50 protein-coding genes and 2 tRNA genes (1 of these 52 running past the window's edge) are annotated in these 57,671 nt (G+C 47.1%); 31 read left to right on the top strand and 21 right to left on the bottom strand.

Features of this window, described 5'->3' with window-relative positions; all coding sequences use genetic code 11:
- The 10 genes from hpt to GPL15_RS25870 form a co-directional block, all read left to right on the top strand.
- Nucleotides 1–106, top strand: the end of a protein-coding gene (gene hpt / locus GPL15_RS25915; protein WP_215701570.1) for a hypoxanthine phosphoribosyltransferase. It extends 419 nt beyond the left edge of the window; the window shows 106 of its 525 coding nt (coding positions 420–525); its start codon lies beyond the left edge, outside the window; the stop codon is at nucleotides 104–106.
- A gap of 47 nt (nucleotides 107–153) precedes the next feature.
- Entirely contained in the window at nucleotides 154–1,920 is a 1,767-nt protein-coding gene (gene ftsH / locus GPL15_RS25910) for an ATP-dependent zinc metalloprotease FtsH (protein ID WP_215701584.1), read from the top strand.
- A gap of 464 nt (nucleotides 1,921–2,384) precedes the next feature.
- The gene (locus GPL15_RS25905; protein WP_215701569.1) at nucleotides 2,385–4,454 is read left to right on the top strand and encodes a glycoside hydrolase family 13 protein; all 2,070 of its coding nucleotides are present in this window, start codon (nucleotides 2,385–2,387) and stop codon (nucleotides 4,452–4,454) included.
- A 94-nt stretch (nucleotides 4,455–4,548) separates the two neighbouring features.
- Nucleotides 4,549–5,208 (top strand): GntR family transcriptional regulator, encoded by a 660-nt coding sequence (locus GPL15_RS25900; protein WP_215701568.1) that lies wholly within the window; start codon nucleotides 4,549–4,551, stop codon nucleotides 5,206–5,208.
- Nucleotides 5,209–5,369: 161 nt separating this feature from the next.
- Nucleotides 5,370–6,260, top strand: coding sequence for an alpha/beta hydrolase (locus GPL15_RS25895; protein ID WP_215701567.1), 891 nt, complete (start codon nucleotides 5,370–5,372; stop codon nucleotides 6,258–6,260).
- A gap of 4 nt (nucleotides 6,261–6,264) precedes the next feature.
- Complete coding sequence (locus tag GPL15_RS25890; protein WP_215701566.1) at nucleotides 6,265–7,383, top strand: C4-dicarboxylate TRAP transporter substrate-binding protein; 1,119 nt, start codon at nucleotides 6,265–6,267, stop codon at nucleotides 7,381–7,383.
- Between the two features lie 40 nt (nucleotides 7,384–7,423).
- Complete coding sequence (locus tag GPL15_RS25885; protein WP_215701565.1) at nucleotides 7,424–7,918, top strand: TRAP transporter small permease; 495 nt, start codon at nucleotides 7,424–7,426, stop codon at nucleotides 7,916–7,918.
- Nucleotides 7,915–9,201: a TRAP transporter large permease gene (locus GPL15_RS25880; protein ID WP_215701564.1), complete on the top strand. Its 1,287-nt coding sequence runs from the start codon at nucleotides 7,915–7,917 to the stop codon at nucleotides 9,199–9,201. The genes GPL15_RS25885 and GPL15_RS25880 overlap by 4 nt, the downstream gene beginning before the upstream one ends.
- A 214-nt stretch (nucleotides 9,202–9,415) precedes the next feature.
- A tRNA-Tyr gene (locus GPL15_RS25875) sits at nucleotides 9,416–9,497 on the top strand.
- A 25-nt stretch (nucleotides 9,498–9,522) separates the two neighbouring features.
- A tRNA-Leu gene (locus GPL15_RS25870) sits at nucleotides 9,523–9,608 on the top strand.
- Nucleotides 9,609–9,705: 97 nt separating this feature from the next.
- Here GPL15_RS25870 and asrC read toward each other — a convergent pair.
- The 4 genes from asrC to GPL15_RS25850 form a co-directional block, all read right to left on the bottom strand.
- Complete coding sequence (gene asrC, locus GPL15_RS25865; protein ID WP_215701563.1) at nucleotides 9,706–10,743, bottom strand: sulfite reductase subunit C; 1,038 nt, start codon at nucleotides 10,741–10,743, stop codon at nucleotides 9,706–9,708.
- An 18-nt stretch (nucleotides 10,744–10,761) separates the two neighbouring features.
- On the bottom strand, nucleotides 10,762–11,553 hold the full coding sequence (asrB, locus tag GPL15_RS25860; RefSeq protein WP_215701562.1) for an anaerobic sulfite reductase subunit AsrB: 792 nt from the start codon (nucleotides 11,551–11,553) through the stop codon (nucleotides 10,762–10,764).
- 133 nt (nucleotides 11,554–11,686) lie between these two features.
- Entirely contained in the window at nucleotides 11,687–12,712 is a 1,026-nt protein-coding gene (gene asrA, locus GPL15_RS25855) for an anaerobic sulfite reductase subunit AsrA (RefSeq protein ID WP_215701561.1), read from the bottom strand.
- Nucleotides 12,713–12,966: 254 nt separating this feature from the next.
- Nucleotides 12,967–13,104, bottom strand: coding sequence for a hypothetical protein (locus tag GPL15_RS25850; RefSeq protein WP_215701560.1), 138 nt, complete (start codon nucleotides 13,102–13,104; stop codon nucleotides 12,967–12,969).
- Nucleotides 13,105–13,312: 208 nt separating this feature from the next.
- On the opposite strand from GPL15_RS25850, the gene GPL15_RS25845 reads away from it, so the two are divergent.
- Complete coding sequence (locus GPL15_RS25845) at nucleotides 13,313–14,878, top strand: diguanylate cyclase (protein ID WP_215701559.1); 1,566 nt, start codon at nucleotides 13,313–13,315, stop codon at nucleotides 14,876–14,878.
- Nucleotides 14,879–14,902: 24 nt separating this feature from the next.
- Here GPL15_RS25845 and GPL15_RS25840 read toward each other — a convergent pair whose 3' ends face one another.
- Complete coding sequence (locus tag GPL15_RS25840; RefSeq protein WP_215701558.1) at nucleotides 14,903–16,234, bottom strand: MATE family efflux transporter; 1,332 nt, start codon at nucleotides 16,232–16,234, stop codon at nucleotides 14,903–14,905.
- Nucleotides 16,235–16,497: 263 nt separating this feature from the next.
- Here GPL15_RS25840 and GPL15_RS25835 point away from each other — a divergent pair, with 263 nt between their 5' ends.
- On the top strand, nucleotides 16,498–17,394 hold the full coding sequence (locus GPL15_RS25835; RefSeq protein WP_215701557.1) for a LysR family transcriptional regulator: 897 nt from the start codon (nucleotides 16,498–16,500) through the stop codon (nucleotides 17,392–17,394).
- 82 nt (nucleotides 17,395–17,476) lie between these two features.
- Here the strand turns inward: GPL15_RS25835 and GPL15_RS25830 are convergent, their stop codons facing one another.
- From GPL15_RS25830 to GPL15_RS25800, 7 genes are all read right to left on the bottom strand, one after another.
- Nucleotides 17,477–18,091 (bottom strand): YesL family protein, encoded by a 615-nt coding sequence (locus GPL15_RS25830; RefSeq protein WP_215701556.1) that lies wholly within the window; start codon nucleotides 18,089–18,091, stop codon nucleotides 17,477–17,479.
- A 212-nt stretch (nucleotides 18,092–18,303) separates the two neighbouring features.
- Nucleotides 18,304–19,716, bottom strand: coding sequence for a sulfatase-like hydrolase/transferase (locus GPL15_RS25825; protein ID WP_215701555.1), 1,413 nt, complete (start codon nucleotides 19,714–19,716; stop codon nucleotides 18,304–18,306).
- 36 nt (nucleotides 19,717–19,752) lie between these two features.
- Nucleotides 19,753–20,925 carry a glycoside hydrolase family 88 protein gene (locus GPL15_RS25820; protein WP_215701554.1) on the bottom strand — a complete coding sequence of 391 codons (1,173 nt, stop codon included), beginning with the start codon at nucleotides 20,923–20,925 and terminating at the stop codon, nucleotides 19,753–19,755.
- Nucleotides 20,926–20,965: 40 nt separating this feature from the next.
- Nucleotides 20,966–23,227: a heparinase II/III family protein gene (locus tag GPL15_RS25815; RefSeq protein ID WP_215701553.1), complete on the bottom strand. Its 2,262-nt coding sequence runs from the start codon at nucleotides 23,225–23,227 to the stop codon at nucleotides 20,966–20,968.
- Nucleotides 23,224–25,257: a heparinase II/III family protein gene (locus GPL15_RS25810; RefSeq protein WP_215701552.1), complete on the bottom strand. Its 2,034-nt coding sequence runs from the start codon at nucleotides 25,255–25,257 to the stop codon at nucleotides 23,224–23,226. The genes GPL15_RS25815 and GPL15_RS25810 overlap by 4 nt, the downstream gene beginning before the upstream one ends.
- Before the next feature lie 8 nt (nucleotides 25,258–25,265).
- Nucleotides 25,266–26,663, bottom strand: a complete 1,398-nt coding sequence (locus GPL15_RS25805) for a sulfatase-like hydrolase/transferase (protein WP_215701551.1) — start codon at nucleotides 26,661–26,663, stop codon at nucleotides 25,266–25,268.
- Nucleotides 26,664–26,677: 14 nt separating this feature from the next.
- Nucleotides 26,678–28,663 carry a heparinase II/III family protein gene (locus GPL15_RS25800; protein ID WP_215701550.1) on the bottom strand — a complete coding sequence of 662 codons (1,986 nt, stop codon included), beginning with the start codon at nucleotides 28,661–28,663 and terminating at the stop codon, nucleotides 26,678–26,680.
- 513 nt (nucleotides 28,664–29,176) lie between these two features.
- Between GPL15_RS25800 and GPL15_RS25795 the strand changes: the two genes are divergently transcribed.
- The 4 genes from GPL15_RS25795 to GPL15_RS25780 are packed head-to-tail and all read left to right on the top strand — an operon-like array spanning nucleotide 29,177 to nucleotide 34,973.
- A complete protein-coding gene (locus GPL15_RS25795) occupies nucleotides 29,177–30,835 on the top strand; it encodes an extracellular solute-binding protein (RefSeq protein WP_215701549.1) in 1,659 nt (552 codons plus the stop codon).
- Nucleotides 30,836–30,869: 34 nt separating this feature from the next.
- Entirely contained in the window at nucleotides 30,870–31,823 is a 954-nt protein-coding gene (locus GPL15_RS25790; protein WP_215701548.1) for an ABC transporter permease subunit, read from the top strand.
- An 18-nt stretch (nucleotides 31,824–31,841) separates the two neighbouring features.
- Entirely contained in the window at nucleotides 31,842–32,747 is a 906-nt protein-coding gene (locus GPL15_RS25785; RefSeq protein ID WP_215701547.1) for a carbohydrate ABC transporter permease, read from the top strand.
- Nucleotides 32,748–32,753: 6 nt separating this feature from the next.
- On the top strand, nucleotides 32,754–34,973 hold the full coding sequence (locus GPL15_RS25780; RefSeq protein ID WP_215701546.1) for a helix-turn-helix domain-containing protein: 2,220 nt from the start codon (nucleotides 32,754–32,756) through the stop codon (nucleotides 34,971–34,973).
- On the opposite strand, the gene GPL15_RS25775 is transcribed toward GPL15_RS25780, so the two are convergent.
- The 4 genes from GPL15_RS25775 to GPL15_RS25760 form a co-directional block, all read right to left on the bottom strand.
- On the bottom strand, nucleotides 34,894–35,808 hold the full coding sequence (locus GPL15_RS25775) for an MBL fold metallo-hydrolase (RefSeq protein WP_215701545.1): 915 nt from the start codon (nucleotides 35,806–35,808) through the stop codon (nucleotides 34,894–34,896). The two genes, GPL15_RS25780 and GPL15_RS25775, sit on opposite strands and share 80 nt — an antisense overlap.
- A 55-nt stretch (nucleotides 35,809–35,863) precedes the next feature.
- On the bottom strand, nucleotides 35,864–36,163 hold the full coding sequence (locus GPL15_RS25770; RefSeq protein WP_215701544.1) for a DUF1330 domain-containing protein: 300 nt from the start codon (nucleotides 36,161–36,163) through the stop codon (nucleotides 35,864–35,866).
- A 126-nt stretch (nucleotides 36,164–36,289) separates the two neighbouring features.
- Entirely contained in the window at nucleotides 36,290–36,868 is a 579-nt protein-coding gene (locus GPL15_RS25765; RefSeq protein ID WP_215701543.1) for a TetR/AcrR family transcriptional regulator, read from the bottom strand.
- A gap of 246 nt (nucleotides 36,869–37,114) precedes the next feature.
- The gene (locus tag GPL15_RS25760; RefSeq protein ID WP_215701542.1) at nucleotides 37,115–37,348 is read right to left on the bottom strand and encodes a superoxide dismutase family protein; all 234 of its coding nucleotides are present in this window, start codon (nucleotides 37,346–37,348) and stop codon (nucleotides 37,115–37,117) included.
- 284 nt (nucleotides 37,349–37,632) lie between these two features.
- Here GPL15_RS25760 and GPL15_RS25755 point away from each other — a divergent pair, with 284 nt between their 5' ends.
- The 3 genes from GPL15_RS25755 to def all read left to right on the top strand — a co-directional run bounded on the left by GPL15_RS25755 (nucleotide 37,633) and on the right by def (nucleotide 39,701).
- The gene (locus GPL15_RS25755) at nucleotides 37,633–38,004 is read left to right on the top strand and encodes an ABC transporter permease (RefSeq protein WP_215701541.1); all 372 of its coding nucleotides are present in this window, start codon (nucleotides 37,633–37,635) and stop codon (nucleotides 38,002–38,004) included.
- Between the two features lie 994 nt (nucleotides 38,005–38,998).
- The gene (locus GPL15_RS25750; protein WP_215701540.1) at nucleotides 38,999–39,268 is read left to right on the top strand and encodes a helix-turn-helix transcriptional regulator; all 270 of its coding nucleotides are present in this window, start codon (nucleotides 38,999–39,001) and stop codon (nucleotides 39,266–39,268) included.
- The gene (gene def, locus GPL15_RS25745) at nucleotides 39,243–39,701 is read left to right on the top strand and encodes a peptide deformylase (protein WP_215701539.1); all 459 of its coding nucleotides are present in this window, start codon (nucleotides 39,243–39,245) and stop codon (nucleotides 39,699–39,701) included. Before GPL15_RS25750 ends, def begins: the two co-directional genes overlap by 26 nt.
- 203 nt (nucleotides 39,702–39,904) lie before the next feature.
- Here the strand turns inward: def and GPL15_RS25740 are convergent, their stop codons facing one another.
- From GPL15_RS25740 to GPL15_RS25730, 3 genes are all read right to left on the bottom strand, one after another.
- Nucleotides 39,905–40,354, bottom strand: a complete 450-nt coding sequence (locus GPL15_RS25740; RefSeq protein WP_215701538.1) for a superoxide dismutase family protein — start codon at nucleotides 40,352–40,354, stop codon at nucleotides 39,905–39,907.
- 87 nt (nucleotides 40,355–40,441) lie between these two features.
- On the bottom strand, nucleotides 40,442–41,104 hold the full coding sequence (locus tag GPL15_RS25735) for a cyclase family protein (protein WP_215701537.1): 663 nt from the start codon (nucleotides 41,102–41,104) through the stop codon (nucleotides 40,442–40,444).
- A gap of 528 nt (nucleotides 41,105–41,632) precedes the next feature.
- Nucleotides 41,633–43,411, bottom strand: coding sequence for a sigma-54-dependent transcriptional regulator (locus GPL15_RS25730; protein ID WP_215701536.1), 1,779 nt, complete (start codon nucleotides 43,409–43,411; stop codon nucleotides 41,633–41,635).
- Between the two features lie 199 nt (nucleotides 43,412–43,610).
- Between GPL15_RS25730 and GPL15_RS25725 the strand changes: the two genes are divergently transcribed.
- The 9 genes from GPL15_RS25725 to GPL15_RS25685 all read left to right on the top strand — a co-directional run bounded on the left by GPL15_RS25725 (nucleotide 43,611) and on the right by GPL15_RS25685 (nucleotide 53,128).
- Nucleotides 43,611–44,513: a sugar ABC transporter permease gene (locus GPL15_RS25725; RefSeq protein ID WP_215701535.1), complete on the top strand. Its 903-nt coding sequence runs from the start codon at nucleotides 43,611–43,613 to the stop codon at nucleotides 44,511–44,513.
- Between the two features lie 2 nt (nucleotides 44,514–44,515).
- Entirely contained in the window at nucleotides 44,516–45,358 is an 843-nt protein-coding gene (locus tag GPL15_RS25720; protein WP_215701534.1) for a carbohydrate ABC transporter permease, read from the top strand.
- A 49-nt stretch (nucleotides 45,359–45,407) separates the two neighbouring features.
- On the top strand, nucleotides 45,408–46,790 hold the full coding sequence (locus GPL15_RS25715; RefSeq protein WP_215701533.1) for a sugar ABC transporter substrate-binding protein: 1,383 nt from the start codon (nucleotides 45,408–45,410) through the stop codon (nucleotides 46,788–46,790).
- Between the two features lie 30 nt (nucleotides 46,791–46,820).
- The gene (locus tag GPL15_RS25710; protein WP_215701532.1) at nucleotides 46,821–47,867 is read left to right on the top strand and encodes an Ldh family oxidoreductase; all 1,047 of its coding nucleotides are present in this window, start codon (nucleotides 46,821–46,823) and stop codon (nucleotides 47,865–47,867) included.
- Between the two features lie 21 nt (nucleotides 47,868–47,888).
- Nucleotides 47,889–48,773, top strand: coding sequence for an NAD(P)-dependent oxidoreductase (locus GPL15_RS25705; protein WP_215701531.1), 885 nt, complete (start codon nucleotides 47,889–47,891; stop codon nucleotides 48,771–48,773).
- A 21-nt stretch (nucleotides 48,774–48,794) separates the two neighbouring features.
- Complete coding sequence (locus GPL15_RS25700; protein ID WP_215701530.1) at nucleotides 48,795–49,790, top strand: 4-hydroxy-2-oxovalerate aldolase; 996 nt, start codon at nucleotides 48,795–48,797, stop codon at nucleotides 49,788–49,790.
- A 15-nt stretch (nucleotides 49,791–49,805) separates the two neighbouring features.
- Nucleotides 49,806–50,771 (top strand): D-2-hydroxyacid dehydrogenase, encoded by a 966-nt coding sequence (locus GPL15_RS25695; RefSeq protein ID WP_215701529.1) that lies wholly within the window; start codon nucleotides 49,806–49,808, stop codon nucleotides 50,769–50,771.
- A 435-nt stretch (nucleotides 50,772–51,206) separates the two neighbouring features.
- Nucleotides 51,207–52,442: an oligogalacturonate lyase family protein gene (locus GPL15_RS25690; RefSeq protein WP_215701528.1), complete on the top strand. Its 1,236-nt coding sequence runs from the start codon at nucleotides 51,207–51,209 to the stop codon at nucleotides 52,440–52,442.
- A gap of 140 nt (nucleotides 52,443–52,582) precedes the next feature.
- Nucleotides 52,583–53,128, top strand: coding sequence for a Uma2 family endonuclease (locus GPL15_RS25685; protein WP_215701527.1), 546 nt, complete (start codon nucleotides 52,583–52,585; stop codon nucleotides 53,126–53,128).
- A gap of 128 nt (nucleotides 53,129–53,256) precedes the next feature.
- Here GPL15_RS25685 and GPL15_RS25680 read toward each other — a convergent pair whose 3' ends face one another.
- Together GPL15_RS25680 and GPL15_RS25675 are read right to left on the bottom strand one after the other, a co-directional pair.
- The gene (locus GPL15_RS25680; protein WP_215701526.1) at nucleotides 53,257–55,371 is read right to left on the bottom strand and encodes an NAD(P)/FAD-dependent oxidoreductase; all 2,115 of its coding nucleotides are present in this window, start codon (nucleotides 55,369–55,371) and stop codon (nucleotides 53,257–53,259) included.
- A gap of 107 nt (nucleotides 55,372–55,478) precedes the next feature.
- Nucleotides 55,479–56,006, bottom strand: coding sequence for a TetR/AcrR family transcriptional regulator (locus GPL15_RS25675; protein ID WP_215701525.1), 528 nt, complete (start codon nucleotides 56,004–56,006; stop codon nucleotides 55,479–55,481).
- A 112-nt stretch (nucleotides 56,007–56,118) separates the two neighbouring features.
- On the opposite strand from GPL15_RS25675, the gene GPL15_RS25670 reads away from it, so the two are divergent.
- From GPL15_RS25670 to GPL15_RS25660, 3 genes are all read left to right on the top strand, one after another.
- Nucleotides 56,119–56,739 carry a DUF2271 domain-containing protein gene (locus GPL15_RS25670; RefSeq protein ID WP_215701524.1) on the top strand — a complete coding sequence of 207 codons (621 nt, stop codon included), beginning with the start codon at nucleotides 56,119–56,121 and terminating at the stop codon, nucleotides 56,737–56,739.
- 13 nt (nucleotides 56,740–56,752) lie between these two features.
- Nucleotides 56,753–57,172, top strand: a complete 420-nt coding sequence (locus GPL15_RS25665; RefSeq protein WP_215701523.1) for a DUF4405 domain-containing protein — start codon at nucleotides 56,753–56,755, stop codon at nucleotides 57,170–57,172.
- A 125-nt stretch (nucleotides 57,173–57,297) separates the two neighbouring features.
- Entirely contained in the window at nucleotides 57,298–57,543 is a 246-nt protein-coding gene (locus GPL15_RS25660; RefSeq protein WP_215701522.1) for a DUF6718 family protein, read from the top strand.
- The last annotated feature ends 128 nt before the right edge of the window (nucleotides 57,544–57,671 follow it).

Below are 57,671 nucleotides of genomic sequence, written 5' to 3'. Positions count from 1 at the left end.
AGATTATACCTGCTTTACAATCCCGGATGAATTTGTGGTCGGATATGGGCTTGATTTTGATCAAAAATATAGGAACTTACCTTATATCGGGGTAGTGGAGCAGTAAGGAGGCAGGAGTTGAAACAACAACAACCTTTTAGAGGATTAGGATTTATGGCTCTGATGATTATGCTGGTCGTGCTGGCGACCACATTTCCAAGGCAGGGAGCGTCAGAGAGGATCACCTACCAGCAGTTTTTAGAGGCCGTGGATGCAGACCGCATCGATTCGGCGCTGATTAAACAGAATAAAGAGACGCCTACCGGCGAGGTGGAGCTGTATTTTAAAGACGGCACGGTGAGCAAGATTTATGTGCCGGATGTTAATGAAGTGAAGACGCTTATGATGGATAATGACGTGGTATTTTCTTTTGATAATGTTCCGCAGGAGAATTATCTGCTCAGCGTCGTGGTTCCAATTGTGATTTCTGCGGTTGTGCTGGTTGTGATCATCATGATGATGAATGCCAGGGCAGCAGGCGGCGGCACCAATGCCAAGATGATGAATTTTGGCAAAAGCCGGGCGAGAATGAGCAGGGACAGCAAAATAAACTTCCAGAAGGTGGCCGGACTGAAGGAAGAAAAAGAAGATTTGGAAGAATTGGTGGATTTCCTTAAAAATCCGCAGAAATATACCCAGTTGGGCGCCCGTATTCCTAAGGGAATGCTGCTGGTGGGCCCTCCTGGAACCGGTAAGACATTGCTTGCAAAGGCCGTGGCAGGCGAGGCGGGAGTGCCGTTTTTCAGCATTTCCGGCTCTGATTTTGTGGAGATGTTCGTGGGCGTGGGCGCATCCCGTGTCCGTGATCTGTTTGAGGAAGCGAAAAAGAACGCGCCTTGTATTGTATTTATCGATGAGATCGATGCGGTTGCACGGCGGAGAGGCACCGGCATGGGCGGCGGCCATGATGAAAGAGAGCAGACCTTAAACCAGCTCCTCGTGGAGATGGACGGTTTTGGCGTAAATGAAGGAATCATCGTGATGGCGGCGACCAACCGTGTGGATATACTGGATCCCGCTATTTTAAGGCCGGGCCGTTTCGACCGGAAAGTTATGGTCGGCAGGCCGGATGTGAGGGGCCGGGAAGAGATTTTAGGCGTCCATTCCAGGGAAAAACCGCTGGGAGAGGATGTGGATCTGGGCCGGGTAGCGCGTACTACCGCCGGATTTACAGGCGCGGATTTGGAAAACCTGATGAATGAGGCTGCGATCCTGGCGGCCAAAGAAGACCATAAATTTATCCGCCAGGCGGATATTGACCGCGCATTTATAAAAGTTGGAATCGGTGCGGAAAAGAAGAGCAAGGTGATCTCCGAGAAAGAAAAACGGATTACCGCTTATCACGAAGCGGGCCATGCGATTTTATTCCACCTTCTCCCGGATGTGGGCCCGGTTCATACGGTTTCCATCATACCAACCGGTATGGGGGCGGCAGGCTACACCATGCCTCTTCCGGAAAAAGATGAGCTGTTCAACACCAAAGGAAAGATGCTTCAGAACATCATGGTGTCCCTGGGCGGGCGCATAGCGGAAGAGATCATTTTTAAGGATGTGACCACCGGCGCGTCACAGGATATCAAGCAGGCAACGGCTATCGCCAGAGCCATGGTCACCAAATACGGCATGTCCGATAAGATCGGCATGGTGGATTATGGCGGGGACGAAGACGAGGTGTTTATCGGCCGGGATCTGGCCCATACCAGAAGCTATGGCGAAGGGGTGGCTACAGCCATTGACGCTGAAGTGAAGCACATCATAGATGATTGTTATGAGAAAGCCAAAAAGATGATTTTGGAACATGAGAATGTATTGCACGCCTGCTGTCAGCTGTTAATTGAAAAGGAAAAAATCGGGCAGGAAGAGTTTGAAGCCTTATTTTAAGCTGGTTTTTGGTGAAAAATCTTATGAAATATAATTTCATGAAAAAATGCTCTGTGAAAATGCATAAAAAAACTTATGTAATTTCTTCATGTTTGTGCACACTTATTCCGGCGCATATGCTATTATAATTAACGTAACCCCCCCAATACATTATATAGTTTTTGCTACACCCCATAAGAAACGAAATACCTTCTCCTAGAAGAGCCAGCTACCCCGCTGGCTCTTTTACTTATCCGAATGAATGTCCTTCTCAAAGAAATAAAAAGGACTTCCGGGGTATTTTATATAACAGGAATACATTTTTCACAGCCTGTGCCCGCAGACAGTCAGGGCAATACAGAAGAATTTGGACAATATAATGGAAACCGGTATCTGAAAACTGGTGGATATTTCTGTTGTATATTCTAATTCAATCATTTAAAATGAAGGGGAGGGGAAATAGATAACGAAGAAGGGCTTTAGTTATGGATAATCATAAGAATGCTATAAATAGAAGAGCGTTATTTTGCGATGAAACAGAGGATTACCGAATGCCGCCTGAGCCCGATGAGGGGCAGTTAGTCCGGCTGCGTTTCCGTACTGCCAGGAATGACGCGGACCGCGTCTGCTATATAGAACCGGATAATTACATTGAAACAGAGATGATAAAATACGATGCGGACCAGTTGTTTGATTATTACCAGACCTGGATTGACGCTGGGAGCGTGCCGAAAAACTATTTCTTTCAGGTGATGAAAGGGATGGAGGTCTGCTATTATAACCGGCTGGGAGCTACGGCGGATATTCAAAGCTGTTTCAGTTTCAGGATCACTCCGGGGTTTCATACACCCGAGTGGGCAAAAGGGGCTGTGATGTATCAGATATTCGTGGACCGGTTTAACCGGGGCGACATTTCCAATGATGTGGAGAGCTGCGAATATATCTACATTGGGCGGCCTGTTTCCCGGGTGGAAGACTGGAAGAAGAATCCGTCCTCCATGGATGTGGGCTGTTTTTACGGCGGTGATCTGCAGGGAGTTTGGGATAAACTGGACTATCTGCAGTATCTTGGGGTGGAAGTGATTTATTTCAATCCTATTTTCGTATCGCCGTCCAACCATAAGTATGACTGCCAGGATTATGACTATATTGATCCGCATTACGGTGTGATTGTGAAAGACGGCGGGGAGCTGGTGGAAGAGAATTCGCCAAACAATGATAAGGCCACTAAATACATGATCCGTTCGGCGGACAAAGAGAACTTAGAGGCCAGCAATGAATTTTTTGCCCGCTTTGTGGAGGAAGTTCATAAAAGGGGCATGAAAGTGATCATTGACGGGGTGTTCAATCACTGCGGATCATTTAACAAATGGCTTGACCGGGAGAGGATTTATGAGCGCCAGGGCAGTTATGAGCCGGGGGCCTATATCTCCAAAGACAGCCCGTACCGTACCTTTTTTAAGTTTTATAATGATGAGGCATGGCCTTATAACGGGAATTATGACGGCTGGTGGGGGCACAGCACCCTTCCTAAGCTGAACTATGAAGAATCGCCGAAACTTTACGAATATATCATGAAGATCGCGAGAAAATGGGTGTCGCCGCCCTACAGTGTGGATGGATGGCGTCTGGATGTGGCGGCCGATTTGGGCCATACCAGCGAAACCAACCACCAGTTTTGGCGGGATTTCAGAAATACGGTAAAAGAGGCCAATCCCAACGCCATTATTCTGGCGGAACATTATGGAGATCCCAGCAGCTGGCTCCAGGGGGACCAGTGGGATACGGTGATGAATTACGATGCGTTTATGGAGCCGGTGACCTGGTTTTTGACGGGCATGGAAAAGCACAGCGACGAATATAACGGCAGTTTATTTGGAGACGGACAGAGCTTTTTCCGTTCCATGAATTACCATATGAGCCGGATGCAGACCCCGTCTCTCCAGGTGGCCATGAACGAACTGTCCAACCATGACCATTCCAGATTCCTGACCCGGACCAACCGGACGGTGGGGCGGATCGGCACGGCTGGGCCGGATGCGGCGTCTGTGGGCATTAACTACGGCGTGTTCCGGGAAGCGGTGATGATTCAGATGACATGGCCGGGAGCGCCAACCCTTTATTACGGGGACGAAGCGGGCGTGTGCGGCTGGACGGACCCGGATAACCGCAGGACTTTTCCATGGGGGGAAGAGAATTTTGAACTGATCGAATACCACCGCTATATGATCGCCATCCACAAACGCAGTATGGCGCTCAAAAAGGGCTCTGTAAAGGAATTGGCGGCCGACAGGCAGTTAATTGCATATGGAAGGTCTTATAAGCGGGAGAAATGCGTGGTAGTGATTAATAACAGCGCGTCGGAACGCCATGTGGAGATTCCGGTATGGGAAATTGGCGTTACGGATGAGATGAGCATGATGCGGGTTGTGCTCACAACAGAAAAAGGATATAATGTAGGACAATTGGCGGTTGAAGTTAAAGACGGAGTGATTGGGCTTGAGATGCCTGGAAACTCCGGTATACTCCTGATGTCTGAAAATGACAGAGGATAAAGCCATACAGCATGGGTGGAATCTACAGTTATAAAAGTGAAAATTATAACTGTAGATTTTATATAGATACAAAAGATGTAAAAGGAGTGGTAGAATGGAGCATGGGACTTTAAAAGAAAAGGCATACACGACGATAAGAAAAAAAATCATCGAATGTGAATATATGCCGGGGGCTGTTTTGTCAGAAAATGAGCTGATGAATGAGATAGGAAGCAGCCGGACACCGATCAGGGAAGCTTTAAACCGTCTGGAGCAAGAAGAACTGGTAAAAATTGTACCCAAAAGAGGGATATGGGTCAGCGAGCTGACCACAGGGATGATTTACAATATCTATGAGGTCCGCATTCTTTTGGAACCATATGTGATCAGAGAATATGGAAGTGAGATGTCTGCCGGATCGCTGGAGGACATTAAAAGGCTGTGTATGGACCTGCTTAATAATAAACAGGAGAATGTGCTGCAGTACGACATGGACACGTCGGAAAAGCTGCATTTGTATCTTCTTGGAGTATGCAAGAACACGTTTATTACGAACCTTGTGAAGAATGTGTATGATCAGAATTACCGGATGGGAACATTGGTTGCTGGAAACCGTGAAGAGCGTTTTTTTGAATCCCAGAAAGAACATATCAATATTATTAATTATATTTTGGAAAAGAACTATGATACAGCAGCCGGCTTATTGTCAGAACACCTTGTAAAATCCAGAAATGAAGGAATTGAACTCATGATGAAAAACCTGCAATGGAAGTGATACCGTTAAAGTGCACAAAACAAATGTTGACATGTCAATAAAATTGTGCTATTTTAGTAACAAGTAGGTTGATAAAACCCTATTTTTTATAAAATAACTTGCATACAAGTTGTGCACAACATAAATGCAAATAAACGTTACAGGATGAAGAGGAGGGTGTAATGGAACAAAGTATAATTATTTATCAGGATCCGGATTTTCAGGATCCTGAGGTTGCAGTGGCAAAAGAGCGTCCGGAATTGAAAAATAAAATTCTCAATATTCCATATGCAGAAAAGACGGAGTATGAATTAATGGATCTTTATTTTCCAGATACGGGACAAGGGCCATTTCCGGTAATTGTGGATGTTCATGGAGGCGGCTGGTTTTATGGAAGCCGCAGTTCTGAACGGATGGAGCCTGTACTGGACGGTTTAAAGAGGGGATATGCCGTAGCCTCTGTAGATTACACATTATCTTCTTATGGTCAGTTCCCGCTTCAGATATATGAATTAAAGGCCGCAATCCGTTTTCTAAGAGCAAATGCTGAAAAATATAATCTGGATGCAGATAATATTGTGTTATGGGGGCTGTCTGCCGGTGCACACCTGTCAATGATTACTTCCCAGTCAGGAGACGAGGATCTGTTGGATTTAAGTATGGGAAATGCCGGGGTTTCTTCTAAAGCAGCAGCGGCGGTTACGCTATATGGCCCGGTTGATTTGACGTCAGGAGATATTTCATCCTGTGACTCGGCGGAGGCAAAACTGCTTGGCGGCGCCGTTCACAATAAGATGGATATGGCAAAAAAAGCAGATCCACGCAGCTATATAAAACAAAGTGGACCGCCATTATTTTTACAATATGGAAATGCTGATGGGATTGTGCCTATAGCACATGCTTATGCGATTCAGAAGTCATTGCTTGATGCAGGACGGAAACAGGATTATTTTGAAATTATAGATGGGGCAAAGCATGCGGATTCTAAATTCAGGACAAGGGAGAATACGGATAAAATATTTGAATTTATACAAGCCCAGCTAAAGAAAAAAAATGAAAGAGAAGGGGAATAAACGTATGAAAAAAAGATTGGTATTTTTAACAGCAGCGGTGTTAACAGCAGTAAGTCTTATGGGGTGCCAGGGCACCGCTAAGGAAGCCGGGAAACAGGAAAACGTAAAACAGGAAACAGCAAAGGAAACAGCAGCCGGCAAGTCAGAGCAAAAGGACGGGGAATCCACAGCAGAGGGGACAAACGGTTCGAAGGACGCTGTTGTAATCAGTGTTGGGTTTGAAAACAGCATGAATGACCCGATGGCCCAGGCCGTAGAAAAATGGAAGGAATTAGTGGAAGAAAAAAGTGGAGGCACAATCGTCTTAGAGTTATATCCGGACAGCCAGCTGGGGAATAAAAATGACTTAATCGATTCGATGCAGTTAGGAGAGCAGGTAATAACCATAGCGGATGGAGCATTTTTATCCGAATATGGAGCTTCTGATTTAGGAATCGTATTTGGGCCTTATATATTTAACAGTTGGGACGAATGCTGGAAACTGCAGGAAAGTGACTGGTATAAAGGGCAGGACGAATTACTGCAGGAAAACGGCTTGAAGATAGTTGCGTCGAACTGGAAACTGGGAGAACGCCATCTGCTTACGGTATCACCTGTTGAACACCCGGAAGACTTAAAGGGAATGAAGATAAGGGTGCCTAATAATCAGGTCCAGATTGAGTCAATTAACGCCATTCAAGCGACAGCGACCCCAATGGCTGCAAGTGAGGTATATCAGGCACTGCAGACGAAGACCATAGATGGTTTGGAAAATGTCACGTCTGCTTTTTATTCCATGCAGTGGGCAGAACCGGCAAAATATGTATATAAAGACGCTCATATTTACAACTTTGCGATCTGGGTTTGCGGCAGCAGCTTTTTTGACGGACTTTCAGGTGAACAGCAGGAATGGCTGATATCTGCAGCAGAAGAAGCGGGAATTTATAATAATGACCAGCAGGAGACAGCGGAACAGGAGTATGTTGATAAGCTGGTAAATGAAATGGGGGTAACCTTTACAGAAGTATCGTCTGAAGACAGGCAGAAACTTATAGAAATGTCTCAGAGTTTTTACGATAAAGCAGCGAGTTATGGATGGTCGGATGGTCTATATGATACAGTCATGAAAGCGATGGGAAAATAAAGAAATCCTGGCAGTTGAAACGGATAAAACAGGAGGCTATATGAAAGGAAAAATATATTGGAAAGACATTTTCCTGAATCTTGATGTGTATGTATCATCTGTAATTATGCTTATTTTAATTGTGATTACATTTTTAGGAGTGATATTTCGTTATATTGTAGGAAACCCATTTACCTGGCTGGAAGAAGTTCAGCTCATGTGCATGGTGTGGATTGGATTTTTATCGGCCGGCGCAGCGTTCCGCACAGGATCCCATATCGCTATAGAGATGGTAGTAGATGCACTTCCGCAAACAGCACAAAGGGTGATTAACTGGCTGATTCGAATCATTGTTTTATTGGTTTTATCTTATCTTTTTAAACAATGCATAGGGTATTTCCTGCTTTTTGTTAAGAATGGACGTTTAACTCCTGTGCTCCGGATTCCATATTCAGCCGTCTATTTTGTGGCGCCTCTTTCCTGCGCGCTGATGATTTTAAGCTACCTAAGCTATGAAATTAAAGGGCTTATGGGAAGAAAGGGGGGAGATAATTGAACCAGATTATTATAATTTCCGCGGTTGTGATGTTAGTTCTGCTATTTTTAAAAGTTCCTGTGTTCATTTCTATATTAGGTGGTGCGGCCGTTTATTTTGTCGCAAATCCCAATGTAAATGATATTATTTTTGCTCAAAGAATGATTTCTTCAGGTGAAAGCACCACATTTCTGGCAGTACCGTTTTTTGCAGCGGCAGGAGCTTTGATGAACTGTACTGGTGTAACCCGGCGTATTATGGATTTCTGCGAAATCGTTACCGGAAAGATGAACGGCGGGCTGGCTCAGGTAAATGTCCTTCTCTCAACTCTGATGGGCGGTTTGTCCGGTTCTAATATTGCGGATGCTGCTATGGAGGCCAAGCTGCTTGTTCCGGAGATGGAGAAAAAGGGGTATTCAAAAGAGTTTTCCAGTGTTTTGACAGCATCCTCAGCAATTATTACCCCTTTAATTCCACCTGGAATTGCCATGATCCTGTACGGCTGTATTGCACAGGTTTCTATAGGAAAATTGTTTGTGGCAGGTATCGGTGTGGGAATCTTACTCTGTATTGCTCTTATGGTGCTTGTATCGGCAATGTCTAAGAAACGGGGCTATAAGCCGATTCGGACACACAGACTGAGTAAAAGAGAAATATGGGTATCCACGAAGCCGGCTGTTTTACCCCTTATGCTCCCGATTGTAATTATAGGCGGCATTAGGATTGGTGCATTCACTGCTTCTGAAGCGGGAGCAGTCGCTCTTATCTATGCATTGATTTTAGGTTTGGTTTACCGTGAAATGACAATGGATGATTTTATTGGGAGTATAAAAGAAACCTGTATTACCACCTGTACTATTATGTTGATTGTGGGTGCGGCGTCTGTGTATTCATGGATTTTAACAAAAGAAAAAATCCCTCAGGCGCTGACTCAATGGATGGTGGCAACAATTAATAATAAGATCGTTTTTTTACTGTTTGTAAATGTTTTTCTGCTCGTTATAGGGATGTTTATAGAAGGTACGGCTTCAATGATCGTTTTGGTGCCATTGCTGGCTCCCGTTGCGGCGGCATATGGGGTGAACGAAATACAGTTTGCCATGATTTATATTTTTAACAGCGCCATTGGCGCGTTATCACCGCCCATGGGAACATTGATGTTTGTTACCTGCGGCATTACAAAATGCAAGACTAAGGACTTTATCAGGGAGGCAGTGCCGTTTTATGCGCTTTTAGTTATCTGCCTTCTGATTATTACCTTTATTCCGGTTGTTTCTACCGGGTTGGTGGGACTTTTGTACTGAATTTTCTTTAAAAGCAGAGGGTGTAAAGTAGAGGGGGTAAAGTAGAGGGTGAAGGCATTTTTGAAAATGCCTTCACCCTCTACTTTACCCCCTCTACTTTACACCCTCTACTTTTAAAAAATGCAGTGCGGTTCTATGGCGAGGTTCTGTGATAAAAAATGCTTGATTTTTTAATATTGCTGTGATAAGATAATTCTTGCTTATCAGAGTATATGGGTGGATTCCCGAGTGGCCAAAGGGGACAGACTGTAAATCTGCTGCGATTCGCTTCGGTGGTTCGAATCCACCTCCGCCCATTTGAAAATTACATATTGATATTTTGCCGGCGTGGCGGAACTGGCAGACGCACAGGACTTAAAATCCTGCGGGCCTAATCGCCCGTACCGGTTCGATTCCGGTCGCCGGCATAAAAAAATCCCTTGTATTTACAAGGGATTTTTTATTGCATGCTGCACGCCGTGTTGCATTTCCTGTTGCCGGAAACTGCCTGTTGTCTTGTGTCTGTTAATCCTGAGGCCCGGCTGTCTTATGCTGGGAAACCGGCATCACGTGCATATTTCCGCGCTGCTCATTTTCAGCCCAGAAGATATCGTCAGCCACTTTCGCTTCGGGATTCAGCACGACGCCCTCTAAAATCCGTTTCTTGAATTCTTTATAACCGGCCCGGTCGATTAGATGGCCGCCGTGAAGGTATTCCGGTTTGTAATCCAGAACCCAGGCGGAGAACTTCTGCCAGTTGCCGAACATGGCCAGGATTACGTCTTCTGTTACCCAGTTCATGAACAGTTTTCCGGCTCTTGGATTCTGCTTTCCGGTACGTCCGCCTAAGGTCACGCGGTACAACTGCTTGGTGTTTCTGGTCCAGGCTCCGGTTGGACAGATCAGGGAACATTCGCCACAGCCTACGCAGCAGCAGGCGTCTTTGTCGATCTTGCCGTTTTTGTTCAGGCTCAGTACGCCGGTGGCGTGGTGCTGGCAGGCGTCTACGCAGGAGCCGCAGCCGATGCAGCGGTCGATATCATAGTCCTGCTTATTGATTCCCATGATGCCAAAATCGTTAAAGTTGGCTTTCACGCAGTCGTTGGGACAACCGGCAACCGCGATTTTGATGTGGTAATGGGAAGGGAAAATTATTTTTTCAATTTTGCGCGCCAGCTCATAGGTGTTGGCATTGCCTTTGATGCAGTGCGCATTTCCGATACAGCTCATGATGTTGCGGGCGCCGATGGTGGGATAGCCGTAGTCGTCCGCCTCCATGTCCACGTTGCACATTTCCACATCCACTTCACGGATGTAGTTTTTGATGAACTTGTTGACTTCTTCAATATATGGGTATTTGATTCCCGGAATGTTGAGAGTCTGTCTTGTTCCGATATGGAATGTCCCGTTGCCCCAGCGCTCACAGATTTCCTGAACCATACTCAGGTGCTTTGCTTCGATCAAAGCGCCTGGCACACGCATCTGAAGCATGAATTCACCCTTGACTTTGGACTGCCTGAAACAGTTGATTCGTACCTTTTTAATATCAATATCGTAATTCATAACCGATCCGCCCCTTTCTTAATCCACCAGATATTTGGCCTGAGTATAGTTAAATACCGGTCCGTCGAGGCATACATATACCTCGTCGATACGGCAGTGTCCGCATTTGCCCACGGCGCAGGACATCTTCCGCTCAAAGGATACCCAGATTTTCTCTTCCGGCACACCGCATTCTACCGCTTTTCGTCCGGTGAATTTCATCATGGGCGGAGGCCCCACGATTACAACCGCATAATTGTCGTCAAAACTTTCAAAAGGAACCTGATTTACAAATTCTGTTACAAAGCCTGTGCTCCAGCCTTCTTTCCGGTCTTTGTCCAGAGCATAGATTGTGGTGAACTTTTCTTTCCAGCGCTCCAGATCATTTTTGAAAATGATGCCGTCTTCATTTTTGAAGCCGCAGATCAGGTGTACGCTCTTCACCAACTCAGGCTGGTCGAAGAACAGATTCAGCATACTTTTTACTGGCGCCAGTCCGGTCCCGCCGGTGATGAATACCACGTGTTTTCCTTTGAACTGGTCTACCGGCCAGCCCTTTCCGTAGGCGCCGCGCAGAAACAGGGTGTCTCCCGCAGTTTTTGAAAAAATTTCATCGGTCACTTTTCCCACAGAGCGGATGGTGAAGTCCATCCAGCCGTCGCCAAATGCGCTGACAGATATGGGGGCTTCTCCCACTTTGGGGATGGACAGCTGTAAAAACTGGCCGTGCTCTGGCTTAATGTCAGTTTCCACTTTAAATGTATATTCATGCAGGCTCTCGCGCTTTACATCCATAATCCTGCATGCAACCGGTTTTATGATATTATTCATTTTTTCCTCCATTTTTTCCATATTATTCGTAACAGTTCAGACATCCAATGTGAAAATTGATAAAGAAAGCTGCTTACAAGCGGGCTTGACGCCGCTTTCTTTATCAATTTTCCCGCCGTCTGAACTGTTACTATTATTCTGAAGTGATTTCGTCAATCGCTTTTGCCATCTTGTCTACTGTTGCCGCAATTGAGATGAACTCCGGACAGCGGTCTATACAGCGCCCGCAGCCGACACACATATGATAATCCTTAAAACGGGCTTTATAATCATGGAATTTATGAAGCACTTTGTAGCGCATCCGGTCGCCGGCGGTGGGGCGGAAGGACATGCCTCCGGCCATATCGGAGAACCCTTCTACCTGGCAGGATGCGGATGTGCGCTTGCGCTCGCCTACATTTGCATTTTCATTATAAATGATATCGGTGGTGGTAAAGCAGGTGCAGGTGCTGCAGGCCACAGTACAGGCTCCGCAGGAAACGCACCGTTTGTTGAATTCCTGCCACATGGGATGTTCTTTCAGTTTGGTGAGAACTTCTTTGTCAGGGATTTCAGGAATGGTTACGGTGAGTTCGTTCTTTTCTATGTAATCCGGCTTGAAATTGTTCTCTTCCATGCCGTCAAAATAGGGCGCCAGGTCATTGTCGGCTACATCGAACATCAGGTCATCGCCTTCAAAACGGACGGCAGCGGCATAATTTTCACTCCGGTTAGCGCCCATGCTGACGCAGAAACAGGTATCCCATCCCTCTGTGCATTCCATCATCACGATCTTAACCTTTTCGTTCATCCGTTTATAATACATATCCTCAAAACCGCCGTTGCCCAGATAAATCCGCTCCTGATGGTGCTGGGCGTGGATATCACATGGACGCATGAAAATCAGCAGCTTCTTATTAGAAGCTTTGCTCTCGATAAACTCGTCTTCCGTAAAATAAAACAGAGACTGTGTGATGGGACTGAGCACTTCTTTTGCCGGAAAATCCGACTTTTCTTTGTATTCAATCTCCTCTGCGCTTGTGATCTTCTCATAACGGATTAAATCGGTCTGGGAATATCTCCCCTTTCCCTTCAGCCGTTTGGGAGCCCAAATTTCATACGTTTCACTGAGGTCTTTGAAAATCTTATCCGCTTGCTCATAGCTTACTTTGTAACCCATTGACCCTTATCCTCCTTATAATGACATATATTTCCAGTATAGCAGAATGGGATAATAAAGTATAATAATAAGAAATGATTAGTCGATAAAAATAAATTATGGATGATTTTGAGGGGCAGATTTATATGGAGTGTGAAGTGAAGGGTGAAGGCATTTTTTGAAATGCCTTGAGGCTTTAAAGTAAAGGGTGAAGGCATTTTCGAAAATGCCTTCACCCTTTACTTCACACCCTTTACTTCAAATCCCCCCATACGCTAAAGCGTCGAAAGCAGCAAGAACAGTCCAGCCAATACCGCCCCCACAACCCCAAAGAACACCGCATCCGCTTTATTGCCGCTTTTGTAGGAAACATACACTTTTGCGCAGATTAAAAACAAAATTAACAGTACCATAAACCACCGTCACCACCTTCATTTTCTGGCTTAATTTTAGCATATTTTAAATGGAGGGACAACAAAACGGCGCACGGCCTTATAGATCTAAAATTTTTTAAGAATTTGCATTAAATAGGTAATTTAAAATATAGACGTTCCTTATTTCGTGTAGTATAGTTAGTAGTAAGTTAAGTGTTGGTTCGGGGTGCAGTACAGGAGGGGAAGTATGTATCGGTATTTGTTCAATATCGTAATTTTAAGTGAGACAAAGGTGTTGGGAGAACTTTTAAGCCAGGTTCCGCCGCCGGAAGGGGTTGACTGCGTTTTTTCAACAATTGGTTCAGCGGACCGGATTGAAACAGTGAAGGCGGATCTTATCATTTTGGACTCCCCCTTTTCTCAATATGAGTGTGACGGGAAGGTTATCATCTGTTTGGAAACGGAGGAAATGGAGAGCTTTGCAGCCAAAAGGTGGGAGAGCATTTTTGATATCTGGCTGAAACCTTTTAACGAAAAGCTGATAGCCTTACGCTTCAGACATATTTTAGAGCATTGGAAGCTGGAGAAGACCCATCGTTTTTCTGAACAGTGTATGGACACATTATTGGAGTGCATACCGGATATGGTGTGGTTTAAGGATTTGGAAGGCCTTCATGTGAAAGTCAATGATGCGTTCTGCAATATTGTCGGCAAGCCAAAGGGCGACGTTACGGGAAAGGATCATTGTTATATCTGGGATGTTTCCAGGGAGGAGTTTGAAAAGGGCCAGTTTGTCTGCAAAGAAACGGATGAATACGTGTTAACCCACCGGCAGAAATGCAAATCCACCGAAGCGGTTAAAAGCCAGCATGGAATGAGGCAGTTTAATACATATAAAGCGCCGTTGATCGACGAAGGCGGCAGGATTATGGGCAGCGTGGGCATCGGACACGACATAACGGATTTGGAGAATAAAGGGGCGGAGATGGAGATCATCCTGCGCAGCATGCCATTTGGAATCCTGGTCTGGAATGAAGAGGGCCGCGTGATCAATGCAAACAGCAAATTTGAAGAGTATTTTAATGTGTCGGGAAAGGATATCATCGGTAAAAGTTATGAAGCCTGGTCATATAAGACTTTGGGCGGGGAAACATTAGACAGGTGCGAGGGATATCGGGAAGTGAAGATCCAGTGTGATAAGGATGATATAGAACGGCTGTTGGAACTCCACGAAGAACCCATTTATGATGTGTTCCAAAATGAGATAGGAAGGATTTGTATTTACCGCGATATCACCATGGAGCGGGCTATGGAGCAGCAGATCCTGCGCAACTCCAATACGGACTTCCTCACAGGACTGAATAACAGGCGGAGCCTTTACCGATTTTTAGGCGAGAATAAGGAGGAGGCGACGTTTTCACTTTTATATCTGGACCTGGATCATTTTAAAGGTGTAAATGATAATTACGGACATCAGGCGGGGGATGAAGCCCTCATCATGACAGCCCGGCTGATGCAGGAGTGTTTCCCGGAAGAGTTCATTGCCCGGATCGGCGGCGATGAATTTTTGATCGCCATATTGGGGAAAAAGGATATCGGGGAGCTTACGGTCAAGTCCCAGAAGCTTTTAGGGCGGATGCGGGAAGAATTTACAAAATCTCCTTGCTGGAAGGAATTGTCGGCCAGCGTGGGAATCGCCCAGGCAGAAGGAAAAGATCTGGATATTGATGAACTGATCCGCCACAGTGATTCCGCATTGTACGCGGCCAAAGAAGCGGGGCGTGCAAGAGTGTGCGTCTACCAGGGAGAGTAGCGGTCAAAAGTGAGCGGGATCGTGTTATTTTTGCGTCGTATTTTTATGGCAGCGGGCCAGCAGGATGAAAAAGGTGACTACTGCCGCCCATCCGGCGCCGGTGGCCAGTGATATGGCGGGCAGCCCAAGGCTGGGAGCCAGAAGACAGGACAGCAGGACACGGATGGAGATATGCAGGGTGGTTCCGATTACCGGAATATTGACCCTGCCGGTTCCGCGGAAATAGCCGACGAATGCATTTCCAATGAAACACAGGGGATAGAAGACCGATATGACCCGCAGATAAGCAGTTCCGGACGTGAGCGGGGAGGGCTGGTTATTTCCAGTCAGGAGGGCTGTAAATGGCCTGGCCCCGGCGTACATGACCAGGCTCAAAAACAGGCCAAGGCAGGAAAGCAGGATAAAACCGTTTTTTAACCCGGCGCGGACCCGTTTCATTTTTCCGGCACCGGTGTTTTGGGCTGTAAAAACGGACAGCGCCTGGCTTCCGCTGTCGCCAAATGAGTTGGCAAAACCTTCGATTCTGGAGGCGGCGGTGTAGGCGCAGACGGCGTCGGCGCCCAGGGAATTGACGGATCCCTGCACCATCATTTTTCCGATATAAAGGCTTGACTGATGGAGGGCGGATGCAAAGCTGAAAGAAAGAGTGCGGCCGGCCATGGCCTTATCACAGTGCATGTCATTTTTGGTAAACAGGAGTTCAGGATAACATTTTTTTATGTAAATGACGCAGAGCAGAACGGAAATGAGCTGTGCCGCAACGGTGGCCAAAGCCGCGCCTTTAGTTCCCATGCCTGCGCCTGCTATAAAAATCAAATCAAATATTATGTTTGCGAAGACGGCTGCCGCCAAAAACAGGAGGGCAGCTTTTGTATTGCCTGCCGATCTCAAAATCGAGGAAAAGAGGTTGTACAGGTAGGTGACCGGCAGGCCGGCAAATATGATGCAGAGATAGTTTCCGGCATGGGGGAGCACAGCCGCAGGCGTATGAATGAGTTTGAGCAGAGGGACGGCAGAGAAAATGGCCGCCAGGCTGATTGCAAGGGTAAACATGCCGCCCCACACCAATGTGAGAAAGACTTCCCTCCGGAATTGGTCCATGGCCCTGCGGCCATAGAACTGGGCGAACAATATGGTCATTCCGCTGCAGGAACCGCTGAGTATGAAGATAAACAGGTTCATAACCGTACCTGCCACGCCTGCGGCTCCAAATGCGTCCATACCCGCATATCTGCCCAGAATAAGGGCATCAACCGTATTGTAAAACTGCTGAAGAATGCTGCCGGCCAAAAGGGGCAGGGTGAGGGCGGCCAGTTGTTTTCTAATATTTCCAGAAGTCAGATTTTTATTTTCCATGAATACTCTCCCTATGCATATTTCCGCATTCATACCCAGATGAATTCTTAAAGTTTTTCCAATAGGTATATGGCGTATAAGCTGCAGTTCAGATGGCGGGAAAATTGATTAAGAAGCCGCTTACAAGGGAGCTTGACGCCGCTTTTTAACCAAATTTTCTGTCGTCTGGGCTGTTACAAATATAGCATGAAAGAGTATTGTTGAATAATGCTTATTTTACCAATATAATATAACTAAATAGACATATTAAAAAGGAGAAAAACATGACATTAGCAGAGATTGGAGCATTTCTTGCCATTGTAAAATACGGGAGTATCAGCCAGGCGGCGGCGGAGCTGTATATTACCCAGCCGGCGTTGAGCCGCCATTTAAGCGCTCTGGAAAAGGAATTGGGGTATCGCCTGGTGATAAGGAGCAAAGGCGTCCGTTCCATCGAACTCACAGGGGAAGGGCGTGGATTTATCCCGGTGGCGGAACAGTTGAAGCGCCTTTGGAATGAGGCGAAAAACCTGCCGGACTTAAACCGGAACCATACGCTGAACCTGTCATCCGTAGGGAGCGTCAGCACCTATTTGCTGCCTGAGGTGTTCCGGAATTTTATGGACAGGAATCCGGAAATCAGCCTGCAGTTTCACAACTATCATTCGCTGGAAGCTTATGGGTATGCTGAAAAAGGAGAAGTGGATGTGGCCATCATTTCCGATGATATGTTTTCGAAACATGTGGAGACCATTCCGTTATTTCGGGAACCCATGGTCTGCCTGGGAAATGAACTGTTTTCCGGCAGGGACAGTGAAAAGCCCGTGTCGCCGGAGGAATTAAATCCGGATAAAGAGGTGCGGCTTCCCTGGAACCCGGAATATGATATCTGGCATGATTACTGGTTCGGCCCCGCATCACAGCCCAAGGTATTTTTGGATCAGATGTCTCTGCTGGAGGGCTTTTTGGAGAGGGAAGATGTTTGGGCGGTTATGCCGGCTTCGGCAGGAGCGGCTATAAGCAGTAAACTGGGGCTGAAAGTATGGGAATTAAAGGACGGACCTCCGCCAAGGATTATCTATTATCTTTTGGGGAAAGAGAAAAAGCCGGTGGTTACGGATTTGTTTCTGCGGTGCGTGAAAGAGGAACTGGGGAAGAGGGATTATATTCAGGTGATGTAGAGGGAAGATGTAAATGGTGTGGGGATTTACATTAAAGGGTGAAGGCATTTTCGAAAATGCCTTCACCCTTTATGTTAAATTCTCACTCCCTAACCTGATACCGGTCAAATATCTTCACCAGGAACCAGGAATTGATAAAGGCCATCAGCGGCAGCCCCAGCAAAAGGATTGGCGGAAATGCCAGAAACCCAATTGCTGTCAGGATTATATTGGATGCTATCATCGAGATGCTGGACGGCAGGTGGCGGATGGACATGAGGAAGGCGTTCTTCAGGGTTCCGCGGATGGTATTGTCAAACCGGGCCAGCAGGGCGAATACATAGATATTCATAAACAGGTAAATCACGGCCACTGCGAAGAATGCGGCCATGAGAACCATTCCAAAGACGCTGATAGATGAAGATCTCATGTATACGGCCAGATCGGCTCCGATCAATGCGCCGACGGCGGCCAGGATCAGCCATAACACGGTTGCCTGGCGGAAATTTGTTTTGAATGCGTCAAAAAAGCTCTTTGTAGTATAACCCTCTTCATCCCTCACCAGTTTTAAGGTTACATAATAGACTGCCGTGGTGGAAGCCCCTATGGTGAAAAGGGGGATGGAGCAGACGATCCATAGAACGTTCAGCAGCAGCACATGAAGCAGTTTATTTATAAAACGCCATACAGGGTTTTCGATTGAGAAAATACCGCCCATAAATTACCTCTCTTTCCGGCGCGGATATCATCCTGCGCAGGAGTTATGTAAAATGTATCTGTTCTTTGTGACAGACGGCTCATCTTCTTGAGTGAAAAGGCCGGTCAAGAAGCATCGGATGTCCATTCGATGTGAAAATTGATAAAGGAAGCAGGGGCAAGCCCGCTTGTAAGCTGCTTCCTTTATCAATTTTCCCGCCGTCTGAACGGCTGCTATATTACAGCTTCCGGATGGGGAACAGGGCAGGCGCCCATGTCCGTATCGTATTCCACGATGCCCAATTCCTTTTTCATTTTCTGCTGGAACTCTCTGGCACGTAAATCCACTTCATAGGGATTGCAGACGGAGAGTAGGCGCTTGTGGCATTCTTCCGCGGCAATTCTTACCTGCGGATCATTTGGACACTCTTCCAGCAGGGAATGATCTTCGGCCGGATCACTGCTCAGATCAAAGAGCTGTGGTTTTTCATAGCAGAAATATACGTACTTATACTGTTTCCAGCGGATCATGAACATGCCGTAGGGGATTCCGTGGGCATTGTATTCGCTGAAAGCAAAATCCTGATGGGCTTCATTGCTGCCCGTTTCAATATAGGGCTTCAGGCTCTGGCCATCCAATCCGTCGGGAATGGGCACGTCCATGTAGTCGCATACCGTTGGGAACCAGTCCACCAGATTTACCGGGGCGCTGATCCTTTTGGGCGTTTCACCGGGAACTCTAACGATCATTGGAACATGGGCCGACTGCTCAAACATACAGCATTTCCACCACATGCCGTGATAACCGGACTGTTCTCCATGGTCGCTGGTATAGCAGAAAATTGTGCGGTCCGAAAGTCCCAGTTCATCCATTTTATCCAGCAGGATTCCCAGCCGTTCGTCCAGTTCCGCGATGGCGCAGTGATATCCGATCAGAAGCTTCAGAACGGTTTCCTCCGGCACTTCTTCACATTTAAAGTAAGTCCTCAGCCAGCTCAGGGGTTCGTTCAGTGAGGTAAATGGAGGCTTTAACGCCTGTGGAACCTCAGTGATCAGCTTTGAAAAATGATTCCAGTTTTCCTCTTTCACATAGAACGGGAAATGGGGATCTAAAAAGCCGATATAGAGATTCCAGTTTTCCTCATTTCCATGTTCCTCCAGCCAGGAAAGGCTGGCGTTTAAAACCCGGTCGTCATAGCTTTCCTCGGTTTTGAGCCCGATTTTTTCAAATCTCTTTTCAGCCCCCACACGCCCGGTTTTGCGGTCGCGGAAGAAACAGCCGATATCCGGCCGGTGCATGTATCCGGCAAATTCTTCATGGGTGAATCCATAATCCCCTTCATGGTGGAAATGGGTTTTTCCGATGCAGATGTATTGTCTGCCATGTTCCGTCAAATGATGGGACAGCCCTTTCACCTTGCCGTCATAGGGAGTGGAATTATCCCAGGTGCCGATCCGGTTTACATAATGTCCGGAAATGAAACTGCCTCTGGCAGGAGCGCAGACAGGACAAGGGGTATAGCAGTTGTCGAAAACCGTGCTTTCCGCGGCAAGGCGGTCCAGGTTCGGTGTTTTCAGTATGGAATGATCGACGAACTGCATCATTTGATAGGAATGCTCGTCTGACATTACGGTGATGATATTCATGTTTTCCTCCATTCCGAAGCATTTTAATCTGTGTCTTTACCAATAAGGATTCCAGTCCTTGGAGAGACGGGTCAATGCTTCCATATAATAATAATCACCCCAAAGGTTGCATTCGTCAATACCATGATCGATACAATCGTTAAAAGGCGTCTTTTTTCCGTAGACTCCGTGAAGAAGAAGGCCGTTGGATTCTTCAGGAGATGTTACGGCGCACAGGTCTTTCAGCGCCTTCATAAGACGTTTGGCGGCGGAGGTGTAATAAGCGGCTTTATCTTCCGGAAGGTATTTTGCCATCTCCAGCATTCCGCAGGCAGCCACGGCTGAAGCGGAAGAATCCCAGGGCTCACTGCTTCCCTCTTCAAAGATGAAATCCCAGTAAGGAACCAGGTTGGAAGGAAGGTGTTCCAGAAAATATCCGGTTACCTGGTCAAAAAGTTCCAGATATTTTGGATTTTTTGTATACCGGTAGCTCAAAGCGATGCCGTACACGCCCCAGGACTGCCCTCTGGCCCATGCCGAATCCGCAGAATAGCCCTGGTGGGTAACGCCTTTTAAAGGCGCCCCTGTTTCGGGATCGAAATAATAGGTGTGATAGGTGGAATGATCCGGCCTGATAATGACTTTCAGCGCTGTTTCCAGATGGGCTTTGGCAATTTTTCCATAGCTCTCGTCCCCGGTCACCTCTGAAGCCCAGTATAACAGAGGAAGGTTCAGCAGGCAATCGATAATTAAACGGTAATTTTTTATATTGTCAAGGGCGCCCCAGGCCTGGATGAACTGTCCCTTTTCGTGAAAACGGGTTTTTAACTTATCTGCGGCCATGAGCGCCGCCTTTTTGGCAGTTTCGTCCCCGGTCAGTTTATATCCGGCCACGCAGGAAAGGGAGTAAAGGAACCCTAAATCGTGGGTATCCGTGTGGTTTCCCGTCTGTATCCTGTTTAAAAAGCTCTGCACCTGGGTGAGCGCGGCCTGGCAAAAGCTGTCTTTATGGGCCGCTTCATAGGACAGCCAAAGCTGCCCGGTCCAGAAGCCGTTGGTCCACTGTTCATTGGGCGCGGTTCCATAAAATCCGTTTTCTGAAAAAATATGTTTAAACTGTCCGGCAAATTCAGGAAGACAGCTTTCAGTCAGCATAACGCAGGTATCCAATGCCTGCTTTACTTCTTCGGCGGTGATTTCCGGTTTGGAATGAAATGTTTCGTTATTCATCGTCTTATATCCTCTCTTAATCTGTGTCTTTGTGCTGTAATCAGTATATTGGGAACTGTTCCAGAGTTTCCGGGCGGTTTAAACGTCCGGCAAGCTGTCTGGCCTCTTCTTTCAAACGGTTCAGCCTCTCCACGGAAATGCCGCCTTTCAGGCATTCCAGCCGCTCTTCGGAACTTCCGCCTTTCAGGCATTCCAGCCGCTCTTCGGAACTTCCGCCTTTCAGGCATTCCAGCCGCTCTTCGGAACTTCCGCCTTTCAGGCATTCCAGCCGCTCCTCCAAACTTCCGCTTTCCGCAGAGCATCCCCCAGTCAAATCTAAAATCATTAAATTTAAAGTTACGGTTACATTTTGGTTCTCCTGCTCCTCTGAAGCGTGGAAAGAGACGTCAATGATATCTGCCATATCCTCTTTGCCAGAAATCATTTCAGGACAAAGAATCTCCGGTTTGCAGAGGGTTATCCGGTGCTCTGCTCCAGTCCATATAAAAAGGAGTTTTACGCCGCGTTTTTCCACCAGGGCGGCGTCGTTATCCAGCAAAGTCACCTGCACGCCGGGCATCATGTTAAAGCGCTGGATGTGATCCCCTTCAATCCGGTTGCCTCTCAGGATGTGGTCGGAGATCATAACGCCCCGGCTCCGGTGGAACAGGACTTCCCTCTGGTGGCGGCAGAAGGTATAGCCGTCGTGATAAGCGTTGACATAAAAGCCGTCATTGGCGGAAAATGATTCTGTAACCGGCGACGGCGTGCGCAGGACGCCCCATTTATTGGCATACATCCGGTCCAGGAGAATAGGGGTTCCGTAGGCCAGCACCGTGTTGTGGGAGGCCATATTGTACATATAGCCGCGGATTTCCGAATTCATGCGGACCCGGTGGTACATCATGTTTACATAAGGTTCGCCGATGATCTCTTCCCCGTGGAATGTGAGGAATAGAGAGAGCATATCCATGTGGTTGTGCCCGCAGTATCCACAATTTACCTTTGCTGACATCAGCATATAGTTGGAATCAGGGGTGTAACCGCTTTTGGCACAGACAAATCCGGCCTGGTCATTGCAGTAGTCCAGAGGGGGCAAACCAATGGCGCCATCACCGTCAATATCCGCCCCACGGCGGCACTCCAGCACCTGCCTGCACTCCTCATGTTCCATCATCCGCACCCCAAGGTTTAATATCGGTTCTGCCATAGGCCCGCCGTTATCTCCCAGAGAGGGATACCGTTCCCCGGGCGGGCAGATGAGCGCCAGGACCCGGAATGTCTGTTCCATCCTGTCCCTCGTTTCTTCATCTAAGAGAGTTTCGTCATTTAAGCGGGCCAGATAGATGCCGCGGTAGAGCATTTCTCCCACAGCGGCGCCGGACCAGTAAGCGATGGAATGTTCGCTGTATCCGCCGGATGTGTTAAAGTCTTCTTTAATGTGGCGGCATACGGTTTCTGCTCCATGGGCTTTCATTGCGGTAAAATCCGGGATTTCGGGGTACATGGCGCCCAGAATGAATGGTACGAGGCCACGTTCCCACATGTGATGATTGTACGGCCGGTATCCGTCTTCGTCAAAACGGCGGAACTGGATGCCTAAAAACCAGATCCGTTTCAGAATTTCAAATGCCAGTTCCGTATGGATTTCATAGGGAACTCTTGTATAAAATAAGCCGGTGTAAACCACTGCCAGCCATCCGGCGCTCATTACGTCGCGGTCTTCCGTATATTGGAACCGGTTTGTGGAAGGCGAGCCGTCCACGATCTGCAGCGGATAGGTTTCCAGAAATACCTTCAATATCTCTTCAAAGGATTCCAGCACTTTGGCGTCCCCCGTCTCATGATAAAGAACGCTGAGATATTCGAAAAACTGTCCCCGGACGATCATATCCAGCGGGTTTCTGTGCTTTTTACCCTGATCTTCCAGGAAGTTAAAATGAATCATGTTTTCCCAGTTTTTCCCCAGATCAAATTCCCGCCCTTTTCCTCCGCCGGGCAGGACATAGACGTGATCCATCATTTTGCGCCCCGCGTAGAGACAGAATTCTTTTAAACTTCCGCTCAGGCCAAGAGAGGCCTGAAAAGAATAGGGGCAGCTGTCGGTATCGATAGGAGCAAGGGGCTTAGACCGGTAATCATAGAGAAAATGAGGCTGGCTGCGCACTTCCATATGCCGCACGAGCTGTTTTTTCGCTTCCTCCACATCGTTGGATTCGAGCGCCGCCCGAACCTTTTCCAGCCCGGGGTAATTGAGATCCAGCGCCTCAAATACCTGTTCATCGGTGATATAACGTTCGTCCGTTGGAATCGTAAGCATCATAAATTCTCCTTTACTCTGGCCAGTTTATTGTCTTTCCATACCAGGCGGTATTCACTGGAATCAATGCAGAAGGTTATATAAAATCCGTCCTGTTTCTGTTCCGTCTGGTAGAAAGAGCAGGAGGGGCCGGACTGTTCTGTGCTGTGAGGAATCAAAATGGCCGCATGACGGAAGGTTCCGTTCTCTTCCATCCGGTGATTCAGGTGTACGACCAGGGAATCATGCCACACGTCGTTGACCGTGGATATTTTTCCCGCCTCTGTCTGTGTTTCCATAAAACTTCCGTAAGCCAGTTCGATATTGGGCCGTCCGTCCAAAGCGCTGATCATCCCGAAGGGTGTTTCCTTAATAAAGGTTCTGTCCGGGTGAAAATGAATCTGGACAGAATCCCCCTTCTCCAAACCGGACACCTGGTCCACGACCACTAAAAACCGGTTATCGATCAAGGACAGGCATCTGACCGCCTCCGCCGGTTCATAATTGTGGTGGCAGGACAGAGCGCAGATGATTCCGTCTTCCTCCGTCACAGAGACAAGCCGTCCCTCTTTCTGAGGCCCATATGCCCAGGAAGCCTGATATTCCCACATGTTTTTCCAGTTTACAGTCAGACAGTTGTGCCAGAATGCGCTTTTAAAACGTTTCCGGTTCTCATCATTTTTATAGGTATAAATGCCGGGATCCGTCAAAAGCGGCTCTCCAAAGGCAGTGAGGTCAAATCCGCCCGCATCGATATGGGCGTGCAGATTCTGTACCGGCGTCCGGCAGGCAGTCATGAAGCTGATGGCATCCCGTTCCCATCCGGTTCTTATGTAAACCTGATTCAAATCCTTCTGCCATGCGATGAGCGGAAGGTCAGGCTTTTTGGGGGAAGAAACGGCTGTTTCCATCACTTCTTTGATCTGTCTGGTATCGGGAATCCTCCACAGATTATCCCGTACGTCTTCCAGCAAGGTGGAAGGGGGATAAAAATAGAGGGCTGTTTCCAGGTATTTTGGATCAGAATACGCCATATAGCAGGAGACAGCGGCCAAAGACATGGTTTCCTTGTCCGCGATGTGGCTGTCGCCCCATGGGAAATTGCCGCCGCAGGAGCGTGTGGCGTATACTGAGTGTTGAAACATCTTTTCCAGGCGTTCCAGATAAGCGTTTGGAACCTGGATATTAAATTTACGGGCAAATACCGCCCGCATGGCGAACCAGAACACGCACCCGTTGTGATAGGACGGACAGCCTTCGATCTGGCCGCCGCAGGGAGTGCACTGGGCTTCCATACAGCGGTCCAGCTCGTTCTGAGAATGGGCCAGATACACGCCGCTGTTTTTCATTTCCGGGAACAGGCAGCTAAAGGACATCAGTCCCAGATTTTCCATCAGGTAGTGGTTATGGTCGGCTTTCGGCCATAAAAGCGGAGAAATCTCATAGAGCACCCGGCAGTGCTCATAAATGCTGCAGACCAGCTTTTCCAGGAATTCCGGGGTGAAATAAGGTGTATCCGCCAATAGTTCTATGATGATCGGCCAGGTGCGGTAGCCGCGGATTCCCACTTCCAAAGCCCGCCAGGTGCTTAACCCGCTGTAACGGTCCAGGGCATAAGCGCCTGTTTCATCGGTCAGGCCGGGACACTTGTTGGTGTCGATCCAGTCGGACAGCTCATCAATGGCTTTTTTTGCGTATTCCAGGTTTCCGGTCAGGCTGTAGGCCTCTGCCATGGTTTTTAAATGGTGCATCCGGTTTAAGTGAAAGGTATATTCATTGTCATTAACCGGATTAAACTGCCATTTGGGAGGGTTTCCCACAAAATAAAGGTCCGGCCCGGTGCCAGGCAGTACGAGAAGCCCTTTCAGGGCCTGGTCCGCAAGCTCAATGGTATGGCTGGCAAGTTGTGGGAACTGTTCTTTGATTACCGCGCCCCGTTCCAGGGCAGTTTTCCCCTGATTGGCGGCCAGTATCCTGTCTTTCAAGCGTTTTAACAGTTCCGGGGAGGTCATTCCCTCCGGTAAAATGCCTTCGGCTGTAATTGTTTGGTTCATAACTGTCCTCATTTCTCCGGATGTGTGGAATATCCGGCATTCTTATAATTGGTATCTCCATCCGGCCCGAATCCTAACTGGGCGCGGCGGCTGCGCATCCGTTCCAGAACTGCTTTATAGTCAGGATCGGAAATCAGATTTGTGGTTTCTCCCGGGTCTTTTTCCAGATCCCATAAAACTTCCGGCATATCTTCGCCGTAATAGTGGTATTTGAGGTGATCCTGTTTGATCATCAGATACTGCCCCAAATACTGGCTGATGGATTCATTGTCCCAGCCTTCGCTGCGGCCCTCCATCAGACCGGCCAGGGAACGGCTGTCCAGGTTATCCGGCGTATCCAGATGACACAGGTCGCAGAGAGTTGCGTAGATATCGCACAGGTTCACATTTTCCGTCACCCGTCTTGGTTTAAAACGGGAGGGATAACGGATGAACAGGGGCACCCGGACGCTGGATTCATAAAATTTATGTTTGGCCCATATTCCGTGTTCTCCCAGCATCTCCCCGTGGTCGCTGGTGAAAATGATGATCCAGTCGTCCAGATCCTGCCCGGCTTCTCTTAGCTTATCCAGTATCTGGCCCATATAATGATCCGCTGTTTCGATCATGGCGTAATAAGCCGCGGTGGTGCGCTGGATGTCCCTCAGCTTCACATCGGTTCCGATTTCCAGGTGTTTGGTATCCAGATAAGGGTGCCCGCTGAGGGTCTGTTCTTCCCCGAATACCGGAACCCGGTTTAAGTAGTATTTAAACAGCTCTTCGTCGCAGAAATAGGGATAATGGGGCAGCACGAAGCTGGCTTTTAAAAGCAGGGGCTGTCCGGTCTGCTGTTTATCATAATAAGGGGATTCAAAGATATCTTCAATGATATTTAACGCCCCCTGCAGGGTATATTCGTCATTTGCCGTATTTCTGGCATGCCCCACACCGGCCCGCAGCACTTCTTTTGCGTTGGTCCAGCGGTGGTCGGCCTGGGACACCCTGAAACGGCTCAGTTTTTCTTTGTCCTGGTTTTCGATGAAACGCTCAGTCAGCCGGGTTTCATTGCCGATCCGGTGCTGCCAGCCCTGCATCTGATCCGGCCCGTTGTGGTGCAGTTTGCCGCAGCAGACGGTGTTGTACGCGTTTTCACTGAATGTCCTGGCAAATGTGCGGTAGAAGGGCGTCAGGTCGTCTCCGAACACCTCGCAGCCGCAGGTGCGGGGAAGCTGCCCGCTCATCAGGCACTGCCTGGCGGGAATGCAGACCGGCGAAGGGGTGTAGGCGTTTTCAAAGATCACGCTGTCCTTAGCCAGCCAGTCCAGATTCGGTGTGCGCACCACGGGATTCCCGGCGAAGCCGGCCAGGTCGGGGCGGTGTTCGTCGGTCATGAGAAACAGGATATTGGGATACATTTTATCAGACATAAATACCTCCGGTTTTATAGTTTTTTCAGTTCATGGGCCGTCAGTCCAAACGAGTACTGCACTCCTGAAAGCAGGAATGATACGGCTGCTTCCGGATGACGGGATACGGTTACATGTTGCGGCACCGACGCAGGCGTTCCTTTTGCGGGACAGAGGACGGACAGGAATACTTCCGTCTCTTCCGGCCGGGATTTTTGGTACTGAAGGATCGTGGAATCCCTGTATATATCATTCCGGTCAGATATTCTGGCGGGAATGAGGGCCGGGCTGCCGCCATTGCTGGTGACGGACAGGGAAATATCTCCGTCCCAATGTGCTGTGGCCGTTTGGCCCTTGAGGCACAGATGAGGACGGTCAATGTGAAACTGGATTTGAACCGTGTCTTCCGGCTTCAGATGTTCAACAACATCTATAACCATCAGAAAATCCCCGTGAACCAGGGCCAGGGCCCGGGTGTGGATTGCCGGTTCATAATTGGCATGGGAAGCAGCGGCCCAGAGAAGCCCGCCTTCGGTCCGGCAGCCGGTGATCCGCCCCTCTTTCTGCCTGCCGTATTTCCAGGAACTGATATATTCCCATGCGTCCTGGTGGTTTATGGTCAGGGTGTTATGCCATCCCATGCTCTTAAAGTTCTTTCGGTCCGGGCCGTCCTGATAGGTGTATTTGCCCGGGTCCACCGCCATGGGGATTCCAAAGGCTGTAAAATCAAAGCCGCAGGGATCGATGTGGGCGTGATTGTTCTGGATTGGGGACCGGCATGCGAACATGACGCTCAAATCGTCCCGTTTCCAGCCTGTACGGAAATAAACGTGTTTCAGGTTTTCATTATAATAGAGAAGGGGAAGGCCGGGAAGTTTTGGACGGCTTTCTTTTAGAGCGGTTATAAACCCGCCCACATCGTCCATCCGCCAAAGCTGTTCTTCCGCTTCTTTCAGCAGGTCTTCATAACGGTAATAATTCAGGCACAAGCTTAAAAATGAACGGTCGCCAGTTCCCAGATAGGAACAGACGGCGGCTTTGGGCAGGGTGCCTGTCAGGGTGCTGGTATCGCCCCAGGGGACATTGGTCCCATTTGGGCGGGTGGCGTAAATGGAGTGGACTGCCATGCGCTCAAAGCGTTCCCGGTAGCTCTCAGGCAGTTGGAAACCATATTTTCTGCTGTAGACCAGAACCATTGCGAACCAGAACAGACAGCCGTTATGATAGGAAGGGCAGCCTTCGATCTGGGCACCCTGGATATCCACCTGCTGTTCCATGCAGCGGCAGAGTTCCTTTATTGCATGATTTTTCCAGATTTCCGAATCTTTTAACTCGGGAAACATGCAGGATACGGCCAGCAGCCCCAGATTTTCCATCAGATAGTGGTTGTGATCCGCTTTCGGCCAGGCCAGAGGCGACAGGCGGTAAACGGTCTCACAGTGTTCATAAAGGCTGTAAAGAGCTGATTCGAATACCTCCGCTGTAAAATGCGGAGAATCACACAGGCCTTCCAGCACCGGACACCAGGTACGGTATGGGCGGATTCCGCATTCCAACAGGCGCCATTCTTTGGCGGCCGGAGAGTTTATGTAACCGGTTCTCGGGCTGCCGTCCTCATCAAAGATAGGCGGTCTGGGACAGTTGGAAATCCAGTCTGTCAGCTCATCTATAATTTTCTTTGAATAAATCTCATCCCCGGTAACCGAATAAGCATAGAGCATGGGCAGCCAGTGATTCATGCGGCTGATCTGAAATACGTATTCGTTGTTGTGATATGGGTTCTCGTGCCATCCCGGCGGATTGCCGATCTGGGATTTCTGTCCGTTTCCGGGAAGCAGCACGAGCCCATTCATGGCATCCCCGGCTTCTTTTAAAACGGAAGTTATGATTTCCGGCAGTTCCCGGCTGATGATTTCCGCTTTGTTTTTGAGGGAAGAATTGTTTTTCGTCCGCTCCCTGAACCGGTGAAACGTCTGCTCCATGGTTAGTGGTTCTTTCAGTATTTGGTTGTGACTCTGCATGTTTTTTTCCTTTCTGATCATTGCGTTATCTTCATTATAGAATCGGTAAATATTGGCATCAATGATGGTTTTTTGAAAAATACCACAATTTTGAAAATGGCCTGGAGTTTATTGCCAAAGCCCCTTCCCCGCCCCTTTAAAATGGGGAAAACCTGACTTGGAAATTATCAAAATACCATTTCTATGGAGCGGAAAATGTGATGCAAAAAAACATAAAAAGAACTGGAAAACCCCATAAAACCGATATTTTTTGGAATGCTCATAATGGCTTTCACATCTGAAAGAAAAGACTAAAAATACAGGTACAAAAAAGTGGTATTTTACAAAATGTTCATAATTGCCTATTGAAAATTCTTGTGATACCATTGGTGCAGAGTAATTGCCGGCGCGGTAAGACAGGGGAAGGCGCCAAAGGTCTTAAAGGCATGGCAGTTATTACATTATAAGAGTTTTAAAAGAGTTATAAGCTGCCGGATTAAATAAGTTAAGAGAGCAGCAGAAGGAGAAGAAAGTGTGAGAAAATCATTAAAGCGGATTATGGCTGGTATGATGGTATCTGCAATGGCAGTTACATCATTGGCAGGATGCGGATCTTCTAAAAAGGAAGAAGCACCTACAACAGCAAATCAGACAACAGCAGCGGCAGGTACGACTGCGGGAACTCAGGGAGCAGAAGAAACAACAGCCGCAGAAGTTAAGGAAGAACCGGTTCAGATGGAATGGCTGGTTGGTGAAACTTCAGCAGAAGTTGATGACGATGCAGAAGTTGTTAAAATGATAGAAGAGCGTTTTAACATTGATTTGAAAACATGGTATGTGGATGCCAACAAGTTCCGTGAGAATTTGAATGTTCGTTTTGCAGGCGGCGAAATGCCGGACGTGCTGGTAGTTAACGATTTATCCCTGCTTCCTACTTATGTAGAAGGCGGAATCCTCGGCGAACTTCCTATTGAATTAATCCGTGAGAAAGCGCCTCATTACGCGGCGGTAGCGGATCAGTACGATGACGGAACCTTATGGAGCACAATGATTTATAAAGGAAAGAACTACGGCGTTACCAATCCTATGGATGCGGTTCCAATGGCTATGTTCTGGAGAAAAGACTGGCTGGACAAGTTAGGCCTGGAAGTTCCTGAGACATTGGAAGATTATGAGAAGGTTCTCACCGCATTTGTGGAGCAGGACCCTGACGGAAACGGAAAGAAAGATACGGCTGGTATGGCTGAACGTACCTTCGGCGCTGTATTCGGCGCTTACGGGCTCCGCTGTGTAACTGGCGGCAAACCTGGATTTAAAGTAGAAGAGATGCAGCTTGGCGAAGACAATGTGCCGTTCTTCCCATATATCCATCCCGATGCAAAGAAAGCTTTGACAACATTACATGACTGGTATCAGAAAGGTATCTTGGATAAAGAATTTATCACAGGTGAAAACCATGGCGGTTATACATGGCTGTCCCATTCCTTCATGAATGGCAAGATCGGTTTAACATCCGCTCAGCCATACCACTACCTGAACTCCAGCACAGATACAACGGATGAAAGCAACTGGGGCGTATGTATGAAGGAATTAAAAGGCCTTGATCCCAACGCGGATATCGTAATCGGGCCGGCTCCTATCGGACCAGATGGCAAATCAGGTACAGAAGGATGGAACCTGACAGGACGTTTAACCTGTCTTACAACAAAAGGCGTATCAGATCCCCGTAAGGTGGATGCGTTCTTAGCAATGCTGGATGCTTACTATGCAGATATGGAATATGCCCGCTTAGTAAACTACGGCCTGGAAGGAAAACATTTTGAAATGACCGATAACGGCCCGATCCGTCTGATGGAAGGTACGGAACTGAGAAAAGAAGGCGTTTTACAGGTAGACTTCGGCAGCACCGTTACATATGCTGAGAATATCACACCTCAGAAGACAAAATTCGGCCATGATGTTACTGGAAATGGATATTACCGTTTCAACGCTCCTCCTACAGAGGAATTCGCGAATGTGATCGCAACACTGGATACATTGACAGAGCAGGCTTATTTCGATATGATTACTGGTGCGAAGCCTCTCGATTACTTTGAAACATATGTAGAAGAATTTAAGAAAGCCGGCGGAGAAACAGCTGAAAAAGCAGTACAGGCAGCTTATGCTGAAAAAGTTGCTGCTATCGGCAAATAACAAGATTCCGGCCAGCCGTGGGAGGTAATATTAAGTGAAAGTCGCAAAAAATGTAGAAAAGGTTACAGCAGGCAAAAAATCTAAACGAGGGTTTATTGGCAATCTGGTCTACTATAAAGAGTATTACATCATGCTGATTCCGGGCCTGTTGTTTTTCCTGGTGTTCTGCTATGGACCAATGTACGGGCTGATCATCGCCTTTCAGGATTATTATCCGTTAAAGGGCGTCAGCGGGAGCGCATTTGTAGGCCTGAAGCATTTTAAGGCGCTGTTTTCAGATCCGTTCTTCTTATCCGTACTGAAAAACACGATTGTTATCAGTCTTTACAAACTGGTGATCTGCTTCCCGGCGCCGATCATCTTATGCCTGGCATTGAATGAAATTAAAAGCGTGCGTTTTAAGAAAGTGGCCCAGTCCATTTCTTATCTGCCTCATTTTATCTCCTGGGTTGTGGTTTCAGGAATTATTATCGAATTCCTGTCCCCTTCCCGGGGACCCATCAATATTCTGCTTCAGAATATGGGGATTGAACCGATCTTTTTCGTAGCTGAACCAAAATGTTTCCGCGGAGTGCTGGTGCTCTCCGACCTCTGGAAATCCATCGGCTGGGGTTCCATCGTTTACCTGGCTGCAGTTACATCCGTGGATCCCACCCTTTATGAGGCGGCTGAGATGGACGGAGCAGGAAGGATTAAAAAGATTATCCATGTGACGCTGCCGGCATTGGCGCCGATCATTACCGTTATGTTTATTATGGAATCTGGTAAGATTTTAAATGACAGCTTTGAGCAGGTTTATAACTTCCTTACCCCGTCTACCTATGCCGTAGGCGACGTTATTTCAACTTTTGTATACCGGATGGGTATTCAGAAGATGCAGTACAGCTTTACAACGGCGGTGGATTTGTTTAAGAACGGCATATCGTTTATGCTTGTAGTTCTGACCAACTATATAGCGCGTAAGACCAACGACTATGCGTTGTGGTAAGGAGAGGAAGTGAAAACTATGAAAAAGGAAAAAGCCATAGAAGTGACCGTCAGGAGAAAGAGAAAACGGAGTGCGGAAGACTGGTTTGTAGATGGATTTGCGTATGCGATAGCCATTATTCTGATGCTCTCCATCGTCCTCCCGTTCATGCAGGTGATTACGATTTCCATGAGCCCTGCATCCATTGTCAATAAAACAGGATTCCATCTGATTCCTTTGGAATTTGATTTTTCGGGATATTCCAAGATCGCTACGGATGATAATTTCTGGCACAGTTATTTGAACACAATTATGCGTGCGGTGGTTGGTACCGCCAGCGGAGTGCTTGTCACACTGCTCACAGCCTACCCGCTTGCCAAGCTGAACCTTCCTTACAGAAAAGGGCTGATGCTGTTCGTCGTGTTCACCATGTACTTTTCAGGCGGTATGATACCTAAGTATCTGTTGATTAAAAACCTTCATTTGACAAATAACTTTCTGGTATACATTCTGCCATGCCTGATAACGGGATTTGCCCTGATCATCACGCGGAACTTTTTTATGAGCATACCGCCTGCGCTGGAGGAATCGGCCAAAATAGACGGGGCCACCAATCTACAGGTTCTGTTTAAGATCTACATGCCGCTTTCAACGCCGGTTATGGCAACGATCGCGTTGTGGTATTGTGTTCATCACTGGAACGCCTGGATGGACAACATGCTCTATGTAACAAAAAACAGCCTTTATGTGCTTCAATATGTGATACAGACCATCTTAGTCAACGGCCAGACCGCTGATATGGAGATGATGACCGATGTGGTAATACATACGGAAACAATGAAGATGGCAGCGCTGGTATTGTCTTTGATACCGATTGTCTGCACCTATCCGTTCTTACAGAAATATTTTGTAAAAGGTATGATTGTAGGTTCTGTTAAAGGATAATAAAACATGTTTAAAAAATTGTTATATATCAACTTGTTCAGCATCACATTTCTTGCATTGTTTAATTATCTGGTATTTCATAATCTGAACAGCAAAGCGTATCTGGAAAGCTTTACTGCCTATAATGAGAGGATTACCAATTTGGCCTTCCAGAATATCGATAAGCAGATTATGGAAGCGGCAATTGATATACCCCAGTTGTATTTTTCCGATACCCGGCAGAATGAGGATACCCTCATTCCCCAGGAAGAGGAGATCATAGGTTCACCGGCCCGTATCCGCGGGCTGGTGTCCCAATTGGAGGAAATCCATAAATCCTATCCATATGTAGCCAGTGTGGATATCTATTATGAAGCGACCCGCACGATTGTGACCGGGTTTTCCAGAGTACATTATGTGAAACAGGAAAAGGATGTTGACCAGTACCTTCCCTGGTATGAAGAATTTCTAAAAAAAGGCAGAGACGCGGTGTTTTTGGAATCCCCGGAAGGAATTTACCCGACCAGAGAGCCGGTCATAACGTATGTGAAAAGAATCTCCCAGTCCAAATGGAAAGACAGGGGGATTATTGTCGCTATACATATTATGCCGTCCAGTTTCCGGGAATACATCGATGAAGAAGAAGGCACGCTGGTGATCGCCTCACCGGGGGGCCAGCTTTTATATGTGACCCAGGGGGCTGACCGGGAAGTGGCCGGGGATATAATCAAGGACATGAAAGAGGAAAAGGGCATGGCCGTCCCTAAACTGTCTCTGAAAATCGATGATGAGGCCATGACTGCCTTTTATTCCAATTCTCAGAAAACCAATCTGAACTATGTGTATTACGTGCAGAACAGCACATTTTATGCGGATTACAATGTGAGAAACCGCATATTCTTCATGAACTTTTTGATCTCTATTCTATTCAACCTGATTATTCTGGTTGCATTTTCCTGGTTTAACCATCATGCCTATAAAAAGAGGCTGCTGAAAGTCTCCAAAGACGCGGGGATCGATCTGGAGGATGGAAAAGCCAGTTTTGACCATTCTCTTAACGCCCTGACCCAGGAAATCACATCCCTGAATGAGACGGTAAAATCTTCTAAACCGCTGTTGTTCCAAAATGCAGTCCGCTCCCTGATTCTGAACCGGAGGACAGAATCTGCATATGAACGGATGAACCCTTATCTGGATCATAACAGCGTCTGCACCGTCGTTTTGTATTATCAGGATGCCGCCGGCTCCAATGACCTGGTGATCCGCCTTCAGGAAGTATTTTTAAACAGGAATGATCAATATCATGGTCTGTTTACCACTATGGAAAAAGGGGAATTGGTTTCAGTGCTGGTATTTGAGAAGGATCAGTTTGAGCAGGTATATGAGGACTTTACCACCTGCATTACAAACCTGATCCCGGAATGCAGAATGGTTTCAGGAGCTGTTTTTGAAATGGCAAAGGACAGCATTAAGAACAGCTATAAGAGCGCCAATGAGGTATCCAGATACCGTTTTATGTTCACACAGAAGCAGATTTTAAGATACGAGGATGTGGATATGGAACATAGAAAGGGTTCCGGCAGCCATCTGAAACTGTTTGACGCCATGGAGCGGGATATAAACAGTGAGAATTTCCTGGATTTCAAATATCATTTTGAAGGCCTGACAGTCTCGTTTAAAGAAGGGAATTATACCATCGACTACTGTCTTTCCACGCTCAGGGATCTGGTCACGCTGCTGTATCAGATCATGGTTCAGAGGCAGCTGGATATGTGGATTGTATTCGGTTATGATATCCGGGAGTATTACAAACAGATTGAGGATATCGACCAGTTTGAGGAATGGGTTGTGGATCTGTGCGAGGTCCTGCTCCAGAACATACGGCAGAAGAAGAAATCAGTGGATGCGGACATGCAGACAAGGCTTCTCAGGCTGATTGACGAGAATCTGGAAAATGACATTTCTCTGGACTTTTTATCGGATCAGTTCGGGCTCCGGCCGGATGTCCTCAGCCGCATGTTCAAACAGATGATGGGAAAGAGCTATACGGAATATATAAAGGAAAAGAAGCTGAACCGGGCTGTGGAACTGATCGGAGAAGGCCACAGCATGAAGGATATTGCCCGCATGCTGGGATACAACTCTCCGCAGTATTTTATCAAGATATTTAAAGAAGTGTATGGGGTGACCCCTTATCAGTACAAGAAGCAGAAGGAGGCAGAGGGAGCTGAGGGGGCTGAGAAATGACAGCCTCTTCAAAAGCCGCGTGAACCGACTGGAAGAACAGTGGGTTTAAAGCCAGGGAATCCAGGGAAAGGCGGCTGCAAACCATCAGAAACCTGTCTTTCTCCGGTGCGTCTGGTGATTCCTTCATCACGGATGCCGCCGCCTGCCGGATCGCTTCCAAATATTCATAACCGTCTTTCATGGCCTGGAGGCCTTGTTCTCTGTCATACGCATGATCCCATGCCGGGCAGAACTGTGAAACCTGTTTCAGGTTCATCAGCTTTAACAAGGTCTCCAGGCTTTTTGAATGGCTGACGAAGATGGGGATATCCCCTCTCACGGGAATGGCATCTCCTGTGAAGAGCGTTTGGGCTTCCCGCAGATAAAAGGACAGGGATTCTTTGGAATGGCCGCTGGTTTCCATCACTTCTAATGTGAGGCCGGATTCTAATGGAATCAGGTCATTCTCTTTTATATAGTGGTCTATTTTAATAGACCTTTTTAGGAGGTCATAGAATCCGGGTATGGGCCGTTCTTTGTATTGGGTATGGATGTCCTCCATCCACTCCCTTTCTCCCCGGCAGGCATAGACCGGGGCGCCGGACGCCTCTTTTATGGCCTGGGCGGCGCCGATGTGATCCGGATGGGAATGGGTGAGGAAAATTCCCTTAACGTCTGCCAGGGACTTTCCTATGGATTCCAGATAGGACTGGATGAGGGTTTCGCTGCCGTGCACTCCGGTATCGATCAGATAGCAGTGCCTGCCAGTGATGATATAAACATAGACATAGCGTTTAATTTGGGGCGTTAATTGAAATGTGATTTTTAACTGGTGGACTTGTTCATTTATCTTCAATAGTGTTCCTCCTGATATGGTGATGAATGGTTTTAGTGTTGAATACGCTGTAGTACTAGTCAATTCCTTCGGCGATGACGGCTCTGCTGTCCACAGAGTTTTCACGTTTCCCGGCAATCCGGCGGTATTCTTCCGACTGAAAGCACCGGTCCAGATGTTCCCGGTCCGGGAACCGGATGATGATCAGCCGGTCGGGGGTCCAATTATTGCTGAGAGCTGTAAGATTCTCAGTTCGGACCAGGTAGACGCCAGAATGCTGCTCGACAATCGGTTTCACCAGTTGGATATAATCCCGGTATTCGGATTGAGACTGAGGGGTGGTGGTGTGAATGGAAGCAATAAAATAACATGACATGGCAGATCCTCCTTATTGTTATTTGCAGTATATTTTGCTTAAAACTGCGCCGCTGTATTTAAAGCAACTGAACAAAAATGCAAGTACTTACTTGCACATCTGTTAAAAGAAAAGGATTAAAGGAATTTACTCTTTAATCCCTTTTACAAAAGCCTTAACTCCGGCTTTTATATATTCCTGGCTTTGAATGGGAGTGAGACGGTCTTCAAATGACGCTTTGAAAAACACGAAACCGAAGCACATGGACAGAAATGCCACTGCAAGGCTTTCATAATCAGCCTTTTTAAGCTTTCCCTTCTTGTTCATCTTATCAAAATAATTCAATAATCCCTTCTTGAATGTGAGCGGGATCTGCATGATGCCGTCTGCTGTCTCGGCAAATAATTCCGGAGACCTCAATCCAATGGAAATTTTCACAAATCTGGGTGTAACCCGCTGCATATAGATGAGGGCAAAACGTTCTAAATCCTCCCGGAGATTCCAGGTACAGTTCTGAAAGTCTTCAGGCCCCAGGCTGGGGCACCATTCTTTTTGCTGCATTGCGGTGAGAACAATGTCCTTCTTCCCTTCAAACTTCCTGAATATGGTGCATTCGTTGACGCCGGCCAGGCGGGCGATCTCTTTGGTAGTCGTTTGGGAATAGCCCTTTTCCATGATCAGGTTCATGGCAGCGTCGATTATCTTTTGTTGCGTTTCATCAGTCATGGCAGCCTCCATTTCATAGTATGGCAAGTGATTACTTGCATTGTAGCATTGGGGGATGGAGTTTGTCAATATGTGAAGGGGATGCCTGGAACATTGTCTGAGTCATACGCATACTGCCAAGTTAAATAGAATCAGCCAGGCGCTCTGTTCCCGGAAAGGTGCATAGTGCCTGGCTGTTATGGTTTTAGAATTTCCCCTTTTTCCGGCTTATCATCGATTTATACATTCTTCCCCTTAAAATCGATGTTAATCCCAGTAATTGTCTGCCGGGCGGATAACGCCGTGGATGATTACTGCCCTTCCCATGATCTGGTCGACGGTAAACCTTTTATCATAAAAAGACGTCCAGGCATAACCCTGGTTTCCCAGCAGAGGGGGCAGATCCCCGGCGTGATCCGGATGAGGCTGGTTTGTAGGATTGTAATGTTCTCCCGTATGGGCGAAATGGTCGGAACAGTTGCCATTTTCGTGTATATGCATGGCATAAAAATCAGTTGAGCCGGGTGTCTGGATATTGGGATGACACAGAGGTATCACTTTCTTTTATGATGGTAGGCATTTTAATGAATGATAATTTTAATAGGTTATATAAAGGAGATGAGCGAACCAAGAGTTCAAAATAAGCAAACAATTGGGCAAAATTGTTAATTTTAAATCGACATTTGATATGATATTATACATTTGTAACATAATATAACTTCACTTTGAAAGTGAATGATAAGGAAAGGTGAATACATAAAAAATAAAATTGGGAGGTATTTGTTATGTTAAAATATGTGATAAAAAGAATTTTATGGATTATTCCTGTGATGATTGGTGCATCATTTTTAGTATTTGCATTGCTTAATATGGCACCGGGAGATCCAGCGCGAATTCATACAGGGACCAATGCAACGGAGGCGGATATAGAAAAATTTCGTGAAGATCATGGGCTGAATAAACCGTTTTTGGTACAATATACCGATTATATTTGTGATGTTTTTACAAAAGGTGACCTTGGGAATTCTTATAAATCCAATACTCCGGTAGCCAATCGAATTGCACAAACATTTCCTGTTACATTAAAGCTTACTCTGTTTTCTATGGTAATTATTTTATTGCTTGGTGTACCACTGTCAAGACTTTATAAAAACTAGTAAAAATTCATGTTAAAAGTAAAAAAAATTACGTTAGTAGTGTAAAATAGTTTATAATTTCGTAAAAAACAGCTCTTTTGGGGTGAGATTTCAGATATAACAATCCTTGTTTAGATATTTGGTAAATGTTTTTTTCACCAAGTGTGGATAGCTTTCTGCTATATAAGAAAAGATAGGCCAGTATTAAGCATTGTTTTTGAATTGACAGAGAATATCAGATCTTGGATGTATTTTAATAAGCCTAATTAAATGATATCAGAGAAGGTCAAAATTATGAAAAAAATTAGGTCAGAGTACTATACATGTGTATACTTGCATAAAGGTTGAAACAAAAGGATTAAAGGAATTTGCTCTTTAATCTCTTTCACAAAAGCTTTAGCATCGGCTTTTATATACTCCTGACATTGAATTGAAGTGAGACGGTCTTCAAAAAAGCTTTAAAAAACACGAAGCCGAAACACATGGATAGAAATGCGACTGCAATGATTCCGCAATTGGTCTTTTTTAGCTTCCCCTTTTTGTTCAACTTATCAAAATAACTTAATAATCCTTTCTTTAACGTCAGAGAAATCTGCATGATGCCGTCGCCTATATCAGCAAATAGTTCCGGTGACCTTAAAACGATTGATATTTTAACAAACCTGGGAGTGACACGCTCCATGTAAATGAGGGTAAAATGCTCTAAATCTTCCATCAGATTCCAGGTACAGTTAAAAAAATCCTCAGGTTTTAGACCGGGATATCAATCTTTCTGCTGCATGGCGGTGAGCACGATGTCTTTCTTTCCTACAAATTTTCTGAATATGGTACATTCATTGACACCGGTCGGGCGGGCGATCGATAGGTTTAAGGCAGTTACAGAATCGATAGGTTCAAGATAGAAACAGGTTTGACATTCCAAGAATATTATTATACTATAATGTAAGGTTAACATTACGTAATATTGACCTATGAATGTGAATGGGATTATCAGTTGTTGGAGAAGGAGAAAACCATGAAAAACAGGATTAAGGAATTGAGGGAACGGATGGGGCTGACACAGGAGCAGCTGGGAGAGATGGTGGGGGCGTCCAGACAAGCGATTCATGCCATTGAATCGGAGAAGTTTGAGCCGTCCATTTGGCTGGCTTATGATATTGCCTGTGTATTTGAGTGTACGATTGAAGACGTGTTCATTTTCAATCAAAGTATGCGCAAGTCCAGAAGCGACAGCAGCAGGAAAGAGAGGAAGGAATCTTATGGCAGTACGGAATTTACGGTATGAAGGGGATGCAGCGCTTAAAAAAGTCTGTAAAGAAGTTGGCAGGGTGGATGACAGAATCCGGATTCTGTTGGACGATATGATGGAAACACTTCATGAATTCCCAAACGGAGCCGCCCTGGCCGCCAATCAGGTAGGGATTCTCAAGCGTCTGGTTGTGATTGACTATGAGGACATGTATTTAAAGCTGGTTAATCCTAAAATCATCGGAACCAGCGGCGAACAGGAATGCCTGGAGGGATGTCTGAGTTTTCCAAACCGTTTTGGAAAGACCATACGTCCCCAAAAGGTGACCATCCAGGCGTTAGATGAAAATGGGAAAGAGATAATTCTCACTGGTGAAGGAGAAATGGCAAAATGTTTCTGCCATGAAATCGAGCATTTGGATGGGGAGATTTTTATAGATAAGGTGCTGGAATTTATAGAATTGTCATAGAGTAATATTTATATAGGGGTGCAGTATGGGGCGGTATGAATTACGTGGACATATATTCTGCATACGCATACTGCCAAGTTAAATAGAATCAGCCAGGCGCTCTGTTACCGGAAAGGTGCATAGTGCCTGGCTGTTATGGTTTTAGAATTTCCCCTTATTCCGGCTTATCATCGATTTATACACTCTTTCCCTTAAAATCGATGTTAATCCGGCTGTGACGTGAAATCGTCGGCTTTCTGATGGATGATTACTGCCCTTCCCATGATCTGGTCGACGGTAAACCTTTTATCATAAAAAGACGTCCAGGCATAACCCTGGTTTCCCAGCAGAGGGGGCAGATCCCCGGCGTGATCCGGATGAGGCTGGTTTGTAGGATTGTAATGTTCTCCCGTATGGGCGAAATGATCGGAACAGTTTCCATTTTCGTGTATATGCATGGCATAAAAATCAGTTGAGCCGGGTGTCTGAATATTGGGAAGGCCAAAGACCTCTGCTTCAACCAATACGCCGCCATAGTGTGTGGAGTAGAATTTAACCAGGCCGCTGAGCTGCGGATGGTCCGGGCCGCCGGTGATCCAGGCTTCAGCCTTCGGCGATTTATCTTCCAGAATGTCGACAAAACTCATTCCTGGAGTGACTTGCTGATAAGACATAGTTAGTTACCTCCTTTGATTCTACTATATGCGGCTCCTTTCTTTTTGACTTGAAAATGAAAGAAAAAGTTGTGCTTCGGTCAGTTTTTATAAAAACGCCACCACTCGCAGCGGAAACGCCTCCACACCTGCAATGGGATAAGGGAAAGCGGCCACTTTAAAATGGCTCTTATCAATGCTGCCCAGATTAGCCACATTCTCAATCAAAGGAATGTTATTGATAAATAATGCCGTGTGGTTTACATGTTCCTCGGAGGCAGGAAGTTCCACCCCTCCCGCGTCCACGCCCATCATCTTCATGCCTGAATGGGAGAGCCATTCAATGGCCTCCGTGGAGAAATAAGGGCTCAAAGAATATTCTTCCTGTCCATACCGGTCCGCAAACCCCAGATTACAAAAAACAATAGCTCCCTGAGGGATTCCCCCGATCCGGTCCGCTTCTTTTTTCACCCGGTCCAAAGAAATCTCGACCCGTTCCTGAATATCTGAAAAATCCAAAAGCACAGCATCCCCATAAAACGCCTCTAAGGGCATATCAGCCAGATCGTATCCGTCAGGCAGGATATGATAAGGCACTTCGATATGAGTGCCGATATGAGAGACCATGGAGATATTGCTCATAATATACCACTGCCCCTGTTTTCTTACTACATTCTTATTAATCGTCTCAGCCCCTATGGTCTCCACCGAAAATTTTCTCTGAACCTTTTTCGGATCGATGATATGGGTTAAATCAACCGCTCTACACATAAAAATATTCCTCGCTTTCCGTATTTTTATAATTATGTTTAAATAATAGTCTATATAAATGAGGAATGAAATAGAAATGAAATAATTAAATGTTTAAAAAATAGACATAATTGATTTCCAATAACAGAATCTACCAGATAAATAGTAATAATTATCCGTTCATATATAACCAACCCTCATCAATCTTTTAACACCTTACTCCAGAGATACCCAGCTAAGAGAAGAGGGGCGCCTTGGGCCGGCCGGGATGACGGGATTCGGTGGAATGAAAGGGCTGCTAATGAAAGAGATCGGCAGGACTTAGTGAAAATGAGACAAAAAAAGCAGGTGAATGTTGATTTCCGAATCAACATTCAAGGTGCCCCCGAACTGAAAATATATCAAAGATTTTCAGTGAGTGGCACCGGTCCTGCTTTTTTTGTCTCATTTTCACTTAGACCTGCCCTCTCTGGAATCCGCAGCCTTTCATTCCACCGAATCCCGTCGTCCCGGCCGGCCCAAGGCGCCCCTCTTCTCTTAGCGTTACTCTCACTTATTCACAATCCTCCACAGCGTTGTCCTGCATATCCCCAGCCTGGCGGCCGCCTGGCTCTGATTCCCTCCTGTTTCCGCCAGCACTGCCTTTACAATATCCTTTTCAATATCTTCCAGCGGCTTATTCAGATTCAAGACGCTGGAAAGGGCGGAAGAAGATGTGGGGTTGGAATCTTCAGATTCCAGTATCCGTTTAACGCTCTCTTCCTGTATATAAGAAGACGCGGCATCAGTCACAAGCTGGGTGATGACCCGTTTAAACTGGGTCAGATTACCGGGCCACTGGTAGGATTCGATGAGAGACATGGCCTGGGGGGTGAAGCCGATGACCTGCTTCGCCAGATCGATGTTCACCGTGCTGATGTAGAGGCTGGACAGTGCCTGGATCTCGCCGGAACGTTCTCTCAGAGGGATCATGCGGATGGTCAGGCAGGAAAGCTGGTTGATTAAGTTTAAGGCGTGGGCCGGGATTTTCTCCCCCGGCATGGTGGTATAGGATAAGATCACCCGGCTCCTGCGGCACAGGCCTGTGTCGTAGAGGATGGATTTCAGCTTATCGGTTTTTGCGGAAGACAGTTTTTCAATATTGCGGAAATAAATGGTGATCTCCTGGCTGTTGATGGGGGAATTCACATGGCTCAGCAGGAAAGTCCATGTTTTGTCCGAGGCCAGTTCAAAGTCGATGACCACATAAGGATGGTGCTGGTATTTCCCCTGGGTGTAAATGGTGGCGGCAATCTGCTCTTTTCCAGCTCCATTTTCCCCCAGAATCATGACCGGGTAGGGGGACTGGATGATCTGCTGGAGGGATTGGGCGGAATCATAGCCGGAAGAAGACAGTTCCAGATAGTGGTATAGGAAGGTGTCCACCGCTTCGCCCCGGGAAAATGCCCGGATTTCATTTTTAGGAGCTGTGTAAGGTTTTTTCTGCTGGGAAAAATAAAACACCGTAAATGGGCTGTCGCCGATCTCAATATTCTTTTCACGGATGGTTATGATCATTCCATTGTTCGCCTTTACAATGGTTGAATCTGTCTGCTGGACATTCTGAAGGCGTCTTACGGCAATGGAGACAGCCAGATCCTTTTTAATCGTTTTCAGAGATGAGAAAATCATCTCTTTTTCTTTGTTGAAAACAAGAATTTCATGGTCGCTCTGCACTAAAAGGGAGCGCAGAAAATCCTCTCTTTCCCGGACCCGGGCCAGGGTGGTGCAGAGCCGGACCGCCTGGTCTATAGCTGAGGACAGGCTTTCCCTGCCGGTGGTGATGAGAATGGAATTGAGGCCGTTTCTTCTGGCAATGGAATCGATGCCCATTCCGGATACGATCAGCCGGTAACCCTTATTCTTCAAACGCTCCATCAAAGGAACCGCATCTTCTAATGTAAAGAGGGTGTGGATATCCAGGTCCAGCTGCAGAAGATCCCGCAGCAGATGGGCGCTGTTGGTGACGGGGGTAAATCCGACGATGGCATAGGGTTCGTTGAAATTGTCGGCCAGTTTCATGGCGTGGAGCACATCGTAAAAGGAAAGAGGAAATTCGATGACCGGGATTTCCGTCACCTTTTTGATCATGGAAGCCGTCTCGCCGCGGGAAAGGATGGCGTCATAGTCAATGGAAGAGCGCTGCTGCACAATTTCCACCCCGCTGTAAAGGTTTCCCACATAGGCGTCCATATCCACCTGTTCCATAGTAGCCACGATTTCGTATAACTGGCTTTGAATGCTTTCGCTGGGGGCAATTGCTAATAATTTAATTTTTCTTCTGCTCATTTTACTAAGTATCCCTCCCGTACTGTTTAATTTATATACAATAATACCACGAACAAAAGCAAAACACAACAATATGTTTAAATAATAAACAAAATGCAATTGTATTTAGATTGAAACAATTGTTAAAATGTTTATAATTAAATCATCGGGAGGGAACAACAGATTTAGACAAAAAAGAATGAAAAAAGGAGAAGGGAACATGAGTAATTTTTATTCGAAAAATGCAAAGAACATTTTTCCATGGCTGCTGATTCTGCCTACGTTGGTATTTTTGGGGATGTTTTGCTTTTTTCCAATGATCCGGGGATTCGGATATGCGGTCACCAATTATGACCGTGGAAATCCAAAGGCAACGGAATTTGTGGGGATGGCAAACTTTGTAAAGATCTTTACGGAAGACAAGGTCTTTGTGAAAACGCTGGTTACTTCTTTAAAATGGGTGGTTTCACAGGTTACGCTGCAGTTGTTCTTTGGAATGATATTTGCGCTGATCCTGAACCAGAAGTTCAGAGGGCGGGGGCTCGTAAGAACGTTCTGTTTCGCGCCCTGGGCGGTATCGGGCGTGCTGACTACCATGCTTTGGGTTTTAATCTTCAATGAACATATCGGCCTTTTAAACAATGTGCTGAAAGCCGTGGGGCTTTCCCATATGACAAAAGCCTGGGTGCAGAATGTACAGACCGCATTTCCTTCCGTTGTGATCGCGGAACTCTGGAGAGGCATTCCATTTTTTACCATTACCCTGCTCGGCGGACTGCAGACCGTGCCCCTGGAACTTTATGAATCGGCAAAGGTGGACGGGGGAAATGCCTGGAAGAATTTCTGGCTCATCACCATTCCCTATATGAAGGAATCCATTGTATTTGCCACTTTGATGAGAACGATCTGGGAATTCCGTTCCGTGGACCTGATCATGACCATGACGGACGGAGGTCCGGTACGGAGGACGCTCACGCTTCCGATCTATATGTACAAGACTTCCATTGAAAACGGACAGTATGGTTACGGAGCTGCTTTGACGGTGATTCTGTTCCTGATCCTCAGCGTATACGTTGTGATCTACCTGAAAGCCAATAACTTCGGAAAAGGAGTGAACGAATAGAGATGAATCCAAAGACGAAAAAGAAAATGCTGCGCGTTCTGACCTTATATCTGCCTATGATGGCATTTCTGATCTTTATAGGCATTCCGCTCATGTGGGCCCTTTCCCTGTCCTTCAGAGAAGGTTCCAGCGTCATCAGGGGAGAATTTCAGATTATACCCAGACCGGCTACGGTTTTAAACTACATATATGTGTGGACCAGCAATAAACTAAATAAATTTTTTGTAAATTCCATGATTACATCCTTTGGGTCCGTATTTATTATCGGTTTTCTGGCTTTATTTAATGGTTATGCGCTGAGCAGGTTTAACTTCAAGGGAAAACAGGTTTTTATGGTGGTTCTTCTGATGACCCAGATGATCCCTCTCATATTTAATATGTCGTCCATTTTCCTGATGATGGTGAAATTGAAGCTGACCAACTCCCTGTTTGGAATCTGTCTGCTGCATATCGCGGCCGGCCTTCCTTATAACAGCCTGATGATGAAGAGCTTTATCGGGGGGATTCCCAAAGAGATTGATGAGGCGGCGGCCATAGACGGCTGCAACCGGGCCCAGATTATATTTAAAGTGATTCTTCCGGCGGTTCGGCCTGGATTTACTACGGTTATCGCCTATGCGTTTATCACCTGCTGGAATGAATATCTGTTATCCTACACGCTTCTTACGGATGCGAAGAAATTCCCAATTTCCGTAGGGCTCAAGTACCTTGTTGGTGAATACAGCACTGATTATTCGGCTCTTGCGGCCGGGTGTATCATAGCGCTCATCCCGCCGATCCTTCTGTTCGCGTATGTTCAGAAAAATCTGGTAAGCGGTTTGAACGCAGGGGCGGTTAAGGGGTAAAAACCGCCGGAAAAATGCAAGTAAAAAAAGAAAAGGAGAGGTTTAAGTTATGAGAAAATTAGGAAAGACAATGGCACTGCTGTTAGCAGGAAGTATGCTTTTAACGGGATGCGGCGGAGGAAGCAAGACCGCTGAAACCACCCAGGCGGCAGGCACGGAAAAAACAGAGACCACCCAGGCGGCGTCTCAGGGAGAAACCGCAAAAGAAGCGTCGGGAGAGGACGTTACCTTAACCCTGTGGGCGGATTTCGTCACACCGGAACGTACAAAATATGTGGAAACCATGGTTTCCAACTATATGAGCGAACATCCTAACGTAAAAATCGAGGTGACGCCACTTCCGGATTCCGCGGATGATAAGATCATGACCGCTTATGAGGCGGGTCAGGGGCCGGATATCTTCCTTTCTTCAGGACCTGATATTACCAGCCACATCAACGGCGAATATGTAATTCCGCTGGATACTTATTTTGACAAATGGGACAAAAAAGACCAGATCCTTTCATCGGCAATCGAGACGGTGCGCCAATATGACGTGACAGGGCAGAACCAGCTTTACTACATACCAAACGGCATTTCATTTACCGTTTTATGGGTGAGAAGCGACTGGCTGAAAGAGACCAATTCCACTGTGGACACATGGGATAACTTATTCCAGGCGGTGGAAAACATGACGGATAAGGGGCAGGGACGTTACGGCCTTTCCATCAGAGGCGGAAAAGGCGGAGCCAAGTTCCTGGAACGTATGATGTACGCTTACAGCGGAATTTTATCTGTGTTTGATGAAAATGGAAAATGTACCATCAATGATCCGAAAAATGTTGAATTTGTAGAACGCTACCTGGGACTTTATGGGAAATGTACGGCAGAAGGCGATTTGAACTATGGATGGACCGAACTGGCGGCCGCATTTGATTCCGGCGCGGCGGGCATGATCATCCACAACCTGGGGTCAGCGTCCAACCATATGGAGGCATTTGAAGGAGACCAGAGTAAATTTGAAGCCATCGGCATGCCTTTGAATGACAAGGGAACTTCTGTAAACCTGATGATCCAGCCGGGCGGAATGACCATTTCTTCAACCTGCAAGAACCCGGATGCGGCCTTTGATTTCATCGCTTATATGACAACGGGAGAACCGGTCAGCGAGTACTGCCAGCAGTGGGGCGTGGTTCCAGTGGATGAAGACGTGCTTGAAAATGCAAAATGGATCGACGAACAGCCTTGGTATGAATCTTCCGCAGACCTTCTGCTGGATGAGAACACACTCTTCTATAACCAGTATTCATGGCTGCCCGGACATGACGACATCTATGGTGAAATGGATACCGACAGCCAGTATGTGATGACCGGCGAGATGACAGCCCAGGAGATGCTGGATAAGTGGGCAGAGTACTATCAGGGATGTTATGACAAATTTTTTAATAAATAAGACTAATTTGGAAAGAAAAAGGTGTGGATAATGGGAGAACATAACGTAAATTGGACAGAACTTAGAAGCCTGTGCCAAAAACTTATGATGGCAGAGCATGTTTCGGAAGAAGATGCCTTTGTCTGTGCCGACAACCTGGTGGACGCTGATCTCTGCGGCGTGGAATCCCACGGTGTCAGCCGCATGACAAATTATATGAAACGGCTGAAAACCGGAGTGGTGGACAGCCGGGGACAGTGCAGAGTGGACCAGGAATATGCCGGAAGCATTCATGTACATGGCGGCAATGCCATGGGAATGGTGGTAGGGAAATTCGCCATGGAACGCTGTATTGAAAAAGCGAAGGAGAGCGGCTGCTGTTTTGCGGCCGCCAGCAATTCCAACCACTATGGAATGGCCGCGTACTATGCCAGGATGGCCGCAGAGGCTGGCATGATCGGAATCACCGGAACCAATGCGCCGCCAAACCTGGCCCCCTGGGGAAGCCCGCAAAAGTACATGGGAACCAATCCGATTGCATTTGGCGCACCCACTTCGGGAAATCCCATTATTCTGGACATGGCTCCCAGCGTGGTTGCCATGGGTAAGATCATTCTGGCGGCAAAACTTGGGAAAACCATACCCGAAGGCTGGGTGGTGACCAAAGACGGCAAACCGACCACAGACCCGGTAGAAGGGCAGTACGGCACCCTGCTTCCCATCGGCGGAGCCAAAGGGTCGGGTCTGGCCATATTCATGGAAATCTTCTGCGGAATTTTGAGCGGAGCTGAAGTGGGGCCTCACATCAGCCATTTCTGGAATGATTTTGAGCACCCGCAGAACGTGGGACATTTCTTCTGCGCGGTGGATGTGGATAAGTTTGTGGGACTGGATAGATTTAAGGCCAGTTTGGACCAGATGGTGCAGGAGATGAAGGCGCTTCCCAAGAACCCCGGAGTGGAGGAGATTTTCATGCCGGGTGAGATTGAGACGCGAAAGAGAGCGGAGAGGAAAGCCAATGGAATCAGCCTGTCCGACAGCGTTTATGAGGAACTGAGGGCGCTGGCAGAACAATATCAGGTGGAATTTGGAATCTGATAATCAGAAAGGAGAAGGGACATGGGTAAGAAAATAGGGTTTATCGGCCTTGGAAACATGGGCCTTCCGATGGCGTTGAATTTATGTAAAAATGGCTTCGAGGTTTTGGTGTGTTCCAGCAGTTCGGAAAGCCAGCAGAAGATTATAGCGGCCGGGGGCGGCTCCGTGGGAAGCTTTCAGACCATGGCGGAAATCTGCGACGTGATTATCACGATCGTTCCGGCAGACCAGGAAATACTCAGTTTATATAAGGAAGACGGCATTCTGCTGAACGCCAAACCGGGGCTGATCTGCATTGATATGACGTCTGCCAAAGGAACCACCAAGCAGGCCATTGCCCGGTATATCGAGCAGACGGAAAAGGATGTTCAGTTCATCGACGCCCCGGTCAGCGGCGGCGTGGCAGGGGCCCAGGCGGGAACCCTCACAATCATGGCGGGGTGTACGGAGGAACAATTCCAGGAAAACCGGGATATATTTGAGGCCATGGGTAAGAAAATCATCCACACCGGCCCGGTGGGCAGCGCCTCCAACATCAAGATGCTGAACCAGATGCTGAACGCGGCCAATACGGCCATTGCGGCGGAAGTGCTCTGCATTGCCAGGGATTTGGGCGTGGACGACAAAGTTCTCAGCGAAGTGGTGAACCAGAGCAGCGGCGGCAGTTTTGTCTTCGAAAAAAATGTGCCCAAATACATGATGACAGGGGACCACACCCCAGGTTTCCGCCTGGATCTGATGAAAAAGGATGTGGGCCTGTTTATCGATACCGCCAAGGAAATCAGCGGATTCACTCCTGTATCCGGCCTGGTATATCAGATTTACCAGGCGGTCTCCAACCAGGGCGCAGGGGATAAAAATTACACCTACATACATAAATGGCTGGAAGAGAACCAGAAAAAGTAAAGGAAAAGGAATGGTATTATCATGAGACTGATGGATTGTACGCTGCGTGACGGCGCTAATGTGATAGGAAAAGGATTTGATGCGAGGCTGACGACCATGATGATCGAAGGGCTCATAAAAAGCAACATAAAGTTAATCGAAATGGGAAACTGCCTGGGACTTGGGGCTTATGAGGCCAACAACTGCATTTCCCCGCTGAACGATATCGAATATCTGGAACTGGTGCAGCCCTATCTGTCCCAGGCGGAGATCGGCATGTTCATGGGCGTGAAAAATGCGGTTGAAAAATATATCGAGCTGGGAGCCCGTTACAACCTTCATTTTTTGAGAATCGGCGCCAATGCGGGCGATGGGAAAATGGCCTGCGACGGCATCCGTCTGGTGAAAAAGTATGGCATGAAATGCCGGTATTCCATGATGAAAGGCTACATTTTATCCGCTGAGGATCTGGCGGAGGAAGCTGCAATGCTGGAATCCTGCGGTCTGGATGAAATCACCATCATGGACTCCGCCGGAACCATGATGCCTCACCAGGTATACGATTATGTATCCGCGATGGTAAAGAAGGTTCAGATTCCGGTTGCATTTCACGGCCACAACAACCTGGGACTTTCGACGGCCAACGCCCTGGCGGCCGAAGAGGCTGGCGCGTCCGTATTCGACTGCGGCCTGATGGGAATGGCCAGAAGCGCAGGAAACTGTGCTACGGAACTTGCAGCTGCCACATTCCAGAGACTTGGTAAAATGGAAGATGTGGATCTATACGCCCTGCTTCATTTTATAGACGATGAACTGGCTCCTGCCATGGCGGAATACGGCTACCAGGCGCCTGTAAAACCCATTGATCTGGTATACGGACTGGCTGGCTGCCATTCCAGCTTCGCCAAATTATTCGAGGATACGGCCAAGGAAAAAGATGTGGATCTGTACAAGCTGATCACAAAGGTATCGGCCATCGACCAGAAAGCCCCGTCAGCGGAGCTGATTAACCGGGTGGCGGACGAGATGAAACAGTGATCCGGGAGGTATAGCATGAAAATAGTAGTTTTAGACGGATATACGGAAAATCCCGGCGATTTGAGCTGGGAAGGTCTGGAAAAACTGGGGGAACTGACCGTTTACGACAGGATTCCCTATGATACGGAAGCGGTTGTGGGTCACATTGGAGACGCAGAAGCGGTATACGTCAACAAAGTTCCTCTGACCCGGGAAGTCATGGACGCCTGTCCGTCCCTGCGCTTTATCGGCGTGCTGGCTACGGGGTATAACGTGGTGGACACTGAGGCGGCCAAGGAAAAGGGAATTACGGTATGCAACATCCCCTCTTACGGCACAAATGCGGTGGGACAGTTCGCAATCGGGCTTCTGCTGGAAATCTGCCACCATGTCGGGCACCACAGCCAGGCCGTTATGGAGGGAAAATGGACCAGCAATCCGGATTGGTGCTTCTGGGATTACCCTCTCATCGAACTGGCGGGAAAAACCATGGGAATCATCGGTTATGGAAGAATCGGCCAGTGTACGGGCCGGATCGCCCAGGCGCTTGGAATGAAAGTGCTGGCCTATGATTCCTATAAAAACCCGGAATTGGAATCGGATACCTGCCTGTATACGGATTTAGAGGAACTGCTTGAGAAGTCGGATGTGATCAGCCTTCACTGCCCGCTGTTCCCTGACACACAGGGGATCATCAACAAGGAAAACATCGGGAAAATGAAGGACGGAGTGATCATTCTGAACAACTCAAGAGGCCCCCTCATTGTGGAGGAGGACCTGGCGGAGGCCTTAAAGAGCGGTAAAGTCATGGCGGCCGGGCTGGATGTGGTGTCCACAGAGCCGATTAAACCGGATAATCCGTTGTTAAGTGCGCCAAACTGCATCATCACCCCTCACATTTCCTGGGCGTCTAAAGAGAGTCGCCAGAGATTGATGGATTTTGCGGTGGATAATTTGGTTCAATTTATAAATGGTACGCCTGTGAATGTGGTAAACCCATAAGAAATGCTAGTGCTCCATCCGGCCAGAAACTATACTTCCAGCACTGTCTATTTTGCCATCTGCCGCGTTGTCGTCAGTCAGCGGAGGGACCACTACGCTTCCTTCCTCCGCCTTGCAGGCTGACAAAATATTCAGCACTGGCAGTATAGTTTCTGACTGGATGGAGCACTAGAGTGTGTTTGAAAATTGCTTTCTGGCAGCTGTGTGTCACAGTTTGTATTAGAATGTGGTGAAACGCAGGACAGCGTCAGTTTATGTTAGCTGGTTACGGTTCATCCGGATGCGGTGTGCATTCGGCTGGGCTGTAATTTGCGTTAAAAATAGGGGCTGGTTTTTGGGGTATTTGGAGTGAGGGCTTTTAACTTCCGGTCTGCGTTGTTCGGGAGTGGAGTGCTTTTTAAAGTTGGTTTAAAAGGGATAGATGAAAGGGGACACATGAAGGGACAAAAATATTATTTTCAAATGAGTTCTGAGAAAGATCCTATAACTGGGGTGGAAGTTGTGCGGCTGACGGACAATAAGGGGATCTATGACCGGCCGTATTTTACTACGCCGCAGTTTAGCAGGGACGGGAAATACACGTTATTCGTGTCTGATTTTACGGGCACTTCCGTGGTCAAAAACCCGGATGCGCCGGCCATTGGAAAGCTGGGATTTGGGGAACTGTTCACTCTGGAACTGGAAACGGGCACTGCTTTGCAGGTGACACAGGGAGAAGCAATTAAGATGGGACATGGGGCCCATGCGATGATGGCCCCGGATGGGAAGAAAGCCTATTATTACAGCAATGAACAGTTAAAAGAGGTGGATTTGGAAACCCTGGAATCCAGGGAACTGATGTGGATTCCTTATTCTTATAATTTCCACAGCCTCTCCATGACAAAGGACTGCCGGTATCTGGCGTTTTCTCTGGTGGAAGAGGTGACGCTTGTCACAGCCGGATTCGCTAACCCGCTTGCGGAGACAGCGCCGGGGGCCAGGGAGCGTTTCTTTAAAGAGCCCAGCAGTCTGGTGATCCGGTATGACACCCAGCTTAATACGGCGGAGGTGGTATTTGGAGGACATCACAGGATTACCCATACAAGCCTGAAACCGGATGACGGGGACAGCGTGCTGTTCTGCCACGATGGTCCCTGGCATCTGGTTCAGAGGATGTGGACGGCCCGGGTCAGCACCGATGAGGTGACGCCGCTGATCGTTCAGCAGCACAATCTGGAAGGCGTGGTGCACGAGTTCTTCACGCCCAAAGGAAGAGTAGGAGCTCAATATTCCTACCGCTACAAACCGGATATGCCGTTTTTTATGTTTGCGGATATCTTTGTGGATTTTGATGGAAAAAACCAGGAACGCTTCTACTATCCCTATCTGCGTCCGGGCCATGTGAGCGTCAATGCCGCGGAAACCTTGGGAGTTGGCGACCGGGCCATGCTTTCTGCGGACATGAAGGACAGTGAACGGTATGTATCCCTGATTGAATACAATAAGGCGGATCACCGGGCAGAAGTGTCTCTATTGTGCGCACACGACACTTCAGGGAAAAAGTCGGCCCATGTACATCCGGTGTTTACGCCGGATGGGAAGCGGGTTGTGTATTCCTCTGATAAAGAAGGGAAGCTGAATATCTATATGGTGGAGGCGGATTTGGGGAGAGCGGTGAAGCGGCTTAGGTAGGTTGTATAAAAAGCGGGGACGTGTGAACAGTTTAGGCATAATTTATTGATTTTAGGTGATGCATATGCTAACATCTGAAGTAAGAAAGGTAAATAGTGTGGAAGTGCTGTCAATACTATACCATGAAAGGAAGTGATCCTATGTCATTACCTAAAAATGGCGGTTATACATCGGAAGATTACTGGAACTTACCAGAAGGGGAACGTGCTGAACTGATCGAGGGGCAGTTTTATGCCATGGCTCCGCCAAACCGGATACATCAAAAACTGATAACTAAATTTACTTTTGCTATTGAAACTTATGTCCGGTCACACCGTGGAGACTGCGAAATTTATCCGGCCCCATTTGCCGTAAACCTGGATGCAGATGATAAAAACTGGGTAGAGCCAGATATTTCCGTCATCTGTGATAAGGATAAACTGACGGACCGCGGCTGCTTGGGCACGCCGGACTGGATTATAGAGATCGTTTCGCCCGGCAGCCGGAAGATGGATTATTCAGTTAAAAATGCACTTTACTCCGAGGCCGGTGTACGTGAATACTGGATTGTTGACCCGGAGAAAGAACGAACCACCGTTTATCGTTACTATGAAGATGCAGCGCCGATGATCTTTGCTTTTAACCAGGAGATCGTGGTCGGTATATACGGCGACCTCCCGATTACGATATCTGAATTGCTTGAATAATTGAGATTTAGTTGAGAACGTTACGCAGGAAAGAGGGGAGAGGCTGGGCCCGGAGGCCGGAAGGCCGGACCGGTTGCAGTCTCTCCCCGCTTTCCTTCTGTTTTTTTACATCCTTAATCAGACCTTTTCTACAGTATTGACCGGGCTATTTCGAAAGCTCTGCGAGTTGCGTCGCCAATACGCGCCGGTTTTTGCGCGTCTCCAATGACATAGAGGTGTGCATAATGGCCGTCACATTCTTTTGCCAGCGTGTCACAGCTGCGTACCCCAATTGCCAGTACAGTCACATCAATAAGAACCGTTTCCAGTACTCCGTCTTTTCTGCTTAAATACAGGATACCATCGCCAATCCTGTCTAACCGCCTGCCAGGAAGAAATCTAACCGCTCCTTTTTCCAACCGTTGAAGGACGTCTCTGACGTTGGTTGGATATGCGCCAGGGGCAATTTGATCTGCCATTTCAATAATGGTAACGGAATTCCCCTGCTCAAGCAGATATTCAGCAGTTTCCAGTCCGGTCATGCCGGAACCAATCACGGCAATCCGTTTTTCGGAGTAGTATTTCTCTCCGTTTAAAATAGATGTCACTGTCACAACGGATTCTTTGTCAGATCCCGGTATTCTCGGCGAAGCAGCCTCGCCTCCGGTTGCTATAATCACGGCAAACGGTTGATATTCGCCGATGATTTTCTTATCAGCAGTTACATTGTAGCGAATGGTTACCCCTTGCTGCAGTGCCAGAAGAGTCATCTCTTGAATAAACCAGCCTATTTTTTCTTTATAAGGCGGAGTTTCTGCAAGGATCAGTTGTCCCCCGGGTTCAGCGTTCTTTTCTAAAACCGTGACCTGAAAATTTCTGGCAGCCAGTTCTTTTGCTGCAGTGAGCCCAGCCGGTCCCGCGCCTACGATTACGATTTGCCGTCCATCCCCGTCCTTGGGCGGGGTGTTTTCATACTTGCTCTCCTGGCAGGCGCGAGGGTTCACCGCACAGGAAATCGGCCTGCCGTTCAAAATGTTTTTACGGAAGCATTCCATACAATATAAGCAGCAAATGCATTTTAAAATTTCATCGCTTCGCCCCTCTTTGGCTTTTTTAGCCCATTCTGGATCTGAAAGAAACGGACGGCCCATTGCTATGAAATCCTGTATTCCCTGCACAAGCTGATCCTCCGCCTGTTCTGGGGAACGTATCAGGTTGGCGGCGATCACTGGGATTCCTACCGCATCCTTGACGGCCTTTGCCAAATATTTGCGCCAGCCGGGCTCAAAGCTGATGGGTTCGCAGGATGTCTGTTCCGTGTCATAGTTACCACTGCTGACATTAATGACGTCAATACCAAAGCTTTCCAGCCTTTTGGCTATTTCCACCCCCTCTTCCAGGCAAATTCCCTGACCGGGGTAGCCGATTCTGTCGTAAAATTCTTCTACAGACAAACGGACGCTGATGGGAAAATCGGTTCCGCACTCTTTTCGAATCCCGCTGATTATTTTCTGTATAAAACGCATCCGGTTTTCCAAAGAACCGCCGTATTCATCTGTCCGCAGGTTGGTATAAGGGCTTAAAAACTGTTGGATTAAATACCCGTGCGCCGCATGCAGTTCCACGCCGTCCGCTCCGGCCTTTTGCACCCTCTTGGCGGCTGCAACAAACTCATCGATGAGTGTTTTTATTTGTTCCTCAGTCATCGCAACGGTATTTTGATTGCGGATGGGGTTTTCGCCAAGCCCGCAGGGGACGGCGCTGGGAGCCAAAAGCGGTTTCATATAACGGTTCATACGTTTTACCATCTTAGGATCGTCCAAAGAGGATTCGTCAATACCGCCGGATAAGCGAAAGAACAAATTCCAATAAGAGGGAAAGATTTTTCCAAGGCGCTCATTATATTTCCACACAGTAGGGAAAACAACCAGATTTTGCCGTCCGGGATGGAATAACTGGATAAAAAATTTTGCGCCATGTGCATGTATCCGCTCTGTCACCTTGCGCATTGGCTCAATATACCTGTCATGAGACATTGACAGCATTCGGGAATGGGAGACGCAGTTCGTTTCATTGATGCGTGTGCATTCAGTCATGATAAGTCCCACGCCGGCTGCGGCGCGTTCCTCATAGTAATCAGACAGTTCTTCGCCCGCTGTACCGTCATATTCCGCTAATCCAACACACATGGAAGACATCACAATACGGTTTTTTATGGTTATTTGCCCAATCTTCATTGGAGAAAACAAAGTGGGATAATTCATATTTTTCCTCTTTCTAAATCACTGACTCAACGAGTTTCTATATAAGCGTTCCTATCTATTTTATCCAGAAATCGTTTCTATATTTATATCCCGGATATTTCAAAAAATCAGTTTTTGTTATTTATTATTTGTAAAAATGCATCTGCCATAGATTCGGGTGTTTCTTTCGCGCCGTTCTCAAGCCAGCAGAGCAGCACATTATAAAACGCTCCTGAAAAGAAGTAAAGCTCATATTTGGAAATGGAACCTACGGACATATCGCCGCAGGCATCGATCTCACAGTCAGTGATGATGTCCAGAAGTGTGGTTGATAACTTTGCATGATGAAAGGCCAGGACCAGATTGGCATGCTCTTTATAGAATCGGAATTTATACAGCATTGCTTCTCTGCTGTGAAAATCTTCATTTGGAAATGGGTTTTCTTCGTGGTAACGCTGAGCCATATGGTCAATTCCATAGTTGATGAGTTCTTCCACGGATTTAAAGTTGCGATAAAAAGAAGCCCGTGCAACGCCTGATTTTTTAATCAGTTCAGTCACAGTCAGCTTTGACCAGTCCTTCTGTCCGGCAAATTCAACCAATGCGGAAAACAATCGGTCTTTTACCCCCTTGTTGGCAGTTTTTCTCTTGTCCATGATACAATTCTCCTTAATTTGTCTCAGGTTGTCTAATTGACAACAACACCTTATATGATACAATGTGTATCATATAAGGTGATTGTAATTCTGTCAAGAGGAGGGGGTCTTTTTGAAAATACGCTTTGCAGTTTTATTCATAGTTCTCTGTGTCGCCGGTGTTTTTCTCTATTTTGAAGACGAATTAACGCCTGTCTATCGCAATTTGGCAACTTTTATGCCTGCTGATGATGCGTCTTTTTCCGGCAGCGGGCGCAGAATCGAAATTACCTTTGATTACGAGCGCCAAGGCGGCGCTGGTTCCAATCAATATGCGGTTTGGATTGAGGATGCCGATGGAAAACTTATTCGTACCTTAGCTGTAACCAAATATACCTCAACGGGCGGATGGAGATTACGTAAAACTTCGTTATCACATTGGCGGAAAATCGCCGACCCGCTCCATATGAGCATGGAGGAAATAGAGGCTGTTTCCGGAGCAACTCCCCAAAATAGCGGTAGCTACCGGGTTATTTGGGACTTTACTGATGATAATGGAAATCAAGTGCCGGATGGTGAGTACAAATGCCGGCTGGAGGCCGCCCTTTTTTTCTCATCATATGCGTTGTATGATGGTACATTTACAACCGGGAATGAAGCGGCGGTCATTTATCCCACACCGCAATACAGCTGCGAGAACTCGTCGCACATTGATATGATTGGTCAAGTCGAGATGGCCTATTATCCTGAATAGAAAGTGGGTGTTTATGGTGAACTCAAAGAAGATTTTCCGCTGTTGTCTCAATTTTTCCATGCTGATCGCAATTCTTGGAACAGTACCCTATATTCTTGACGGTCAGACACAGTACCGGCATGAAGTATTTGGGGTAACTGCCTTTGTTTTGATGGCTTACCACTGCATTGAAAATCGGTTATGGTTCGTGCAAATGTTCAAGAAAAGACGCTTAAAGCAGCCTGATAGCCGTGCCGTGAAGTTTCGTTATTGGATTAATCTTCTTTTGGCGGTTTCAACGTTAATTTTGCTGATCAGCGGCATTATGATCTCCAATATCGTGTTTCGATTTTTAAGAATCCCTTATCATGAGTTTTGGCATTACGTTCATTTCGCATCGGGAGTTTTGTTTCTCATATTGGTGACGATTCATGCATGGAATCACAGACGATAAGCCATCAGATATTGTACATACAGATTAATGGCGAGGGGCGGTAGCTTTATAAGGAATATACAGATCGGGCAATATGCAGCGAACATGAATTTTTGGAACGTCTAAAGTATTGGGAGGGCAGATAAATGTTAAATAAGGATATTTTTATTATAGCTAAAATTTTTGATAAACAGGGCTGTTTAGCGTATCGGTGTAAAACTTTAAATGAAGCCCGCTGTCTGCCCGGTACATTAGAAGCCTTGCGGGCAGACGGTGTACAGATTGTTATACTTGATAGTCCAGACATCTATTCAGAATATGAACCCTATAATTATATAGAAGACATGAAAGAATTTATTGATATGGTCAGCCAAATGAATCGTGTTGCATAGAGCCTGCATTCAATTTTCCTATTCTCTTACCCTAAATTGGGATTTAATTGAGTAAGTTACTTTAATTGTGAATGTTACGCAGGAAAGCGGGACGAGGGAGCAGAGGCGGGATTGGATGTTTGGAGGCG

It is taken from the genome of Clostridium sp. MCC353 (assembly GCF_018785315.1).
Taxonomy (GTDB): Bacteria; Bacillota; Clostridia; order Lachnospirales; family Lachnospiraceae; genus CHH4-2.
This window is presented reverse-complemented; position numbering and strand designations above follow the sequence as displayed.

Excerpts from the sequence above, each read along its gene's own strand:
- ftsH (WP_215701584.1), top strand. The coding sequence starts at position 154 with ATGGCTCTGATGATTATGCTGGTCGTGCTGGCGACCACATTTCCAAGG.
- GPL15_RS25905 (WP_215701569.1), top strand. The coding sequence starts at position 2,385 with ATGGATAATCATAAGAATGCTATAAATAGAAGAGCGTTATTTTGCGAT.
- GPL15_RS25900 (WP_215701568.1), top strand. The coding sequence starts at position 4,549 with ATGGAGCATGGGACTTTAAAAGAAAAGGCATACACGACGATAAGAAAA.
- GPL15_RS25895 (WP_215701567.1), top strand. The coding sequence starts at position 5,370 with ATGGAACAAAGTATAATTATTTATCAGGATCCGGATTTTCAGGATCCT.
- GPL15_RS25890 (WP_215701566.1), top strand. The coding sequence starts at position 6,265 with ATGAAAAAAAGATTGGTATTTTTAACAGCAGCGGTGTTAACAGCAGTA.
- GPL15_RS25885 (WP_215701565.1), top strand. The coding sequence starts at position 7,424 with ATGAAAGGAAAAATATATTGGAAAGACATTTTCCTGAATCTTGATGTG.
- asrC (WP_215701563.1), bottom strand. The coding sequence starts at position 10,743 with ATGAATTACGATATTGATATTAAAAAGGTACGAATCAACTGTTTCAGG.
- asrB (WP_215701562.1), bottom strand. The coding sequence starts at position 11,553 with ATGAATAATATCATAAAACCGGTTGCATGCAGGATTATGGATGTAAAG.
- asrA (WP_215701561.1), bottom strand. The coding sequence starts at position 12,712 with ATGGGTTACAAAGTAAGCTATGAGCAAGCGGATAAGATTTTCAAAGAC.
- GPL15_RS25850 (WP_215701560.1), bottom strand. The coding sequence starts at position 13,104 with ATGGTACTGTTAATTTTGTTTTTAATCTGCGCAAAAGTGTATGTTTCC.
- GPL15_RS25845 (WP_215701559.1), top strand. The coding sequence starts at position 13,313 with ATGTATCGGTATTTGTTCAATATCGTAATTTTAAGTGAGACAAAGGTG.
- GPL15_RS25840 (WP_215701558.1), bottom strand. The coding sequence starts at position 16,234 with ATGGAAAATAAAAATCTGACTTCTGGAAATATTAGAAAACAACTGGCC.
- GPL15_RS25835 (WP_215701557.1), top strand. The coding sequence starts at position 16,498 with ATGACATTAGCAGAGATTGGAGCATTTCTTGCCATTGTAAAATACGGG.
- GPL15_RS25830 (WP_215701556.1), bottom strand. The coding sequence starts at position 18,091 with ATGGGCGGTATTTTCTCAATCGAAAACCCTGTATGGCGTTTTATAAAT.
- GPL15_RS25825 (WP_215701555.1), bottom strand. The coding sequence starts at position 19,716 with ATGAATATCATCACCGTAATGTCAGACGAGCATTCCTATCAAATGATG.
- GPL15_RS25820 (WP_215701554.1), bottom strand. The coding sequence starts at position 20,925 with ATGAATAACGAAACATTTCATTCCAAACCGGAAATCACCGCCGAAGAA.
- GPL15_RS25815 (WP_215701553.1), bottom strand. The coding sequence starts at position 23,227 with ATGATGCTTACGATTCCAACGGACGAACGTTATATCACCGATGAACAG.
- GPL15_RS25810 (WP_215701552.1), bottom strand. The coding sequence starts at position 25,257 with ATGAACCAAACAATTACAGCCGAAGGCATTTTACCGGAGGGAATGACC.
- GPL15_RS25805 (WP_215701551.1), bottom strand. The coding sequence starts at position 26,663 with ATGTCTGATAAAATGTATCCCAATATCCTGTTTCTCATGACCGACGAA.
- GPL15_RS25800 (WP_215701550.1), bottom strand. The coding sequence starts at position 28,663 with ATGCAGAGTCACAACCAAATACTGAAAGAACCACTAACCATGGAGCAG.
- GPL15_RS25785 (WP_215701547.1), top strand. The coding sequence starts at position 31,842 with ATGAAAAAGGAAAAAGCCATAGAAGTGACCGTCAGGAGAAAGAGAAAA.
- GPL15_RS25780 (WP_215701546.1), top strand. The coding sequence starts at position 32,754 with ATGTTTAAAAAATTGTTATATATCAACTTGTTCAGCATCACATTTCTT.
- GPL15_RS25770 (WP_215701544.1), bottom strand. The coding sequence starts at position 36,163 with ATGTCATGTTATTTTATTGCTTCCATTCACACCACCACCCCTCAGTCT.
- GPL15_RS25765 (WP_215701543.1), bottom strand. The coding sequence starts at position 36,868 with ATGACTGATGAAACGCAACAAAAGATAATCGACGCTGCCATGAACCTG.
- GPL15_RS25760 (WP_215701542.1), bottom strand. The coding sequence starts at position 37,348 with ATGCATATACACGAAAATGGCAACTGTTCCGACCATTTCGCCCATACG.
- GPL15_RS25755 (WP_215701541.1), top strand. The coding sequence starts at position 37,633 with ATGTTAAAATATGTGATAAAAAGAATTTTATGGATTATTCCTGTGATG.
- GPL15_RS25750 (WP_215701540.1), top strand. The coding sequence starts at position 38,999 with ATGAAAAACAGGATTAAGGAATTGAGGGAACGGATGGGGCTGACACAG.
- def (WP_215701539.1), top strand. The coding sequence starts at position 39,243 with ATGGCAGTACGGAATTTACGGTATGAAGGGGATGCAGCGCTTAAAAAA.
- GPL15_RS25740 (WP_215701538.1), bottom strand. The coding sequence starts at position 40,354 with ATGTCTTATCAGCAAGTCACTCCAGGAATGAGTTTTGTCGACATTCTG.
- GPL15_RS25735 (WP_215701537.1), bottom strand. The coding sequence starts at position 41,104 with ATGTGTAGAGCGGTTGATTTAACCCATATCATCGATCCGAAAAAGGTT.
- GPL15_RS25730 (WP_215701536.1), bottom strand. The coding sequence starts at position 43,411 with ATGAGCAGAAGAAAAATTAAATTATTAGCAATTGCCCCCAGCGAAAGC.
- GPL15_RS25725 (WP_215701535.1), top strand. The coding sequence starts at position 43,611 with ATGAGTAATTTTTATTCGAAAAATGCAAAGAACATTTTTCCATGGCTG.
- GPL15_RS25720 (WP_215701534.1), top strand. The coding sequence starts at position 44,516 with ATGAATCCAAAGACGAAAAAGAAAATGCTGCGCGTTCTGACCTTATAT.
- GPL15_RS25715 (WP_215701533.1), top strand. The coding sequence starts at position 45,408 with ATGAGAAAATTAGGAAAGACAATGGCACTGCTGTTAGCAGGAAGTATG.
- GPL15_RS25710 (WP_215701532.1), top strand. The coding sequence starts at position 46,821 with ATGGGAGAACATAACGTAAATTGGACAGAACTTAGAAGCCTGTGCCAA.
- GPL15_RS25705 (WP_215701531.1), top strand. The coding sequence starts at position 47,889 with ATGGGTAAGAAAATAGGGTTTATCGGCCTTGGAAACATGGGCCTTCCG.
- GPL15_RS25700 (WP_215701530.1), top strand. The coding sequence starts at position 48,795 with ATGAGACTGATGGATTGTACGCTGCGTGACGGCGCTAATGTGATAGGA.
- GPL15_RS25695 (WP_215701529.1), top strand. The coding sequence starts at position 49,806 with ATGAAAATAGTAGTTTTAGACGGATATACGGAAAATCCCGGCGATTTG.
- GPL15_RS25690 (WP_215701528.1), top strand. The coding sequence starts at position 51,207 with ATGAAGGGACAAAAATATTATTTTCAAATGAGTTCTGAGAAAGATCCT.
- GPL15_RS25685 (WP_215701527.1), top strand. The coding sequence starts at position 52,583 with ATGTCATTACCTAAAAATGGCGGTTATACATCGGAAGATTACTGGAAC.
- GPL15_RS25680 (WP_215701526.1), bottom strand. The coding sequence starts at position 55,371 with ATGAATTATCCCACTTTGTTTTCTCCAATGAAGATTGGGCAAATAACC.
- GPL15_RS25675 (WP_215701525.1), bottom strand. The coding sequence starts at position 56,006 with ATGGACAAGAGAAAAACTGCCAACAAGGGGGTAAAAGACCGATTGTTT.
- GPL15_RS25665 (WP_215701523.1), top strand. The coding sequence starts at position 56,753 with ATGGTGAACTCAAAGAAGATTTTCCGCTGTTGTCTCAATTTTTCCATG.
- GPL15_RS25660 (WP_215701522.1), top strand. The coding sequence starts at position 57,298 with ATGTTAAATAAGGATATTTTTATTATAGCTAAAATTTTTGATAAACAG.